General features: G+C 41.7%; 60 protein-coding genes (2 of these 60 cut by a window edge). 30 read left to right on the plus strand and 30 right to left on the minus strand.

What is annotated here, in order from left to right:
* Positions 1-531, minus strand: partial view of a 16S rRNA (cytidine(1402)-2'-O)-methyltransferase gene (gene rsmI / locus FVA69_RS17145; protein ID WP_115167905.1) — the 5' portion only. 342 nt of this gene lie to the left of the window's left edge; only the first 531 of its 873 coding nucleotides appear in the window; its start codon is at positions 529-531; its stop codon lies beyond the left edge, outside the window.
* Between the two features lie 61 nt (positions 532-592).
* On the opposite strand from rsmI, the gene FVA69_RS17150 reads away from it, so the two are divergent.
* The 4 genes from FVA69_RS17150 to dolP all read left to right on the plus strand — a co-directional run bounded on the left by FVA69_RS17150 (position 593) and on the right by dolP (position 4000).
* Positions 593-2290, plus strand: a complete 1698-nt coding sequence (locus FVA69_RS17150) for a penicillin-binding protein activator (protein WP_109911690.1) — start codon at positions 593-595, stop codon at positions 2288-2290.
* Between the two features lie 39 nt (positions 2291-2329).
* Complete coding sequence (locus tag FVA69_RS17155) at positions 2330-2710, plus strand: YraN family protein (protein ID WP_004908329.1); 381 nt, start codon at positions 2330-2332, stop codon at positions 2708-2710.
* 114 nt (positions 2711-2824) lie between these two features.
* Positions 2825-3415, plus strand: coding sequence for a DnaA initiator-associating protein DiaA (gene diaA, locus FVA69_RS17160; RefSeq protein ID WP_004908326.1), 591 nt, complete (start codon positions 2825-2827; stop codon positions 3413-3415).
* A 9-nt stretch (positions 3416-3424) separates the two neighbouring features.
* On the plus strand, positions 3425-4000 hold the full coding sequence (dolP, locus tag FVA69_RS17165; protein WP_109911689.1) for a division/outer membrane stress-associated lipid-binding lipoprotein: 576 nt from the start codon (positions 3425-3427) through the stop codon (positions 3998-4000).
* 63 nt (positions 4001-4063) lie between these two features.
* On the opposite strand, the gene mtgA is transcribed toward dolP, so the two are convergent.
* The 3 genes from mtgA to arcB form a co-directional block, all read right to left on the minus strand.
* Positions 4064-4786: a monofunctional biosynthetic peptidoglycan transglycosylase gene (gene mtgA / locus FVA69_RS17170; protein ID WP_004908320.1), complete on the minus strand. Its 723-nt coding sequence runs from the start codon at positions 4784-4786 to the stop codon at positions 4064-4066.
* Positions 4787-4794: 8 nt separating this feature from the next.
* On the minus strand, positions 4795-5445 hold the full coding sequence (gene elbB / locus FVA69_RS17175; RefSeq protein ID WP_164529163.1) for an isoprenoid biosynthesis glyoxalase ElbB: 651 nt from the start codon (positions 5443-5445) through the stop codon (positions 4795-4797).
* A gap of 232 nt (positions 5446-5677) precedes the next feature.
* A complete protein-coding gene (gene arcB, locus FVA69_RS17180; protein ID WP_004908312.1) occupies positions 5678-8023 on the minus strand; it encodes an aerobic respiration two-component sensor histidine kinase ArcB in 2346 nt (781 codons plus the stop codon).
* Between the two features lie 300 nt (positions 8024-8323).
* Between arcB and FVA69_RS17185 the strand changes: the two genes are divergently transcribed.
* The gene (locus FVA69_RS17185; protein ID WP_164529164.1) at positions 8324-9730 is read left to right on the plus strand and encodes an FAD-dependent oxidoreductase; all 1407 of its coding nucleotides are present in this window, start codon (positions 8324-8326) and stop codon (positions 9728-9730) included.
* Positions 9731-9802: 72 nt separating this feature from the next.
* Here the strand turns inward: FVA69_RS17185 and sspB are convergent, their stop codons facing one another.
* From sspB to zapE, 5 genes are all read right to left on the minus strand, one after another.
* Positions 9803-10294: a ClpXP protease specificity-enhancing factor gene (sspB, locus tag FVA69_RS17190; protein WP_004908309.1), complete on the minus strand. Its 492-nt coding sequence runs from the start codon at positions 10292-10294 to the stop codon at positions 9803-9805.
* A 7-nt stretch (positions 10295-10301) separates the two neighbouring features.
* Positions 10302-10943, minus strand: coding sequence for a stringent starvation protein SspA (gene sspA / locus FVA69_RS17195; RefSeq protein ID WP_004908304.1), 642 nt, complete (start codon positions 10941-10943; stop codon positions 10302-10304).
* A 536-nt stretch (positions 10944-11479) separates the two neighbouring features.
* On the minus strand, positions 11480-11872 hold the full coding sequence (gene rpsI, locus FVA69_RS17200; RefSeq protein WP_004258235.1) for a 30S ribosomal protein S9: 393 nt from the start codon (positions 11870-11872) through the stop codon (positions 11480-11482).
* Between the two features lie 14 nt (positions 11873-11886).
* Positions 11887-12315 (minus strand): 50S ribosomal protein L13, encoded by a 429-nt coding sequence (rplM, locus tag FVA69_RS17205; RefSeq protein WP_004258237.1) that lies wholly within the window; start codon positions 12313-12315, stop codon positions 11887-11889.
* A 307-nt stretch (positions 12316-12622) separates the two neighbouring features.
* Positions 12623-13753 carry a cell division protein ZapE gene (gene zapE / locus FVA69_RS17210; RefSeq protein ID WP_117162555.1) on the minus strand — a complete coding sequence of 377 codons (1131 nt, stop codon included), beginning with the start codon at positions 13751-13753 and terminating at the stop codon, positions 12623-12625.
* Positions 13754-14108: 355 nt separating this feature from the next.
* Here zapE and zapG point away from each other — a divergent pair, with 355 nt between their 5' ends.
* The 3 genes from zapG (at position 14109) to degS (ending at position 17466) form a co-directional block, all read left to right on the plus strand.
* Positions 14109-14513 carry a Z-ring associated protein ZapG gene (gene zapG / locus FVA69_RS17215; RefSeq protein WP_004908297.1) on the plus strand — a complete coding sequence of 135 codons (405 nt, stop codon included), beginning with the start codon at positions 14109-14111 and terminating at the stop codon, positions 14511-14513.
* A 378-nt stretch (positions 14514-14891) separates the two neighbouring features.
* Positions 14892-16286 carry a Do family serine endopeptidase gene (locus tag FVA69_RS17220; protein WP_004908295.1) on the plus strand — a complete coding sequence of 465 codons (1395 nt, stop codon included), beginning with the start codon at positions 14892-14894 and terminating at the stop codon, positions 16284-16286.
* Positions 16287-16401: 115 nt separating this feature from the next.
* Positions 16402-17466 (plus strand): outer membrane-stress sensor serine endopeptidase DegS, encoded by a 1065-nt coding sequence (gene degS / locus FVA69_RS17225; RefSeq protein WP_109911684.1) that lies wholly within the window; start codon positions 16402-16404, stop codon positions 17464-17466.
* A gap of 107 nt (positions 17467-17573) precedes the next feature.
* Here the strand turns inward: degS and murA are convergent, their stop codons facing one another.
* The 7 genes from murA to mlaF all read right to left on the minus strand — a co-directional run bounded on the left by murA (position 17574) and on the right by mlaF (position 22422).
* Positions 17574-18836, minus strand: coding sequence for a UDP-N-acetylglucosamine 1-carboxyvinyltransferase (gene murA, locus FVA69_RS17230; RefSeq protein WP_115167915.1), 1263 nt, complete (start codon positions 18834-18836; stop codon positions 17574-17576).
* A gap of 52 nt (positions 18837-18888) precedes the next feature.
* Positions 18889-19143 carry a BolA family iron metabolism protein IbaG gene (ibaG, locus tag FVA69_RS17235; RefSeq protein ID WP_004258269.1) on the minus strand — a complete coding sequence of 85 codons (255 nt, stop codon included), beginning with the start codon at positions 19141-19143 and terminating at the stop codon, positions 18889-18891.
* A gap of 222 nt (positions 19144-19365) precedes the next feature.
* Complete coding sequence (gene mlaB / locus FVA69_RS17240) at positions 19366-19656, minus strand: lipid asymmetry maintenance protein MlaB (RefSeq protein WP_109911682.1); 291 nt, start codon at positions 19654-19656, stop codon at positions 19366-19368.
* A gap of 1 nt (position 19657) precedes the next feature.
* Complete coding sequence (gene mlaC, locus FVA69_RS17245) at positions 19658-20287, minus strand: phospholipid-binding protein MlaC (protein ID WP_004908281.1); 630 nt, start codon at positions 20285-20287, stop codon at positions 19658-19660.
* Positions 20288-20322: 35 nt separating this feature from the next.
* Positions 20323-20826, minus strand: a complete 504-nt coding sequence (gene mlaD, locus FVA69_RS17250; protein ID WP_102137924.1) for an outer membrane lipid asymmetry maintenance protein MlaD — start codon at positions 20824-20826, stop codon at positions 20323-20325.
* Between the two features lie 3 nt (positions 20827-20829).
* Positions 20830-21612 (minus strand): lipid asymmetry maintenance ABC transporter permease subunit MlaE, encoded by a 783-nt coding sequence (gene mlaE, locus FVA69_RS17255; RefSeq protein WP_004908276.1) that lies wholly within the window; start codon positions 21610-21612, stop codon positions 20830-20832.
* Positions 21613-21618: 6 nt separating this feature from the next.
* Positions 21619-22422 carry a phospholipid ABC transporter ATP-binding protein MlaF gene (gene mlaF / locus FVA69_RS17260; protein WP_004908275.1) on the minus strand — a complete coding sequence of 268 codons (804 nt, stop codon included), beginning with the start codon at positions 22420-22422 and terminating at the stop codon, positions 21619-21621.
* 478 nt (positions 22423-22900) lie between these two features.
* Here mlaF and kdsD point away from each other — a divergent pair, with 478 nt between their 5' ends.
* The 11 genes from kdsD to rnk all read left to right on the plus strand — a co-directional run bounded on the left by kdsD (position 22901) and on the right by rnk (position 30558).
* Positions 22901-23869, plus strand: coding sequence for an arabinose-5-phosphate isomerase KdsD (gene kdsD / locus FVA69_RS17265; RefSeq protein ID WP_004908272.1), 969 nt, complete (start codon positions 22901-22903; stop codon positions 23867-23869).
* Between the two features lie 14 nt (positions 23870-23883).
* Positions 23884-24444, plus strand: a complete 561-nt coding sequence (gene kdsC / locus FVA69_RS17270; protein WP_164529165.1) for a 3-deoxy-manno-octulosonate-8-phosphatase KdsC — start codon at positions 23884-23886, stop codon at positions 24442-24444.
* Positions 24445-24460: 16 nt separating this feature from the next.
* Positions 24461-25036, plus strand: coding sequence for an LPS export ABC transporter periplasmic protein LptC (gene lptC / locus FVA69_RS17275; protein ID WP_004908267.1), 576 nt, complete (start codon positions 24461-24463; stop codon positions 25034-25036).
* Between the two features lies 1 nt (position 25037).
* On the plus strand, positions 25038-25598 hold the full coding sequence (gene lptA / locus FVA69_RS17280; protein WP_004908264.1) for a lipopolysaccharide ABC transporter substrate-binding protein LptA: 561 nt from the start codon (positions 25038-25040) through the stop codon (positions 25596-25598).
* Between the two features lie 5 nt (positions 25599-25603).
* Positions 25604-26329, plus strand: a complete 726-nt coding sequence (gene lptB, locus FVA69_RS17285) for an LPS export ABC transporter ATP-binding protein (protein ID WP_004908261.1) — start codon at positions 25604-25606, stop codon at positions 26327-26329.
* Between the two features lie 41 nt (positions 26330-26370).
* Positions 26371-27816 carry an RNA polymerase factor sigma-54 gene (gene rpoN, locus FVA69_RS17290; RefSeq protein WP_004908258.1) on the plus strand — a complete coding sequence of 482 codons (1446 nt, stop codon included), beginning with the start codon at positions 26371-26373 and terminating at the stop codon, positions 27814-27816.
* 22 nt (positions 27817-27838) lie between these two features.
* Complete coding sequence (hpf, locus tag FVA69_RS17295) at positions 27839-28126, plus strand: ribosome hibernation promoting factor (RefSeq protein ID WP_004258306.1); 288 nt, start codon at positions 27839-27841, stop codon at positions 28124-28126.
* 93 nt (positions 28127-28219) lie between these two features.
* Entirely contained in the window at positions 28220-28687 is a 468-nt protein-coding gene (gene ptsN / locus FVA69_RS17300) for a PTS IIA-like nitrogen regulatory protein PtsN (protein WP_004258311.1), read from the plus strand.
* A 119-nt stretch (positions 28688-28806) separates the two neighbouring features.
* Complete coding sequence (rapZ, locus tag FVA69_RS17305) at positions 28807-29658, plus strand: RNase adapter RapZ (protein WP_004258318.1); 852 nt, start codon at positions 28807-28809, stop codon at positions 29656-29658.
* 5 nt (positions 29659-29663) lie between these two features.
* Positions 29664-29936, plus strand: coding sequence for a PTS phosphocarrier protein NPr (npr, locus tag FVA69_RS17310; RefSeq protein WP_004258320.1), 273 nt, complete (start codon positions 29664-29666; stop codon positions 29934-29936).
* Between the two features lie 211 nt (positions 29937-30147).
* The gene (gene rnk / locus FVA69_RS17315; protein ID WP_004908251.1) at positions 30148-30558 is read left to right on the plus strand and encodes a nucleoside diphosphate kinase regulator; all 411 of its coding nucleotides are present in this window, start codon (positions 30148-30150) and stop codon (positions 30556-30558) included.
* A gap of 131 nt (positions 30559-30689) precedes the next feature.
* Here rnk and FVA69_RS17320 read toward each other — a convergent pair whose 3' ends face one another.
* Positions 30690-31157 (minus strand): helix-turn-helix domain-containing protein, encoded by a 468-nt coding sequence (locus FVA69_RS17320; RefSeq protein WP_042851521.1) that lies wholly within the window; start codon positions 31155-31157, stop codon positions 30690-30692.
* 197 nt (positions 31158-31354) lie between these two features.
* The gene (gene pmbA, locus FVA69_RS17325) at positions 31355-32695 is read right to left on the minus strand and encodes a metalloprotease PmbA (RefSeq protein ID WP_164529166.1); all 1341 of its coding nucleotides are present in this window, start codon (positions 32693-32695) and stop codon (positions 31355-31357) included.
* Positions 32696-32880: 185 nt separating this feature from the next.
* On the opposite strand from pmbA, the gene yjgA reads away from it, so the two are divergent.
* On the plus strand, positions 32881-33426 hold the full coding sequence (yjgA, locus tag FVA69_RS17330; protein WP_004258329.1) for a ribosome biogenesis factor YjgA: 546 nt from the start codon (positions 32881-32883) through the stop codon (positions 33424-33426).
* 71 nt (positions 33427-33497) lie between these two features.
* Here yjgA and FVA69_RS17335 read toward each other — a convergent pair whose 3' ends face one another.
* From FVA69_RS17335 to FVA69_RS17385, 11 genes are all read right to left on the minus strand, one after another.
* Complete coding sequence (locus tag FVA69_RS17335) at positions 33498-34085, minus strand: RBBP9/YdeN family alpha/beta hydrolase (protein ID WP_004908243.1); 588 nt, start codon at positions 34083-34085, stop codon at positions 33498-33500.
* 60 nt (positions 34086-34145) lie between these two features.
* Positions 34146-34433 carry a barstar family protein gene (locus FVA69_RS17340; RefSeq protein ID WP_004908240.1) on the minus strand — a complete coding sequence of 96 codons (288 nt, stop codon included), beginning with the start codon at positions 34431-34433 and terminating at the stop codon, positions 34146-34148.
* 12 nt (positions 34434-34445) lie between these two features.
* Positions 34446-34934 (minus strand): ribonuclease domain-containing protein, encoded by a 489-nt coding sequence (locus tag FVA69_RS17345; RefSeq protein WP_110731670.1) that lies wholly within the window; start codon positions 34932-34934, stop codon positions 34446-34448.
* Between the two features lie 109 nt (positions 34935-35043).
* Positions 35044-36489, minus strand: a complete 1446-nt coding sequence (gene tldD, locus FVA69_RS17350) for a metalloprotease TldD (RefSeq protein ID WP_004908235.1) — start codon at positions 36487-36489, stop codon at positions 35044-35046.
* A gap of 5 nt (positions 36490-36494) precedes the next feature.
* On the minus strand, positions 36495-37346 hold the full coding sequence (nit1, locus tag FVA69_RS17355; RefSeq protein WP_004908231.1) for a deaminated glutathione amidase: 852 nt from the start codon (positions 37344-37346) through the stop codon (positions 36495-36497).
* Positions 37346-41137 carry an AsmA2 domain-containing protein YhdP gene (gene yhdP, locus FVA69_RS17360; protein ID WP_164529167.1) on the minus strand — a complete coding sequence of 1264 codons (3792 nt, stop codon included), beginning with the start codon at positions 41135-41137 and terminating at the stop codon, positions 37346-37348. The genes nit1 and yhdP overlap by 1 nt, the downstream gene beginning before the upstream one ends.
* 13 nt (positions 41138-41150) lie before the next feature.
* Positions 41151-42620 carry a ribonuclease G gene (gene rng / locus FVA69_RS17365; RefSeq protein WP_004908223.1) on the minus strand — a complete coding sequence of 490 codons (1470 nt, stop codon included), beginning with the start codon at positions 42618-42620 and terminating at the stop codon, positions 41151-41153.
* Positions 42617-43204 carry a Maf family protein gene (locus FVA69_RS17370; protein WP_109911673.1) on the minus strand — a complete coding sequence of 196 codons (588 nt, stop codon included), beginning with the start codon at positions 43202-43204 and terminating at the stop codon, positions 42617-42619. Before FVA69_RS17370 ends, rng begins: the two co-directional genes overlap by 4 nt.
* A 35-nt stretch (positions 43205-43239) precedes the next feature.
* Positions 43240-43728 (minus strand): rod shape-determining protein MreD, encoded by a 489-nt coding sequence (gene mreD, locus FVA69_RS17375; RefSeq protein ID WP_004908217.1) that lies wholly within the window; start codon positions 43726-43728, stop codon positions 43240-43242.
* Positions 43729-43772: 44 nt separating this feature from the next.
* Positions 43773-44741, minus strand: coding sequence for a rod shape-determining protein MreC (gene mreC, locus FVA69_RS17380; RefSeq protein WP_109911672.1), 969 nt, complete (start codon positions 44739-44741; stop codon positions 43773-43775).
* Positions 44742-44826: 85 nt separating this feature from the next.
* Positions 44827-45870, minus strand: coding sequence for a rod shape-determining protein (locus FVA69_RS17385; protein WP_004908213.1), 1044 nt, complete (start codon positions 45868-45870; stop codon positions 44827-44829).
* Positions 45871-46475: 605 nt separating this feature from the next.
* On the opposite strand from FVA69_RS17385, the gene acuI reads away from it, so the two are divergent.
* From acuI to fis, 9 genes are all read left to right on the plus strand, one after another.
* Positions 46476-47459: an acrylyl-CoA reductase (NADPH) gene (acuI, locus tag FVA69_RS17390; RefSeq protein ID WP_109911671.1), complete on the plus strand. Its 984-nt coding sequence runs from the start codon at positions 46476-46478 to the stop codon at positions 47457-47459.
* Between the two features lie 232 nt (positions 47460-47691).
* Positions 47692-48156 carry a type II 3-dehydroquinate dehydratase gene (aroQ, locus tag FVA69_RS17395; RefSeq protein ID WP_004908209.1) on the plus strand — a complete coding sequence of 155 codons (465 nt, stop codon included), beginning with the start codon at positions 47692-47694 and terminating at the stop codon, positions 48154-48156.
* Between the two features lie 18 nt (positions 48157-48174).
* Positions 48175-48645, plus strand: coding sequence for an acetyl-CoA carboxylase biotin carboxyl carrier protein (gene accB, locus FVA69_RS17400; protein WP_004908206.1), 471 nt, complete (start codon positions 48175-48177; stop codon positions 48643-48645).
* Between the two features lie 12 nt (positions 48646-48657).
* Complete coding sequence (accC, locus tag FVA69_RS17405; RefSeq protein WP_004908205.1) at positions 48658-50004, plus strand: acetyl-CoA carboxylase biotin carboxylase subunit; 1347 nt, start codon at positions 48658-48660, stop codon at positions 50002-50004.
* Positions 50005-50180: 176 nt separating this feature from the next.
* Entirely contained in the window at positions 50181-50423 is a 243-nt protein-coding gene (locus FVA69_RS17410; protein ID WP_004908202.1) for a DUF997 family protein, read from the plus strand.
* The gene (gene panF / locus FVA69_RS17415) at positions 50413-51873 is read left to right on the plus strand and encodes a sodium/pantothenate symporter (RefSeq protein ID WP_004908200.1); all 1461 of its coding nucleotides are present in this window, start codon (positions 50413-50415) and stop codon (positions 51871-51873) included. Before FVA69_RS17410 ends, panF begins: the two co-directional genes overlap by 11 nt.
* A 198-nt stretch (positions 51874-52071) precedes the next feature.
* On the plus strand, positions 52072-52956 hold the full coding sequence (gene prmA, locus FVA69_RS17420; RefSeq protein WP_004908197.1) for a 50S ribosomal protein L11 methyltransferase: 885 nt from the start codon (positions 52072-52074) through the stop codon (positions 52954-52956).
* 317 nt (positions 52957-53273) lie between these two features.
* Positions 53274-54257, plus strand: a complete 984-nt coding sequence (gene dusB, locus FVA69_RS17425; RefSeq protein WP_004908195.1) for a tRNA dihydrouridine synthase DusB — start codon at positions 53274-53276, stop codon at positions 54255-54257.
* 7 nt (positions 54258-54264) lie between these two features.
* Positions 54265-54561, plus strand: coding sequence for a DNA-binding transcriptional regulator Fis (fis, locus tag FVA69_RS17430; RefSeq protein ID WP_004258438.1), 297 nt, complete (start codon positions 54265-54267; stop codon positions 54559-54561).
* 64 nt (positions 54562-54625) lie between these two features.
* Here the strand turns inward: fis and FVA69_RS17435 are convergent, their stop codons facing one another.
* The gene (locus FVA69_RS17435; RefSeq protein ID WP_004908190.1) at positions 54626-56176 is read right to left on the minus strand and encodes a methyl-accepting chemotaxis protein; all 1551 of its coding nucleotides are present in this window, start codon (positions 56174-56176) and stop codon (positions 54626-54628) included.
* 473 nt (positions 56177-56649) lie between these two features.
* Here FVA69_RS17435 and FVA69_RS17440 point away from each other — a divergent pair, with 473 nt between their 5' ends.
* A protein-coding gene (locus FVA69_RS17440; protein WP_226537895.1) for a TonB-dependent receptor crosses the window boundary here: on the plus strand, positions 56650-57671 show its 5' portion. 1114 nt of this gene lie beyond the right edge of the window; only the first 1022 of its 2136 coding nucleotides appear in the window; it begins with the start codon at positions 56650-56652; its stop codon lies off the right edge, out of view.

Genomic DNA, 57671 nt, shown 5'->3' on the forward strand with positions numbered 1-57671 from the left:
GTCTAACAAACGGTGGGTTGATTCATAGAAAATCAGCGTGCGGGTTTCTTGTTCGAGTGATTGCAATACATCTTTACGGCCTTTCGTTTTAGCCGGTAAAAAACCTTCATAACAAAAACGGTCTGAAGGTAAACCCGCGGCGGATAACGCAGTAATAGCAGCACAAGGCCCCGGTAAAGGTACAACACGAATACCCGCTTCGCGACAACGATTGACGAGATGATAACCCGGATCATTAATTAAAGGTGTACCCGCATCGGAGACTAATGCGATACTATCACCTTGTTGAAGTCGACTAATTAATTGATCTGCCTTTTGCTGTTCATTATGATCATGCAGAGCAAACAACCGTGCATTTATCGCAAAATTCTGTAATAGAATGCCTGAATGCCGAGTGTCCTCTGCAGCAATAAGGTCAACATGTTTAAGAACATCCAACGCACGTTGCGTGATATCCCTCATATTACCAATTGGGGTAGGAACGATATACAGCGTGGATGCCATAACCACAGCTTGATTAGGTTGGTTCATTGTTTCATCCGAATAGCCGGTTTAAAATTAAGCAATTGAAAAATACACCATTGGATACAGTATGCGTCCTTCAATTTTTTTGCATTTGAAAAAAGGGTTAATCTGCACAGCAATGCTGTCCACATTTGCTCTGTCTGGGTGCCAAATTGTCTCGGAATATTTTCCGTCAACCCAAAAAACACCTGAGCAAAGCGCATCTGATGATGCTAGCCGTTACCAAGCAATCATTGATGCAGCACAAGGTAAGCCTTCAATGGAGGCGATACGTGCCTACATTAGCCAAGAACCTTTATTAAAAACAACCACTGAACGCCAAGCTAACATTGATGGGTTATGGCAGATGTTAACACAGTTAACGCCAGAACAAATTCATGGAATTAGTGCCGATGAAAATATTCTCCAAGGCTGGGTCGATCTTTTAGATATTTATCAAAATAACCGAGATGACACAGATGCCTTACTTGCTGGCTACAACGATTGGAAAATGCGTTACTCAAATAACCCTGGAGTGACGACAACACCAACCCTTTTACTGCAAGCGATGATACCTCAAGTGGGTAAAAATCCTAAGATTGCGTTGTTTTTACCCATGAGTGGGCAAGGACAAGTATTCGGCCAGGCGATTATGCAAGGCTTTATGGATGCGCAAAAAGGTCTGCCTCAAGGGTCTCCCTCTCAAGACGCTATAGATCCCCCAAGTAGTGGAAATGATGTCCTCGACCAAATTTATGAACAAGTTGCTGCAACAACAGGTAATACCCCTACTGCTAGCGATAGCGATGTAGTGGCATCCACTTTACGTATCGATGCAGCCCCTGTGAATACCCAAAGCGTCAAGGTGTTTGATACCACTAATAAACAAATGCCTGCGCTTATTGAGCAAGCAAAAAATGAAGGCTTTAACCTGATTGTTGGGCCATTATTAAAAAGTGACGTTCAAGTTATTACCCAAATGGGAGCTCCAGTTAGCGTGCTTGCGCTCAATGAGCTTGATGCGAACCAATTACAGCCTCGACCAAATCTTTGCTATTTTTCATTATCACCAGAAGATGAAGCACAGAATGCGGCCGCTTATATGAAAGCTGAAGGTAAGCAAATGCCATTGGTATTAGTTCCCGCTAATGCTTTCGGCGATAGGATAGCCAAAGCCTTTGCTCAAGGGTGGCAAGAAAAAGGGGGGGGAACCGTTTTAATGCAAACCTTTGGGTCCATCCCTTCACTAAAAGAGTCAATTAATCGTGGTGCAGGTATCCGTATGACAGGAACGCCAGTGAATACCGGAGCACAATCGATAGATTCACAATATGTCGATTCAACCGGTGCGATTGACGGTGTTTATATTGTTGCCACTCGTGATGAGCTCACCTTAATCAAACCAATGATTGAAATGGCGATTAGTTCCCGTTCCCGCCCTGCACTTTATGCAAGCTCTCGCAGTAACCAAGCCGGATCTGGCGCAGACTACCGCTTTGAAATGGATGGCGTTAAATTTAGCGAAATTCCTTTACTCGCAGGTGCAAACAATAACTTACGTAAACAAGCCCAACAAAAGCTGAACAATGATTACTCGTTATTCCGCTTATATGCCATGGGTATTGACGCATGGTCTTTAGCCAACAATTACGACAAGCTTCAACAATCGGGGCAATTTCGTATTAATGGCGCATCTGGAACCTTAAGCACCACACCAAACTGTGTGGTGTTCCGAGAATTACCTTGGTTACAATTTAAACAAGGTAAAGTGGTTTCCGCGCAATAATATTGTTCAATACTTCATCTTTTTTCAGACAAGGACGTCATGAAAATTATGCCAAAAGCCATACAATGGTTAACAGGCCGGTACTATGAAAATCAAGTGCTCGCTTTCCTGAAACAGCAGGGACTAACATTTGTCGAACGTAACGCAAGAAACCGAGGCGGAGAAATCGACCTCATTATGCGAGATAATACAGGTTGGGTATTTGTTGAAGTTCGTTTTCGCAAAAATTGTGATTACGGAGATGCACTTTTATCAGTAAACTGGCGCAAACGTCGAAAGCTATTAGCTGCCGCCAAATTTTGGCTCTCACAAAGGCAAGAAAGTTTTGAAACCAGCGCATGCCGTTTTGATATCTGCGCCATCACTGGAAACCAATTTGATTGGATACAAAATGCATTTAACGAAAATGATGTTTATTAACAAATGTGATAATCAGCTTTATATACTGATCATGCAGTCAACAAAGCTATAATTCAAATATAATAGCGACACAAAAATGATTTGAATTATATCGAGGCGACAAAGGAAAAACTCGTGCTAGACCGAATAAAAGTTTGTTTCACTGAAAGCATCCAAACTCAAATAGCAGCGGCTGAAGCGCTGCCTGATGCCATATCAAGAGCCGCAATGATGATGGTTCAATCTTTACTCAATGGCAACAAAATTCTATGTTGTGGTAACGGTGCTTCCGCCGCTACCGCACAACGTTTTGCTGCGAGTATGATCCATCGCTTTGAAACTGAGCGCCCTAGCTTACCCGCCTTAGCGCTTAATACCGATAATGCCGTGCTAACTGCGATTTCAGGTAGTAAGCAACCTTCTGAAATTTATGCGAAACAAGTTAGAGCATTAGGGCAACATGGTGATGTTTTGATGGCGATTTCAACCCATGGTAATAGTAGTGATATTATTAAGGCCGTTGAAGCTGCGGTGACTAGAGACATGACAATTGTCGCCTTAACAGGTTATGACGGAGGGGAACTCGCTGGCTTACTGGGTCCTCAAGATGTTGAAATCCGCATACCATCCCAACGAAGTGTTCGAATTCAAGAAGTTCATCTTCTTACTGTAAATTGTCTGTGTGACCTTATAGACAATACTCTTTTCCCACATCAGGACGATTAAGGAGACAAAATGCGATTAATACCGATTTTTGCCATAGTCATCAGTACTGTTTTATTACAAGGCTGTATTGGGGCTGCAGTCGTAGGTTCTGCTGCTGTTGCAACGAAAAGTGCCACAGATCCTCGCAGCGTTGGCCAGCAAGTTGACGATGGAACTTTAGAAGCTCGAGTTAGTGGGCAGCTGAATAAAGATAAGGAAATCACAGGTAAGGCTCGTATCATTGCGACCGCTTATAAAGGTAATGTCCTGTTAACTGGCCAAAGTCCTGATATGGCTTGGGCTGAACGAGCAAAACAAATCGCCTCTAACGTTGATGGCACCATCGCAGTCTATAATGAAGTTCGTAGCGGTGAGCCCGTTGATTTGGGTACGGCTTCAAAGGACACTTGGTTAACAACCAAAGTGAAATCGAAAATTCTTGCTAGTGATAGCGTTAAATCTGGTAGTGTAAAAGTCATTACTGAAAACGGTGAGGTTTTCTTGCTAGGTGTTTTAACAAGGCAAGAAGGTGATGCAGCGGCAAAAATTGCTAGTGAAACAGACGGTGTTCGTCGAGTTACGACCGCTTTCACTTATCTTAATTAATCATAAACAATAATATATTGTTATAAAAACAAAAGCCGTGGGTTAAAAACCATGGCTTTTTTCTTATTCATCCACTAATTGGTTTATTTTCAGATAATTCTTACCTCCTAATAAGTGCATTTGATTCAAGATCCAAGCCTGCCTTTTGAGAACATAAGAAGATGGGTTTTTCACGCTATACCTATGAGGATTAGGTAAAACTGCTGCTAATAGTGCTGCTTCATTCATTGAAAGCTTGCTAGCCGGCTTATTAAAGAATTTATTTGCAGCTTCTTCTACACCAAAAACACCATCACCAAACTCAACTATATTAAGGTAAACTGTCAATACTCTTTGCTTTGACCATAAGAGCTCCATAATAGGAGTCATTACTGTCTCCAGCCCCTTTCTTAACCAGCTTCTTCCATCCCATAACCACAAGTTTTTCACTGTTTGCTGCGAGATCGTTGAAGCCCCTCTAATTGTTTGTTTATTACTCAAGTTGTGTTTGTAAGCACGCTCTATTGCATCAAGGTCAAAACCCCAGTGATGAGGAAAATTTTGATCTTCCGCAGCAATTACTGCTAAATAAATATACGGAGAAATGTGATTTTCATCTACCCATTCAGAATGAGATACATAAGAAAAATTTAAGTTTATCCATGCGGTGATTTGTCGTTCAATCATCACTGCAGAAAAAGGCACTGGTATGTATTTAAATAAAACGACTGAACAAATCCACACCACAAGTAATGAAAATGTGATCTTCTTTAACCAGTGCCATAATTTAGAAACAATAGTTCGCATTCAAATAATCACGCCATTTCCAATACTTTCTTAACAAGCTTATTAATACCCGTATTTGCTTCAGAAATTGATTGAGCCAGCATATAAGCAGGTGTTGTAACAACTCGGTTAACTTCATCAATTACAATATCATCAACAGCACATTTAATATGTTTCCCACCCATAAGTTCTATTTGAGCAATCGTTTCACTATCATCACCAATAGTTAGTACTACTGATGTATTTAACATTTTAGGAAGCATCACAGGAGCAATACACATCAGTCCTAGCGGCTTTTTTTGTTGGTGCATTTGGCGTACTAAACTTAATAGTTCTTTATTAATTTCACACTCACTTCCTTTAACGGCGAAATCACATAAATTTTTTGCCACACCAAAACCACCAGGAATTATGAGGGCATCCAGCTTTGAAGCATCAGCTAAGGATAAAGGCGATATTTTTCCACGTGTAATGCGTGTAGACTCTTCCATTTGGTTACGTTTTTCTGATTTTAACTCACCATTAATATGATTAATAACAGTAGATTGAGAATCATCAGGCGCAAAAAAATGAACTTCAGCATTATTTTGGCTCAAAGCTAGCATAGTTAATACTGACTCATGGATCTCACTTCCATCAAAAACACCACAGCCACTTAAAATAACCGCAATTGATTTCATATCTTCCTCCATTTGTAGTAAATTATCTCTCAGGCGCTAAGGTGCACAAACATCAATCTTCATCACAGATTTTAATGAATCTTGTAACAGATTCGCAAAATTTTGGTATCTTGATGTTGCCCTTTACAGTGATATACCTAATTTAATGATTTGCAAAATACAAAAAAAATATGCAAATCAATGATTTCCCTGGTGTTGGCGCAGTATTCGCGCACCCCAACTTCGGTTGGGGTTATTTTTTTGTACGCTGATCAACCCAGTTTCTCAAAGTTTCTATATCTGCTTTCCAATCCTGTTTTAATTCATCCACCCATTCCTGCACATTGTCCCACCATGCTGGTAAATCAGGAGATTGAATCTGTTGTGCAATTTTCTGTAAGTTCTTTAAGCCAACAGAACCTGCCGCTCCTTTGATTTTATGGGCTTCCTCCACAATGCCTTTTTGGTCTTTAGCCACCATGTTCGAATCAAGAATAGCTAAGTAGCCTGGAAGCATTTTTTCAAAGACATCTAGCCCGTCATAAATAAGCTTAGGGCCAACTAATTCAATATACTGCTCTAGCATATCGCAATCTAATTTGGATTCATCAACACTTGAAGCCTCATGCTTACTCGGTGCTTCTTCAGGTCGCAAGGATTGATCCCCCCAAAATTGTTCAATAACCTGGGTCAGTGCTGGAACTGATAATGGCTTACTCAATACACCATCCATACCTGCATCAAAGTATTCTTTTTTGTCTTTCAGAACATTTGCAGTTAATGCAATTAATGGTGGTAAATCTTGCTTATCGTACTGCTGTTTGAGTTTCCTAGAAATATCAAGGCCTGTCATATCAGGTAATTGGATATCCAATAACACTAAATCATATTCACCAGGAGCAAACATCTCGAGGGCATCTTTACCATTCATTGCCACATCAACGGTATTACCTAAATTTTCTAATACAGAACAGGCAACAACGACATTCAGTTCGATATCTTCTACGAGTAAAATATGTAATGCAGGCAATGGGTAATCGTCTTCACTCTCTTGCTGTTCAACAACATCACTTTCAACCACAGGCGCTGTAATGGATAAAGTAAAAGTAGAGCCTTGCCCTATTTCACTTTCAACTTGAATATCGCCGCCCATATTTTGTGCTAAACGACGAGATACAGAAAGCCCAATCCCCGTTCCAGTAGCCGGTTTACCGCCAGCAGAATCTGTCACTTGATAATACATTGCAAAGATTTTATCTAGCTCATCCCTAGGGATACCTATGCCACTATCCTGAACCCTGAAAAACAATTTATTTTCAGCTTCTTGCCAAATACTAAGCTTCACTTCACCTTTTTGCGTGAACTTAACTGCGTTACCAATTAAATTCCACAATATCTGCCGCAAACGGGTCCCATCAGTTAACACCGTTTTTGGTAATGCAGGAGCGACATCCATGACAAATTTAAGCCCTTTCGGCTGCACTAATAACCCACTTAAATTCTCTAAATCATTCACAAATTCAGATAATGTGATTGGTTGGTTATCTAACTGAACCTTGCGACGCTCAATTTTGTCCATCTCTATAATATCATTGAATATATTACCCAATGTAACCGCACTTACATGGATCGTTTTTAAATAGCTAGATTGTTCCGAAGTTAAATCTGTGTCTAATAAAATCCGGCTCAAGCCAACAATGCCGTTAAGGGGTGTACGAAGCTCGTGGCTGATTGTAGAAATAAAGGTGGTTTTCTCCCTACTCGCGTTCTCTAACGCCTCCTGGTAGCGTTTACGTTCCGTTATATCGCGCCCAAAGCCCATCAGACCATGTCGTTTGCCAACTCGATCATAAAAAGGCACTTTACGGAGTTCAAAACAGGCTTTACGGCCGTCTGGATATACCAACCATTGCTCATAGGTAAGAGAAACATTATGACGAAAAACTTTTTCATCGGTTTCCATAACCTTAGAGGCAATTTCAACATCATAAATATCTAACGGAGTTAACCCAACTAAGTGTTTTTCACTTTTTCCAGTCAACAGTTCCATTGCCCGGTTACAACCTGAAAACTCATTATTTTCGTTGCGGTAATAAACCAAGTCAGGTGAGGCATCAAGAAATGAACGAAGTAAAACAGATTGCTGCTCAAGTTCAATTTGTGTTTGCTCACGATATTTCATTTCTTGCTTTAATTGTTCAAGGAGCTCTAAATGAGCACGCTCAGCCTTTTCTCGCTCTTGAATTTCAAGGTTAAGCTGTTCAATATTTCCCTGTAATTGAGTGTTTAAATCAGCATCACGCTTTCTCATAACTTCAAGTTTATCAACCATTCGCGATAAACGCTGCCGAGATTCCTCAAGTTGCTCAACCACCACGGACAAAAAATAAACGGCTAACGGAGTGATGATTAACCCAAAGAAAATTGACCCGACCATATCGAGGCTATCAACATGCCCTCTTAAAAAAATTGTCACTGCCATTTGCATTATCATGGCGAGAACAACCAGTGCCGATGCGAGTAATAGGGAAAAACGCACTAACCCGAGCTTCATCATTAAATCGACATAGTATTGCGCAAGGCCGCGAAGTACTTTCATAACCACCCCTTAGTTAAATTCTCTTTGAATCATATATCAAACAAGGCAGTTTCGGATGATTATTCACTCGAAATGTCGATCCCGCTCATTCAATAGCCATTTTTTACTATTAATGATAAAAAACAATCAGGTATTTTCTTTGTGTTAGATAAAGTAAAAATTTACCTTGGATAGTTTTTAATCATAATTACATAAAAATCAAAACAATAACGCTATTGTTCCTTGGGCAAGACCGCTAAAATCAAAGAAAAAGCCCCTGCTATCTCAAGTAAAATCAGACAAAATTCAGTAAGGAATGCCATGAATTCAAATATTTTCGGTTCCCAACGTCGCGAGCCGCCCAAAAAAGCGCTGGCAATCCGCAAAATAGCGTTTACTGAAATCTATGCGCCCGATAATGCCGTCGATGCACAACAGCAAGCGAGCCGCTGTCTATCTTGTGGTAGCCCATTTTGTGAATGGAGGTGCCCACTACATAATCCAATATCAAAGTGGCTCAGGCTTGCTGCTGAAGGAAAAATTATCGAAGCTGCTGAATTATCTCATCATACCAATAGTTTACCTGAAATTTGTGGGCGTGTTTGCCCACAAGAAAAACTGTGCGAATTAGCATGTGTACTTAATGATACAACTGGTTCTATCACTATCGGTCATATTGAGCGGTATATTAATGATACTGCTTTTGCGATGGGGTGGCGCCCAAACCTTTCCCATATTAGCCCCGTTAACAAACGTGTCGCCATTGTTGGCGCAGGCCCGGCGGGTCTTTCTTGCGCCGATGTGCTTATTCGTAATGGTGTAAATGTCGTCGTTTTTGATAAGCACCCTGAAATAGGTGGGCTACTAACCTTTGGTATTCCGTCATTTAAGCTAGAAAAGGAACTGATGATCCAACGACGGGAAATATTTACAGAAATGGGCATTCAATTTCAATTAAATACCGAGGTAGGTATAGATGTCTCTCTAGATGAGCTTCTTTGCAGTTATGACGCCATTTTTATTGGTACAGGTACTTACCAAGCAATTCGAGGCAACTTACCTAAAAAATCGATTCAGGGCGTTTTTGAAGCACTTCCCTATCTAATCGCAAATACACGCCATTTAATGCAACTTCCCATCTCTAAAAACGAACCCTATGTTAATTTACACTCAAAAAGAGTTATCGTATTAGGAGGTGGAGATACCGCGATGGATTGTGTACGTACCGCTATTCGTCAAGGCGCAAAGCAGGTTAGCTGTCTCTATCGTAGAGATGAACAAAGTATGCCAGCCTCACAAAAAGAAGTCGCCAATGCGTTAGAAGAAGGCACTCAGTTCCATTTTAATATACAAGTCACTGAATTTGTCGTTAATGAGCAGCAACAACTTATAGGCGTTTATGCCACTCGTACACAAAATGGCGAATTAGAAAATGGTCGTTATCAAGTAGAACCACTTGAAGATTCAACCTTTTTTATCGAAACCGACACCATAATTGTCGCTTATGGATTTGCCCCTCATAACCAAACTTGGTTAGAAAAACCGTTAATTAAGCGTGATAAGTATGGTCATATTTTAGCAAACCGTAATAGCCGATTTCCGTTTCAAACTTCTCATGAAAAAGTATTTGCCGGAGGGGATATAATCAGAGGCTCAGATCTTGTTGTGACTGCTGTTGCTGATGGGCGTAATGCTGCCGAAGGTATTTTATTATTTCTAGAAGTTTAATTTCTCATTGATATAAAAAAACAGAGGGTTTTGCCCTCTGTTGATTAATATACTGTTAACCTGACCAATGGATTATTTGACAATCCTTAATGAAGGCCGACCTTTTGGTGGCCGCGGTGGCTCATCATCTGATGGCTCATGTGAATTTTCATCCACAGATTCAGCTTCATGAACTAAAGCAATGTTGTCTTCAAGCTCTTCAACTTGTTCAAAACCTGCTGATAACTCTGCATCATACGCAGCTTCAGGCTCAAACATCATTCCAGCCCCATTTTCACGTGCATATACCGCCATAATTGCGGCCATTGGGACATAAACTTGGCGAGGTATTCCACCAAAGCGAGCATTAAAACGCACTTCTTCATTGGTTATTTCAAAATTACCAACAGCTCTTGGCGCAACATTCAATACAATTTGCCCATCACGAGCAAATTCCATAGGAACGTTAACAGCAGGAACGGTGACATCAACCACCAAATGCGGAGTCATATCGTTATCGAGCAACCACTCATAGTGAGCGCGTAACAAATAAGGGCGACGTGGTGACATTGCTGTCATTTCCATCATTCTTTTAGCCTCTTGTAGACAAACGCATTTCGCGCTCAGATTCAGTCAACGATGCTAAAAATGCGTCACGTGCAAATACACGTTGCATATACAACTGCAAGTATTTGCTACTAGATGGGTTCAATTCAATACCAAGTACAGGTAAACGCCATAGTAACGGCGCTAAATAGCAATCTACGAGACTAAATTCTTCGCTCATGAAGAATTCCATTTCAGCAAAAACAGGTGAAACCGCGATCAGCTCTTCAGATAGTTGACGGCGGGCATTTGCTGCCTCTTGCGCACTACCGTTCTCTATTTTGCTCATTAATGAATACCAATCGCTTTGAATACGGTGCATCAATTGACGACTCGTCCCACGTGCAACTGGGTAAACAGGCATTAATGGTGGATGAGGAAAACGCTCATCAAGATATTCCATGATAATGTGTGGGTCATAGAGAGTCAGGTCACGATCGACTAATGTTGGAACACTCTGGTATGGGTTGAGATCGATCAGATCTTGAGGCAGATGACCGGGTTCAACATGTTCAATTTCAACACTTACCCCTTTTTCAGCCAGAACAATCCGTACCTGATGGCTAAAAATGTCAGTAGGGCCAGAGAACAATGTCATTACCGAGCGTTTATTAGGAGCGACAGCCATTAAAACCTCCAAAATACAAAATGGACGAAATGTAATTAATTTTTAATTACCCATTACCCATTTTAAAATCCCCTGTGTTTAACTTTCATTTATCCATATTGGAAGTCAACACAACCCTCCCGCACAGTAAAGGCGAGAAATGCGAAATAAAAAAACAGGGGCGTATTCTAACAGATTTTGTACAACTTAGGGGGGCTACATCGAAAAAATCATAGATTTATTTCATTTTAAGGATAAAATAGTAAAAAATTTAGAGTTATGACAATATAAAAACAAAAAATACAGAATAAAAACCTTAAAGTTAACTCTATAGTTTGGACTATGTTTAATTAAAGTATCTCAGTATCGCTCACTAGTGATTATTTTAGACTAAATTATGATGTTTAACTTTAGATTATATTCGTTCTTTTATAAAGAGTCATAATTAGACACTGTTACCTGTCATAAATAATAAAAATGTAAGTAAAACAATAGGCAATAAAAAACCCGCCATAAGACGGGTTTTTTCATCAATTTTATACCCAAAGGGTAATAAATTAACGTTTGGAGAACTGTGGACGACGACGTGCTTTGCGCAGACCCACTTTTTTACGTTCAACAGAACGCGCATCACGGGTAACGAAACCAGCTTTACGCAGATCAGAACGAAGAGTCTCATCATAAGCCATCAGTGCACGTGTAATACCGTGACGGATTGCGCCTGCCTGACCTGAAATACCACCACCTTTAACAGTGATGTACAGATCCAGTTTTTCCAACATTTCAACCAATTCTAACGGCTGACGAACTACCATGCGCGCAGTTTCGCGACCAAAGTATTGTTCCAGTGTACGTTGATTGATTGTGATGTTACCGCTACCCGGCTTAATAAAGACACGAGCAGATGAGCTTTTGCGGCGACCAGTGCCGTAGTATTGATTTTCAGCCATTGCTATAATCCCGATTAAATGTCAAGAACTTGCGGTTGTTGAGCCGCGTGGTTGTGCTCATTACCTGCGTAAACTTTCAGTTTACGGTACATTGCACGACCCAGAGGTCCTTTTGGCAACATGCCTTTAACCGCGATTTCAAGCACACGCTCAGGACTGCGAGCAATCATTTCTTCGAAAGTTGCTTGCTTGATTCCACCTACATGGCCAGTATGGCGATAGTAGATTTTGTCTTCGCGTTTATTGCCGGTAACAGCAATTTTTTCTGCATTCAGAACGATGATGTAATCACCAGTATCCACGTGCGGAGTATATTCCGCTTTATGCTTACCGCGCAGACGGCTAGCAATTTCAGTTGCAAGACGGCCTAAAGTTTTGCCATCTGCATCAACAACGTACCAGTCGCGTTTTACGGTCTCTGGTTTAGCTGTAAAAGTTTTCATTAAAACTTACCCAATATTGAAGTTACACGTTGGTGAACACTCATGTTCATAAGCTTTCTGAGGTTCACACGACTCTTTGTCCAGTAAACCTACCCCTTCGAGCAGCCTAACTGGCATTAATGCGTTATTTTTTGGGAAATAAAAAACAACGCTGTAACGTGGGGTCGCAAGATTATAGAGAAGTCAGAAACAAAAATCGACCCCAAATGCATTTTTTTTACGTTTGCTCAAATAAACATCGCATCTTGTATTTAAATTATGCGATTTAGATGATTTGTTCGCTAACAACTCGGTTTTATCGTTAACCTTAAGTTAAATGCGGTATTTTCAGGTACTCTTCACTTTGCATTTCTTGCAATCGAGATAAGCAACGTTGGTATTCGAATGCTAACAATTGCCCCTGATACAGCGATTCCATTGGCACTTCAGCGTTAATCACTAATTTAACTTTTCGTTCGTAAAACTCATCAATTAACGCTAAAAACCGCCGAGCCGGGTTTTCATCGTTGGTTCCCATCACAGGTACATCGTACAGTAAGACGGTGTGATAACAGTTGGACAGGTAAATATAGTCATTTTGACTACGAGGCTCCTCACACAATACTTTGAAGCCTATCGCAAGAACACCTTCTGCAGCACGGATAACGGGCATTTTTCGGTGGTTAACCTCTAAAACAGGGTTCACCTCACCTTCTTTTCCTGCCAATTTCACAAACACCTCATCAAGATGTTGTCGGTTTTCATGGTTAATTGGCGATAAAAATAAATGTGCTTGCGTTAAAGTTCTTAAACGGTAATCAATACCTGCATCGACATTCATCACATCACAGTATTTTTTAATTTGCTCAATCGCAGGTAAAAAACGTGCCCGCTGCAAGCCATTTCGATAAAGATTATCAGGGATGATATTTGAAGTGGCGACAAGAGTGATGCCCCGAGCAAAGAGCCCTTCTAGTAAAGTGCCTAGGATCATAGCGTCTGTAATATCTGACACAAAAAATTCATCAAAACACAAGACATCTGTTTGTTTTTTAAACTCATCCGCAATGATATCTAGTGGGTTCTCTTGCCCTTGCAGTGCCATCAAATCTTCTTGTACTTTTTTCATAAAGCGATGAAAATGTAAGCGAAGTTTACGCGTACCCGGTAAACTTTCATAAAACATATCCATTAGCCACGTCTTTCCACGCCCCACCCCGCCCCACATATATAGCCCTTGTATGGGGACAACCGGTACTGTTGACGTTTTACCTAGAAGGCGGTTAAAGCGCTGCTTTAAACCTGAAGGCTTATCTTGTAAAGTGGAAGAGGTTGCATCAACAAGCTGCTGATATATTTTATCTAGGCGTTCTACAGCGAGCTTTTGTACGTCATCTGGCTGATAGTTTCCATCAGCTAGCGCTTGTTGATAACGCATTATAGGGGTCATCGGCGACATTAACTGAATAATCCTTAAAAATTTTTCGGTTTTTTTACCGTTATTTGATATACACTGCCTTTATTATAACCAGATTCAGTTATCATTTAACTTTCGGTTAACGAGCCGCTATAGAGTAAGGAAATTCGATTTAAGATTCCACTCTTAATATCTTAATAAGTTGTTGACTAATTTAGCCTGTCTAATTCAAAGCTTGTCGATTTTGTCATCACTTAACTAGTCAAATTACAATATGTTAAGACGCTTTACTTGACGCTTACATGCAACTTGAATTATTTAAGGTATAGTAACGGTAACAACACTACGTTTCTGCGAACATTGAATCTGTGAACATTGAAGTAATGAAGGAGTCAGCATGACCTGGGAGTATGCATTAATCGGATTGATTGTGGGTTTTATCATCGGTGCATTAGTTGTGCGCTATGGCAACCCAAAGCTTCGCCAGCAAAAAACAGCGCAGGCTGAGCTAGACAAAAAAAGTACTGAACTTGAAGAGTACCGTAAAGAGCTTGTGAGCCATTTTGCTCGTAGCGCAGAATTATTGGATAAAATGGCGCGTGATTACCGTCAGCTTTATCAACACATGGCACAAAGTTCGTCTGAATTAATGCCTGATATGCCAGCGCAAGACAACCCATTTAACTATCGTTTAACCGAATCTGAAGCAGATAACGATCAAGCGCCAGTTAAAATGCCACCAAGAGATTACTCAGATGGTGCATCGGGTCTTTTCAGGCCTATCGAAGAGAAAGAGAAGTAAGTTTTTATCTTTTATCACCAGTAAGCACCACTTACTGGTGATTTTCTACCAAATACACTAAATTTAGTCGCTTTCCGTGTATCTTTCATGATTAAATTTTTATTTAATAATTCTGAGCAAGATTTCCATCCAAATATAAATTAATAATTTATTTACCTACTGTATAGAAGTTATGGTTTCACTTAAGTTGCATGTAAATAGATGTAAAAGAGTGGATATTCGCTACCCGTAAGGGGAACTTTTGCGCATAATCGGTAGTCATAGTCATCAGTAAAATTGAATCTGATACCAACCAATATTATCTCAACGCATTGTGTTTATTCTAAAATTGTATCTACAATGAGTTGATAATTTATTCTTGAGAGAATCGACTAAATTATGAAAAGAAAAAACTTTTTTCTTACCGCGGTAGCAATGAGTTTAGGTTTATCTTTAGCGGCTATCCCTGCCGTAAGTAGCGCAGCATTACCTGCAACTTTACCTGCAACAGCACAAAGCCAGAACATGCCTAGCTTAGCTCCAATGCTTGAAAAAGTATTGCCTGCTGTAGTTAATATTCACGTGTCGGGTACGCGCGTACAAAACCAGCAAATTCCAGAAGAACTTAAATTCTTTTTTGGCCCAAATGTACCACAACAGCAACAAAGCGTACGTCCATTTGAAGGCTTAGGTTCGGGGGTCATTATTGATGCTCAGCAAGGTTATATTTTAACCAATAACCATGTTATTGATGGCGCTGACAAAATTCAAATTCAATTAAATGATGGCCGTGAAATTGCCGTTAACTTAATTGGTAAAGACCCGCAAACAGATATCGCGTTATTGAAAATCAGTAATGCAAAAGATATCAAAAACTTAACAGCTGTTAGTATTGCAGACTCCGACAAATTACGTGTGGGTGATTTTGCGGTTGCCGTCGGTAACCCATTTGGTTTAGGGCAAACAGCGACATCAGGCATTATCTCCGCATTAGGCCGTAGCGGTTTGAACCTTGAAGGTCTAGAAAACTTTATCCAGACCGATGCTTCCATTAACCGTGGTAACTCTGGTGGCGCACTCGTTAACCTAAACGGTGAATTAATCGGTATCAATACCGCAATCTTAGCACCTGGCGGCGGTAATATCGGTATCGGCTTCGCGATCCCAAGTAATATGGCTAAAAACCTTAGCGAGCAGTTAATTAAGCATGGTGAAGTAAAACGCGGGATCTTAGGTATCAAAGGTACTGAAATGAACTCCGATATCGCTAAAGCATTCAATATTGATGCACAGCGTGGCGCTTTCGTGAGCGAAGTTTTACCTAAATCATCCGCAGCTAAAGCAGGCATTAAATCCGGTGACGTTTTAGTCTCTGTTGATGGTAAACGTATTAATAGCTTTGCAGAGTTAAGAGCTAAAATCGGTACTAGCCAAATTGGTAAAGAAATTACTATTGGCTTGATTCGCTCAGGTAAACCAATGGAAGTCAAAGTGGTTCTCGAGAACGACGAAGGCTCTGCAACTAAAGCCGAAAAATTGAGTGAATCTTTATTAGGTGCAACGATTTCGAATGCAACGGTAAGCAACACCAAAGGTGTTCAAGTTGATAGCGTCGCGCCTAAATCACCGGCGGCTGCCATTGGCCTAGTAAAAGGCGATTTAATCTTTGGTGTCAATGACGCTCGTGTTGAGACGATTGAACAATTCCGTAAGATTATCGATGCTAAACCTCCGGTATTAGCCATGAAAGTATTGCGTGATGGTGAAACCTTATATTTACTGATGAGAAATTAATTCATCAAAAACCATCTGAAAACCAATAAAACAGGTACAGTATCACTCTGCTGTACCTGTTTTTTTATGTTATGCTCTGAACATGTTTAAGCAATAACTAAATATTCTATATCCTATGGTGAAGAAGCTAACTTTATCTGTCATGCTTGGCCTGTTGACTGCATTGATTATTATCGTTGCGGTTCCTTCTTTGCGCCCTCAAGGTTTAGCCGACTTATTATATGGTAAAACAAATAGTGAGCCCGTCAGTTATAATAAAGCGGTACGTCGTGCTGCACCTGCAGTGGTCTATGTTTATAGCAGTTCAAAAGGCAGTTTTTCTCAATCAGGACGTGAATTAAAATCCCTCGGTTCAGGTGTGATCATGAGCCAAAATGGCTACATCATCACGAATAAACATGTGGTTGATAACCCAGACCAAATTTTAGTAGCTTTACAAGATGGTGCTATTTTTGATGCCCTCCTAGTTGGCTCAGACCCATTGACTGACCTCGCCGTATTGAAAATTGATGCCGATAACTTACCTGTTATTCCAATTAATACGCAACGAGTCACTCATGTTGGTGATGTCGTACTGGCAATTGGAAATCCTTATAACATAGGTCAAACCGTTACTCAGGGGATTATCAGTGCGACAGGTCGTGTTGGGTTAAGCTCTACTCGCCGACAAAACTTTCTTCAAACCGACGCCTCAATCAACTCAGGTAACTCTGGCGGAGCATTAATTAATACCGAAGGTGAGTTAGTAGGCATCAACACGCTTTCTTTCACTGCAGGTCAAGGCATTAGTTCTGAAGGGCTAAGCTTTGCTATTCCTACCGCACTAGCCACCAAAATCATGGATAAGCTAATTCGTGATGGCCGAGTGATCCGCGGTTATATTGGTATTACCGCACGCGAATTGCCTCAAATTAGGTCAAATAACAATAATATCAATCAAATACAAGGCTTACGGGTTTTCCAAGTTGCCCCAAATGGGCCAGCGGCTAAGGCTGGTATACTGCAAGGGGATATTATTTTATCGGTTGATGGTAAACCGGCTATTTCAGCCGCGGAAACTATGGATTTAGTTGCAGAAATCCGTCCCGGAAGTAAAACGGCAGTACAAATTTTACGAGATGGCGAAATTAAAAATATTGATGTGATTATCGAAGAAATTCCTGAAGAACAGGCTGGGTAATCATTAGAAATACATTTGCATAAAAAAGGTTGTTCGATATCGAACAACCTTTTTTGATTCATCGAATGGGTAAATAAAGCCACCAGCCTATTTACCTTATCAAGGTATTAATCATCTGAGTGCACGCGCTGAATATCAGCACCTAAACCACGTAGTTTATCTTCGATATGCTCATAGCCACGGTCAATATGATAAATACGGTCAACTGTCGTTGTCCCTTCCGCAATACAACCCGCTATAACTAAACTCGCAGAAGCTCGTAAATCCGTTGCCATCACCTGTGCACTGGTTAATTTTTCAACACCATGACATAACACAGTATTACTTTCAATTTCAGCATGAGCACCCATACGGATTAGCTCAGGGATATGCATAAAACGATTCTCAAAAATCGTTTCAGTGATCATGCCAGCACCATCAGCAACAAGATTAAGTAAGCTAAACTGTGCTTGCATATCCGTTGGGAACCCTGGGTGTGGCGCCGTACGTAATGTCACTGCTTTCGGGCGTTTGCCTTCCATATCTAGGCTAATCCAGTCATCACCAATTTCAATTTTAGCTCCTGCTTCACGCAATTTAGCTAACACCGCATCTAAAGTGTCTGGACGAGCATTACGACAGATAACCTTGCCGCGCGAAACCGCGGCTGCAATTAAAAATGTTCCCGTTTCAATACGGTCAGGTAGTACTTTATAAACACCCCCACCTAAACGTTCAACACCTTCAATAACAATACGGTCAGTCCCTGCACCCGTAATTTTTGCACCAAGGGTATTTAAGAAATTAGCAGTATCTTCAATTTCAGGTTCACGTGCCGCATTTTCAATTGTTGTGGTTCCTTCAGCTAAAGTCGCAGCCGTCATAATAGAGACTGTCGCACCCACACTGACTTTATCCATCACAATGCAAGCACCTTTTAAGCGGCCATCGACCGTTGCTTTTACATAACCATCTTCTAAAGCAATCTTTGCGCCTAATTGCTCTAAACCTGAAATATGTAAATCAACTGGACGAGCACCGATAGCACAGCCACCTGGTAAAGAAACTTCACCATGACCAAAACGAGCGACCAATGGTGCCAAAGCCCAAATGGATGCACGCATGGTTTTAACAAGGTCATAAGGTGCACAGTATGTCGTTACAGTGCTTGCATCGACGTACACTGAGCCATTGCGTTGTACTTTAGTACCAAGTTGATTCAGTAATTTAATCGTTGTGTCGATATCCCTCAAATGGGGGACATTCTGTATTTCTACTGGCTCTTCAGCCAACAGAGCAGCGAACAGAATTGGTAATGCCGCATTTTTTGCGCCAGATATAGTGACCTCACCCTGTAAGCGGGTTGGTCCTTTAACTAAAAACTTATCCATTCAAGTATTCTCGTATGTCGAATTTTACAGTCTGTTCGCTTAGGCTTTGTAATCAAAGGCCACTAAGTTTACGATCGCGCTCCCATTGCGCAGGGGTGTACGCTTTAATAGACAAAGCATGAATGCGGTTATCCGCAATATACTCCATTAAAGGCGCATAAATTGCTTGCTGTTGCTTAACACGGCTCATACCGTCAAACATGTCACCGACCGCGATAACCTGAAAGTGGCTACCATCACCAGTAACAATAGCCTCATTCAGAGACAATTTTTCCATCAATACTTGCTTAATTTCGTTGGTATCCATAATGACTCAATTTATTAATTATTTGTGATTTATAATTTTACTCTAAATAGTGCAAATTGCATGCATAGCATACAGAGGCATCGCAATAAGAACAGTCAGAGCTCAATCCTCTATCCTAAAGGATTAGGCTTAACACTTAAACCAAAGAAAACGCCTCTCGTGCCGAAAAGCACATAGAGGCGCTTATTTTTACATAACTTGACCCAATTTAGGATATTTAACCTAATTGAGGATAACCCCTTGAACCCCGTATAGCTCAATCAATGTGTTCAAGTTATCACTGACACCGGTTATATTCAGTGAACGGTTTTTAGCTTGGAATTCACCTTTTAAGCGAACTAGCATCGCCAACCCTGTTGAGTCAACATGTTTGAGACCAGAAACATCTATATTTTCAATGCGTTCCAGCGATGAGTCTTTTTTATCCCAAAACGACATTAGCGAATCACGGTCTAACGTCCCGGTGAGATAAAGTGTTGTTTCATTGAGTTCCCATGCTAACAACTGACTCATATTACTTTTTCTCTTCTAAAGTAATTGGCGCTTTTGCACTGATTTCTAACTGTTTTGTTAAGCCATCGACACCTTGCTTACGTAAAATATCACCCCACTCATTTTGCTTAGTCGTGATCATACTCACGCCTTCTGCAATCATGTCGTAAGCTTGCCAGTAACCTGTTTTACTATTTTTACGCCATTGGAAATCTAAACGGACGGGAGGACGGCCGTTGGTATCAACAATAGTCACGCGAATGGCGACAATGTTTTTATCTCCCAACGGTTGCTCTGGGGCTATTTGATACGTTTGGCCATGGTACATTGCCAATGCTTGACCATAGACTTGTTCGAGGTAATCTTCAAATGCGTTGAAATAAGCCTCACGCTGTGCTGGAGTTGCCCCTTTATAATAGGTTCCTAACACCAAAGCCCCTGCATATTTAACTTGTACATAAGGTAATAATTCCTCACGAACAATTGTTCTAAGATACTCGGGGTCTTGCTTAATTTTCGGTTGCTCTGATTTCAAGCGGTTAAACGTTTTCGCCGCCGCTTCATCCATTAATTTATAAGGGTTGGTTTGGTCTACTGCCATGGCAAATGGCGCGATTGCCAACATAGCAACCATCATTAAACGTTTAAACATAATTCATTCCTTTATTCTTCAAAGGGAACACCAAATTACTGTGCAGTTGACTCTGGCTCTGCACCTTGGCTATCACCACTTTTATATAAAAACTGGCCAATTAAGTCTTCTAATACCATAGCCGGCTTAGTATCTTCAAGACGCCCGCCATTTTTTAAGATTGCGATACCTAATTCTTCGTCATCTGGACCAATATTCATCGCAATATATTGTTCTCCCAACAACCCTGACGTCCGAATTGATAGTGAGCTCGAATCAGGAATATTGTCGTATTCACTCAATAAATCAATTTTAACTTCAGGAACATAGTTCTTTTTATCTAGCGTGATACTGGCAACTCGACCAATCACCACACCACCCACTTTGATTGGCGAGCCTTCTTTTAAGCCACCAATATTTTCAAAAGATGCTGAAATTTGATAGGTGGATTGGCTTCCTATCGATTTTAAATCAGCGACTTTTAAACACAAAAAGATAATTGCGGCAATCGCCAGCAACATAAAACAACCAACCCATATTTCACTTTTTTTACTTTGCATGACTTAGTTCCCAAACATCAGTGCGGTAAGTACGAAATCCAGTCCTAAAACAGACAATGACGCATGCACAACTGTTCTTGTTGTAGCTTGGCTTATCCCCTCCGAAGTTGGGATGGCATCATAGCCATTAAATAATGCGATCCAAGTAACTGTGATAGCAAAGACTAAGCTTTTAATCACACAGTTGACTAAATCTAGCCGCCAATCAACGGAAGATTGCATTGAAGCCCAGAAAAAGCCTTCATCAATCCCCTTCCAGTCAACCCCAACTAGTGCGCCACCTAAAATACCGACAGCAACAAAAATTAGAGATAACAACGGCATACTAATAAAACCAGCCCAAAAACGTGGCGCGATGACGCGCCTTAGAGGGTCAACCGCCATCATTTCAAGGCTAGAAATCTGTTCTGTCGCTTTCATTAAGCCAATTTCAGCAGTTAATGCAGAGCCCGCTCGTCCAGCAAACAACAATGCGGTTACAACAGGGCCTAACTCACGCAATAGTGAAAGCGCCACCATCATACCTAAGCTAGCTTCAGCACTAAACGTCGTGAGAACCAAATAGCCTTGTAACCCCAAAACCATCCCAATAAATAACCCAGAGACAGCAATGATCAGCAATGATTGCACACCAATGGCGTACAATTGCTTCATCAGTAATGGCCATTGTTTACGAAACTCTGGTTTACCGAGTAAGGCGCGAAACAGCATGTAACCTGCTCGACCAAACGCGGAAAATATATCAATCCATCGGCGTCCGAAGCCTGCTATCGCCTTTAATATCATTTTATTTTACCCTAATAAATCAGCCAGATAATCATTGGCGGGAAAACGGAATGGAACAGGCCCATCAGCAATGCCATCAAGGAATTGTCGTACACGAGGGTCTTGGTTTTCTCGCAATTCTTCACCCGTTCCCTGAGCAATGACATGCTGCTGCGCAACAATATAAGCATTATCTGCGATACTCAATACCTCTGGAACATCATGGGAAACCACGACACAGGTGACACCCAGCGCTTGATTAAGCTCATCAATCAATTTAACCAAAACACCCATAGTAATCGGATCTTGGCCGACAAAAGGTTCATCAAACATGATTAAATCTGGGTCAAGCGCGATAGCACGTGCTAACGCAGCACGCCGTGCCATACCTCCTGACAACTCAGATGGCATTAATTGAGCAGCGCCACGTAAACCAACCGCCTCTAGTTTCATCATCACCGTCGTATGAATCAGCGATTCTGGCAAGTTAGTGTGCTCACGTAGAGGGAAAGCCACGTTATTAAATACGTTCATATCCGTGAATAACGCCCCGGATTGAAACAGCATGCTCATCTTTTTACGAGATTGATACAGCTTTGAGCGTGACAGCGCTGGAATATTGTCGCCATCAAACCAAATTTCACCTTCATTTGGCCGTAATTGCCCACCAATCAAGCGCAGTAATGTGGTTTTACCAATCCCTGATGGCCCCATAATTGCCGTAATTTTTCCACGAGGAACCGCCAGATTAATATTTTCAAATATTTTCCGGCTTCCACGAGTAAAGGACATGTTCCGTACTTCAATTAAGTTGTCTGTCTGTGCTTGCATTGTTAAATAACTCGTTATACACCACGCGTAAATATTTTTATCCGTTCAGATGTTACCGAAAGATAAACTGAAAATCGTCAAATATCACAACAAAATAGAATTTATAGTATTATAGCGTTGAAAATATGACTTTTAGTGTTACAACCCTGTTTTTACCTTCAGATAACAGAGAAAAAACAATATAATTTACCTATAGTCAGCAAAAGCTTTCACTATTAACAGCAGATAGCTCTTAGAATGTTGTGATTTACCTAGCTTGAGGATACTCGAATTTGCCTATCCATTTTTGGTTCAAGATGCTAATGAAATCGTCTTGTACGTATTAAATTCTACATCGAAGTCCCGAAAAATACTCATTAAGTATAAAACTAACATTAAAAATAGCTTAACTGACAAAATACTTACTGATACCAAGTATTCGTTATACAATTTAATTTCGCTAATCCGATTAACTTAAAAGCTACGCATGGAACTAGAAATGTCAAACTTCGATTTTCAGAAAGTAGGTAAAGAAGTTCTCCATATCGAACACGAAGGTTTAAAAAACCTAGAACAATATATCAATACTGACTTTGACCGCGCTTGCCAGCTCATTTTTAACTGTGAAGGTAAAGTCGTCGTAATGGGAATGGGGAAATCGGGGCATATTGGCCGTAAAATTGCCGCCACACTAGCGAGTACAGGAACACCATCATTTTTTGTTCATCCGGGAGAGGCCAGTCACGGTGACCTTGGGATGATTACTCATAACGATGTTGTGTTAGCCATTTCAAATTCTGGTGAGTCAGGAGAAATTTTAGCCTTACTTCCTGTTTTAAAAAGAATTAAAGTGCCTTTAATCTGTATGACTAACAACCCTGAAAGTAATATGGGAAAATATGCAGATGTTCATTTATGTATCAAAGTCCCTCAAGAAGCCTGTCCATTGGGGCTTGCTCCTACCACGAGTACAACAGCTACACTCGTGATGGGAGATGCATTAGCGATAGCCTTATTAACCGCCCGCGGCTTCACTGCGAATGATTTCGCACTTTCGCATCCAGGTGGCGCACTTGGACGCAAACTTTTACTCCTCGTTCGTGATTTAATGAATACGGGTGATGAAATCCCCCATATTCCTAAAAGTGCGTCTTTACGCGAGGCTTTAGTGGAAATTACCCGCAAAAAACTGGGTATGACCGTTATTTGTGATGATGATATGAATATTGAAGGTATTTTCACTGATGGGGATTTACGCCGTATCTTTGATATGGGAATCGACCTGAATAACGCTAAAATTGCTGATTTAATGACCCCCGGTGGAATTCGAGTATCACCAACCATGTTAGCGGTTGAAGCGCTTAATTTAATGCAATCTCGGCATGTGACTTCGTTATTAGTTGCAAATGATAACAAATTAGTTGGTGTGCTACATATGCATGATCTGCTTCAAGCAGGTGTTGTATAACATAAGGAAATACCATGACGCCTACCTTGTTGGAAACCTGCTATGGCCCTGTTGCCAATACTGTTTTAACCAAAGCAGAAAAAATCAAATTATTGATCTGCGATGTTGATGGTGTCATGTCTGATGGCTTGGTCTATATGGGAAATAATGGCGAAGAACTCAAAGCCTTTAATGTCCGTGACGGCTATGGGATACGTTGCTTATTAACTTCCGGTATTGAGGTCGCCATCATTACAGGAAGAAAAGCGAAGCTTCTTGAAGATAGGGCCCAAACATTAGGCATTACATATCTTTACCAAGGTCAAAGCGATAAGCTTTTGGCGTATCACGAACTGTTAGATACACTACAATTATCAGCTGAAGAAATAGCTTATATTGGGGACGATCTGATTGACTGGCCTGTTATGGCTAAAGTAGGCTTATCCGTCGCCGTCGCGGATGCCCATCCTTTGTTATTACCGCGAGCGGATTATGTGACTCGCATTGGCGGAGGAAAAGGCGCAGTCCGCGAACTTTGTGACCTTATTTTGCTTTCTCAAGGCAAACTGGAAGAAGCAAAAGGTTTATCAATATAACGAATAGATTGAATTCATGAGCAATGCGAAGAAGTGGTTAATTATTATTTTATCCTTGGTTGTATTAGGGCTTATCGGCTGGAATTTAGCAGGTAGTGATTCTGACAACCAAGAGGATAAAGTAATTAATGATGGTCAACCTAATTATCAAACTGATGATTCAGTGACTTTTGTCTATAATCCAACGGGTAATTTAGCGTATAAACTCGTTTCAGATAAAATAGATAACTACACTGAAGGAAAAATCACGTGGTTTTCAAAACCGGTTCTAACCACTTATAACGAAGCGGGCGAGCCAACTTGGACGGTTAAGGCTTTCAAGGCTAGGTTAACGAACGATAGAATTCTCTATTTATATAGCGATGTTCAGGTTGATAGCTTAACCAAAGACTCGCAGATCCAACGAATTACAACTGAGAGTGCAGTTGTCAATTTGACAACACAAGACGTTTCATCTGATGATAAAGTGACCATTATTGGACAAGGTCTCAATTCTACCGGTATGAAAATGAAGGGAAACCTTCGTACAAGAACGGCTGAATTAATCGAAGATGTTAAAACTCATTATGTGTTACAACCAGAAGAGCATTAAAATGAATCAAGTAACTAAGAAACGTTTTATTCAAGGAGCTGTTGCCAGTGCAATCTTGGCTCTTAGCCTACCTGCAATGGCATTAAAAAGTGATACGCAGCAGCCAATGACGATTAATTCGGTCAAACAATCTCTTGATTTAGAAAAAAACGTCACCACCTTTACTGATGATGTTGTTATTAAACAAGGTTCTATTGATATCAGAGCCAATAAAGTGGTTGTAACACGTCCAAGTAGTGACTCGGATAAAATTGTGATTGAGGCCTTTGGTACCCCGGTTACCTTTTACCAATTACAGGATGATGGCAAACCAATTAAAGGCCATGCCAGCAAAGCCCGTTATGAGGTCGATAAACAGCTCGTCACCTTAACAGGCAATGCTTATCTTGAGCAGTTAGACAGCAATATCCAAGGTGACAAAATTACCTATTTGGTTCCTACGCAGCAAATGGAAGCATTTAGTGATAAAGGTAAACGCGTCACCACTGTAATACTGCCAGCCCAATTGCAAGAAAAAGGCCCAGCAGCGAATAAAAATTCATCAGCAAGTAAGAGTAAATAACTGTTATGGCTACACTAACCGCTGAAAATCTAGCTAAAGCCTATAAAAAACGTAAGGTCGTTGAAGATGTCAGCCTGGAAGTTAAATCAGGAGAAATCGTTGGCTTGTTGGGACCAAACGGTGCCGGTAAAACCACAACCTTTTATATGGTTGTGGGTATTGTTCAGCGGGACGCTGGCAAAATTATGATTGATGGTGAAGATATCAGCCTTCTACCACTGCATGAACGTGCTCGTCGTGGAATTGGCTATCTTCCTCAAGAAGCCTCAATTTTTCGCCGCCTCAGCGTTTATGATAACTTAATGGCTGTGTTAGAAATTCGCGAAGATTTGAGCTCCCAGCAACGTAAAGAACGTGCTGAGGAATTGATGGAAGAATTTAGTATCACCCATCTTCGGGACAGTATGGGGCAGTCGCTATCCGGTGGGGAACGCCGCCGTGTGGAAATTGCGCGTGCACTTGCTGCTAACCCAAAATTTATTTTATTAGACGAACCTTTTGCGGGTGTAGACCCTATTTCCGTCTTAGATATCAAAAAAATCATTCAGCACTTAAGAGATTACGGCCTCGGCGTTTTAATTACCGACCATAATGTGCGGGAAACCTTAGATGTGTGTGAAAGAGCCTATATTGTCAGCCAAGGGCACTTAATTGCGCATGGGTCACCAACCATGATCTTAGAGAACGAACAAGTGAAACGTGTATACTTAGGTGAAGGTTTCCGGTTATAAATTATCGTGTTGTCATTTTTTAGGGAGAATAAAACAGATTCATGAAGCAAAGTTTGCAGCTTAGAGTCAGTCAACAACTTGCAATGACCCCTCAATTGCAGCAAGCTATCCGCTTGTTGCAGCTGTCTACACTTGAGCTTCAGCAAGAAATTCAACTTGCCTTGGAAACCAACCCACTTCTTGAACAAGAAGAGTTGAATTCCGAGCCCGAATCTATTGACTCCCTAAATGAAAATACCGATACCAGTGAACTCGATACCAAAGACGCTCTTGAAAATCATGATATGCCAGATGAGCTCCCTTTAGATGCTGATTGGGATGAAATATATACTGCAGGAACACCGTCAGGGACCAGTAACGATTATAGTTTTGATGAACTGCCTGTTTATCAAGGTGAAACGACACAAACGCTGCAAGATTACTTGACATGGCAAGCTGAGCTGACCCCTTTTACTGACACAGACAGGGCAATCGCTACTGCCATTATTGATTCAATAGACGATTCCGGTTATCTGACAACAGCAATTTCTGATATACATGAAGGGATTGATAACCCTGAAATTAGCATAGAAGAAGTCATCGCTGTCCTAAAGCGTATTCAGCATTTCGACCCGCTGGGTGTTGCAGCACAAGATTTAAAAGAGTGTTTATTAATCCAATTGTCGCTGTATCCTCAGCAAACTGATGGGCTACAAGATGCAAAGCGCATTATTAGTAACCATATTGATTTGCTGGCTAACCGTGATTTTCGCCAGCTGAGTAAATTAACTCGCTTAAAAGAAGATGCACTAAAAACCGCGATAGACCTGATTTTAACGCTGAATCCAAAACCCGGCCAATCCATCAATACTGGGGAATCAGAATACGTCATTCCTGATGTCTTAGTGAAAAAAATTGCTGGGCACTGGCAAGTTGAGTTAAATACAGATAGCATCCCTAAACTAAGTATTAATAACCATTATGCTTCGATGCTAAATAATTCAGCAAATGAAGATGACTCGCAATATATTCGTAGTCATCTGCAAGATGCAAAATGGTTGATTAAAAGCCTTGAAAGCCGCCACGAGACACTCTTAAAAGTCGCGACTTGTATTGTAGAACAGCAACAAGAATTCTTTGAGCTGGGTGAGGAATATATGAAACCGATGATACTGGCCGATATCGCCTATCAAGTGGACATGCATGAATCAACCATCTCACGAGTAACAACTCAAAAGTTTCTCCATAGTCCACGAGGCATTTTTGAGTTGAAGTATTTTTTCTCCAGCCATGTTAATACGGACACAGGTGGCGAAGCCTCCTCAACCGCAATTCGAGCATTGGTGAAAAAACTGGTTGCTGCTGAAAACCCAGCAAAACCATTGAGTGACAGTAAATTGACGAGTATGCTGGCAGAACAAGGCATTCAAGTCGCTCGCAGAACTGTTGCTAAGTATCGAGAATCGTTATCCATTCCGCCCTCTAACCAGCGTAAGCAGCTGGTTTAATTGATAAAATAAGGAAGATTGTATGGAATTTCAGATTACTGGACACAATATTGAAGTTACTCCTGCATTGCGCGAGACTGTTGAGAAAAAACTCAAAAAATTGGAGCAATTGTTTGATCGTATTAATGGTATCCAAGTTGTCTTGAAAGTTGAAAAAGTTCAGCAAATTGCTGAAGCAACCGTGCAAGTTAATGGAGCGGATCTCCACGCATCAGCGGAAGAAAACGATATGTACGCTGCTATAGATATACTCGTAGACAAACTGTCGCGCCAATTAACCAAACATAAAGAAAAACTGAGACAACATTAATACATTGACGCGGCTTATTAATTAGCCGAATAATGTTTCAAACCAGATGGTGGGATACATCATCTGGTTTTGTAGTCCTAAGTGAACAATAAAATGAATAGTGATATAGAAATCCAGTTAAACGTTGTTTTATCATCAGCCTGTACACGTAATAATATTGTGTGCACCAGTAAAAAAAGAGCTTTAGAAATTATTAGTGAGCTGGCTGCCGTTGAATTGGAATTACCTGAAAATACGGTATTTGAAGCGTTATTAACCAGAGAAAAAGTTGGCACAACAGGTATTGGCGGCGGTATTGCCATTCCTCATGGAAAGCTGAACGAAGGTGAAAGTAGCCGTGCTGTCGGTGTCTTTTTACATTTAGAAGAGCCGATTGCTTTTGATGCAATTGATAACCAGCCTGTTGACTTGCTTTTCGCTTTACTCGTGCCATCAGACCAATGTAAAACGCACCTGCATACGTTGTCGCTTATCGCCAAAAAATTAGCCGATAAAACGCTCTGTAAACGCCTGCGCAGTGCACAAAGTGATGAAGAGCTATACAGCATAATTACAGAGTAAGCGATAAATTATGTATCTTGCCATATGCAAATGATATTGTTATGGTTTCTAAGTAATATTAATTGGCAAGTACTGCTTTTCAAGAAACACATTATTAAGAAACAAAAGGGAGCAAGCTCATGGTGCTGATGATAGTCAGCGGCCGTTCCGGTTCGGGGAAATCCGTTGCCTTACGTGCGCTGGAAGATATGGGTTTCTATTGCGTAGATAACCTACCGGTTGTATTACTGCCGGAGTTAGCGAATTCACTGGCTGATCGTAATATTTCAGCAGCGGTAAGCATCGACGTGCGTAATATGCCCGACAATCCAGAGATTTTCGAAGAAGCGATTGATAAATTACCATCAACCTTCTCTCCTCAATTATTGTTTCTAGATGCCGACCGTAACACGCTTATACGTCGTTATAGTGACACTCGTCGGTTGCACCCACTTTCAAGTAAAAATCTTTCGCTTGAAAGCGCAATAGATGAGGAAAATGAGCTACTTGAACCTTTACGCTCTCGTGCTGATTTAGTTATTGATACCTCAGAAATGTCCGTTCATGAATTAGCTGAAATGCTAAGAACACGTTTGATGGGCAAACGTGAGCGTGAACTGACAATGGTGTTTGAATCCTTTGGTTTCAAACATGGTATTCCTATTGATGCCGATTATGTATTCGATGTGCGTTTTTTACCAAACCCGCACTGGGATCCGAAATTACGCCCAATGACAGGTCTTGACCGGCCCGTTGCTGCATTCTTAGATAGGCATACTGAAGTCCATAACTTCATCTACCAAACTCGTAGTTATTTAGAATTATGGCTACCGATGTTAGAAACCAATAACCGTAGCTATTTAACTGTTGCGATTGGCTGTACAGGAGGGAAACACCGTTCAGTATACGTCGCAGAACAACTTGCCGATTATTTCCGTTCCCGTGGTAAAAATGTGCAGTCACGCCACAGAACATTGGAAAAGCGTAAATAACAGCAATGACCGTAAAAGCCACAATAACGCTCAAAAATCGGCTTGGGATGCATGCACGGCCTGCCATGTTACTCTATGATTTAGTTAAACAATTTAACTCTAGAGTTATTTTGCGTAATAATAATCAAATTGAGGCGGAGGCCGATAGCGTTATTGCGATGTTGATGTTAGACTCAGAACAAGGCAGTAAGATTGATATCGAGGTTAGCGGTCCGGATGAAAATCAGGCCTTGTCTGCAATTATCAACCTATTCGAAAACAGGTTTGACGAAGAATAGTTGATGAAATGATGAAAAATAGCAGAGTTTCAAGCTAGCTATAGCATGTCAATCAGTAGATTTTTATCTAGGCAGGCTTAGAGATCGTGATCATGATCTCTTCCCTTTAAAGCGTATAGCGCCTAATATTTTAAACAAACTTATTTCTAGCGACACCCCCTACCTTATGGGTGGGGGGTGTTTGCTTTGTATGTCTCTATTGGAGTGTGGTATGACAAAGCCAACAATTATTATCAATGATTTAGATGCTGAACGTTTAGATGCACTGATGGAACAGCCGGCTTATGCGGGCACACCGGTTGCCGAAGCGCTCAATGATGAACTTGACCGTGCAGATATTCTTAGCCCACAAGAAATCCCTGCGGATGTGGTCACGATGAACAGTACCGTTCGCTTTTTGGATTTAATCAGCAACGAAGAACGCACACGCACCTTAGTTTACCCTGCGTCACTGAAAGATAGCGCGGAGCAACTGTCTGTGATGGCTCCGATTGGTGCAGCCTTGTTGGGCTTGCATGTAAACGATGAAATCAGCTGGGAATTGCCAAACGGTGTTCAAACACGTGTTCGTGTACTTGAAATCGTTTATCAACCAGAAGCAGCTGGTGAGTTCCACCGTTAATCACGACAACGGCTGAATTAAAGAAGGCTTAGCGAAAAAAGTTTTATTTAAAAAACTCAGGCAAGTCCTCTAACCTATTCAGGCACTCAATTGAGTGCCTTTTTTGTTTTAATAGGTAGTAAGGATATAAGCTAGTGCTTTTTAGTCATATTTATCAATCTATTATTTTCCCATTGGTGAAAGAGCTTATCCAATAAAAACAGTTTGATTACCTTTATCGCTAACAGCCCGCCCCAAATAGCACTAACCCAAATAGGCCAATGGCTCTCTGGTGTATAAATATAATTAGCGGTATACAGTATTACGCATACAATAATCGCTGTTATTATATTTTTAAGTAACTTTGTTTCATTTCTTACCCGCTTTTTAGCCTCTTCTATCCGATTATCTAGCTCAATACTTTCGGGTAAAGGTGTAGATGTCAGTTCAGACACACTCACATTAAATACTGATGCTAATGCACTGAGTGTTTCTAAGCTAGGTACTTCACCGTTTTCAATTCGTTGGATAGTTCTTGTGCTCAGTGATGATAGTAGAGCGAGCTGTTCTTGAGACCAAGCTCGCGCTAATCTCAATTGTTTAATTTTATTTTCCATCATAACCTACCTTAAAAATCGAATGATCTTAGGAGATGGCTATACTGTCAGCATAATGCAATCATGACCACGACAGCATGACGACAGAGCGACGACACCGCAGTGACAGTGGTAAATACTATTTTATAGAATAAAAAACGCCCAATAACAAATGTATTAGGCGCCTTGTTTCACACAAAACAGAGGAAGAACAAAAGGAGTTACTCTCCTGCAATGCTCATTTCTGGGATCAATACCGAACCACACTGAATATTACTGCGAGTTTCAATATCATCAGCGATAGTCACCATATTCGCCCACATATCTTTTAGGTTTCCAGCAATAGTAATTTCACTCACTGGGTACTGAATCTCACCATTTTCGACCCAAAAACCTGAAGCGCCACGAGAATAATCTCCTGTAATCCCACTCACCCCTTGACCCATTAACTCAGTAACGATTAGCCCTGTTCCCATTTGTTTCAGTAATGCATCAAATGAAAGCCCTTGGCCTGCAATACGCCAGTTATGGATGCCGCCCGCGTGGCCAGTGCTTTGTAAACCTAGCTTTCTTGCTGAATAGCTGGTCATCAACCACGTTTGTAGAACACCATTTTCGACGATATTGCGTTCACAAGTGCGAACACCTTCGCTATCAAAAGGTGATGATGCTAATCCCCCCATTAAATGCGGTTGCTCATTGATAGTTAGCCAGCTTGGTAGAATTTGTTTTCCTAGGCTATCTAATAAGAAAGAAGATTTACGGTAAATACTGCTGCCACTAATAGCACCAACTAAGTGGCCAAATAGACCTGTTGCCACTTCGGCCGCAAAAATAACAGGCGCTTTCATCGTAGGTAATTTACGAGGTGACAAACGAGATAAGGTGCGACGAGCGCACTCCTGCCCTACCCACTCAGGGGACTGTAATGCGTCTAAGCTACGACCGATCGTATAAGCGTAATCACGTTCCATCTCACCATTTTGCTCTGCAATCACACAACTCGACATCGAATAGCGGCTTGAGCAGTAGCTTTGCAGCATACCATGGGAGTTGCCAAACACACGTACACCATAGTGCCCATTAAAACTGCCGCCTTCGGTATTCACAATGCGGGGGTCTGCATTTAATGCTGACATTTCTGCAACTGATGCTAAGCGGATAGCTTCTTCGGGAGAAAGTTCGCTCGCTTGAAACAAATTGAGGTCAGGAGCTTCAAAAGCCAACAAAGATTTGTCTGCCGGCCCTGCACACGGGTCTTCTGAGGTGTAATTAGCGATATCAATTGCCGCCTGAACGGTGCGTTCAATCGCTTCAGGGCTTAAATCTGTAGAAGAGGCACTACCTTTACGTTGTTGATGATAAACGGTGATCCCTAATGCCCCATCACTGTTAAACTCAACATTTTCGACTTCCCCTTGGCGGGTACTCACACTAATTCCTGTGCTTTTGTTTACTGCGACTTCCGCAGCATCACAACGTGTTTTTGCAAATTCTAATGCGTGTGCGACGGCTTCTTCGAGTTTTTTACGTTGTTCAGTGACTTGTTCAGTTACACTCATGCTTTAGTCCAATCAATAATATGGGGGAAACGTGATTTTCTGCCCTAACACGTAAATGCTAGGTAGTCATAGAGGGGTTTTCCCAGTTACAATATATAATAGATGAATGTTAACACTCACAACACAGTAAATCATATTAATTACGCGTAATTAAACCACTGTGTTCGGTAAAAAGGAAAATCGATATGGCCAAACAGCCTGATGACTGGCTGGATGATATCCCAGCGCCGCAAGACGAAGAAGACGAGGAAATCATTTGGGTCAGTAAAAGCGAAATTAAGCGCGATGCTGAGATCCTCAAAAAATTAGGGGCTGAGCTCGTTGATTTAAGTAAAAGTGAATTAGAACGTATTCCGTTAGATACTCAATTACTTGAAGCTATTGAACTTGCTCAAAAAATCAAACGTGAAGGCCGTCGTCGCCAATTACAATTGATTGGTAAGTTATTACGTTCACGTGAGGTTGAGCCGATTACAGAGGCTCTGGATAAGCTTAAAAACCGTCACAACCAACAAGTAGTCATTTTACATAAACTGGAAGACTTACGAACCCGTTTATTAGATGGCGGTGATGAAGTCATTGAAGACGTAGTTGCCCTGTTCCCACAAACAGACAGGCAACAATTGCGTGCATTAGTCCGTAATGCGAAAAAAGAGCGTGAAGGCAATAAACCGCCAAAAGCCTATCGCCAAATCTTTCAATATTTGAAAGATCTGTCTGAAATGGCTTAATAAATTATCCCCTATGCTACGGCTAGGGGATTTTTCTTGGTAAATGTACCTAGTATTCTTACCAGCCATAACTAGCTAAAATGCGCTTTGATTGTATCAAGTAGTGTTTTGAACTCAGTATAGCCTTCTCTATCAAGGAAATGCCCGGCAGATTCTTCAATAATAACCTGTGTTTTTAAAGCCTCTGCCAATGCTTTCGAAGACCTTGGTGACACAATTTCATCATTGGTTGATATAATCGATATTCGATTATTTGCTATCTGTATGAGTTCATCATAATTCAATGGCTCAAGGGTGTGATGCTGTAATTCTGGCAATGTTTCTTGCGTTTCATCAAACCCTGATACCAATACATAACCCGCTACCGATTGCCTCGTATTTTGCAAAAATCGTAATGCGGTAATGCAACCTAAGCTATGACCAATCAAAACCGTATTTTCATCAATATCAAAAGGTAAGTGTTGTAAGCGCTGCTGCCACCTTTTAGGGTCGGGAGTTAAAGAATCAGGCATGGTGGGGACGTTAACAAAAGCGCCTAAGGCTTCAAGCTCTGATTTCAACCATGGAAACCAATTTTTATCAGGGGATGCCGTATAGCCGTGAACAATAAGGAATTTTTTTTCTTTTAGCGGAAATGCAGTGCAGGTAACGTTATTCATCCTAAAGACCCCTATCAGCTCAGTTATCTTATTTAGACTTTACCATGAGTGATAGGAATATTAGTTAGAGCTTTTTGTTATATCTAAAGCAAAAACGAACTCTTCTTCCCACATATCTTGTGCGTCATTCATCACATCAATAACATCTGCGAATTTTATACGTTGTTCGGCTGTCATATGTGAAAACGTGATGGTTACAGGCAACTCAATGCCAGCGGAAACCATGTCCCACAGGGCATCAAGATTATAGCCAAACCAATCAGGAAGGGAAAATTGTTGAGCAAATTGGTCATAAAAATCATTCAATGAATTTATTTGCCTGAAATCAAAGCTCACCTGTTTGCTCATTATGATTTTCCTTTAGTGGACTTGAGTAAAGCTCTTATAGTGGTCATGAGTCACAAAAATCATCCCATCCGATGAGTACAGCAAACGGTCTGCCCCGCGATGACCACAGCGATAATTGATATCTGCTTCAAACCACTGACGCCCTTGTGCAATTGGCAAACTTTTTTCACGGTTAGAAAAACGGTCTCCGCCAATTGCTCTTCCAGGTAACACATCGCAAAGGTTACCTTTTTTCGCATCCCATCCGGCTTCACGGGCTTGTTTCTTCGTCATATAGAAAGCTGGAAGTTTTTGATATTTTTCCATAAAACTAACCACGTTGTCTTGCGCAGTTAGCTTATCAATCGGTTGTGGTGTTTCTTTTGGTGTTATCGCTTCACGAGAAGGTGGATTGCTTTGATTAATGGATGGTTCAGATGGTGTTTTATCTCCACCATTGAAATAAAGGCTAATCACAATCAAAATAGCCATCAATACGACAGGTAAAAAACGTTTATTCATAACACCTCAGTTGTTTTGTGCTTTGCAGGCACACAATCGCCCTAGTCACAACACCGACAAGAAGTTGTCACCAGGGCGAGCAGAGCCTAGTTTATATCGCCATAAACGATTATGCGGTACCGCCAACGGTCAGTTTGTCCAGTTTTAATGTAGGTTGGCCTACACCAACAGGAACACTTTGGCCTTCTTTGCCACAAACACCAACACCTTTATCTAGCGCTAAGTCATTACCAACCATTGAAATCTGCTGCATAGCTTCAACACCTGAGCCTATTAACGTAGCCCCCTTCACAGGAGAAGTAATCTTACCTTTTTCAATCAGGTAAGCTTCTGATGTTGAAAATACAAATTTACCTGAGGTGATATCTACCTGACCACCACCAAAGTTTGGTGCATAAATGCCTTTATCCACACTAGCAATAATTTCTTCTGGCGTTGATGTCCCTGCTAACATGTAGGTATTGGTCATACGCGGCATAGGTAAGTGCGCATAAGATTCACGACGTGCATTACCTGTTGGAGTAACTCCCATCAGGCGTGCATTCAGTTTATCTTGAATATAATTACGTAAAATACCATTTTCTATTAGGACGTTATACTGCCCAGGCACCCCTTCGTCATCAATAGCGAGAGAGCCACGACGGCCCGCTATCGTGCCATCATCCACGACGGTACACAGTGGTGATGCGACTTGTTCACCAATTTGGCCTGAAAATACAGATGTGCCGCGACGGTTAAAGTCACCCTCTAAACCATGCCCCACCGCTTCATGCAATAGAACCCCAGGCCAACCGGCACCTAGCACAACAGGCATCATTCCCGCAGGAGCCGCAACTGCAGACAAGTTCACCAGTGCCATACGCACCGCTTCGCGTGCATATTGTTCAGCAACTACTTGCCCTTGGTGAATTTCCAAGAAATATTCATAACCATAACGACCACCACCGCCACTTGCACCACGTTCGCGCTTGCCGTCATGTTCCACCAGCACGCTGACTGACAAACGCACTAACGGGCGAATATCTGCCGCCAAAGTACCATCTGTTGCGGCGACTAACACTTGCTCATAAACACCGGTTAAACTAGCATTGACCTCAATGACACGCGGGTCTTCTGCGCGTGCAACTTGGTCAACACGATGCAGCAAATCAATTTTTTGTTCCCGCGATAAGCTTTGCAGTGGATCTGCCACTGAATACAATTTTTTATATTCAACGTTAGTTAAAATTTGTGATTTACCAGAGCCTTGCTCATTCACAATGCTGCGTGCAGCGGTAGCACTTTGTGTCAGCGCGTGTAGCGAAATTTGGTCTGCATAAGCAAAACCCGTTTTTTCACCACTAACAGCTCTCACACCAACACCTTGGTCGATATTGTAAGAGCCATCTTTGATGATCCTATCTTCAAGCACCCATGACTCATGGAAGCTCGATTGAAAGAACAGATCCGCATAATCTAGATGGCGCTCAGATAACAAACCTAAAATGTCATACAGATTTTCTTGCCCAAGGCGGTTGGCGGCCAGCAAATGTTCGCTGACAGAAACTAAACTCATATTCGTTACTCTTTGGTTTCTTTTTTAATCAATGATGTCAATTGCGGTCTAAAACGGTTGTGTTTCACCACTTTTATTTGCTCGCGCATGACACTCAAGCTGTCTGTTTTAATATTCAGTACCGTAGAAGCGACTGCATCCACGTTCTTTTTCATCACCTTACCCCACCCATCAACCGCAAGGCTATGCCCCCACGTGCGACGTGTGCCGTGCACACCGACTTGAGCAGGTGCTAAAATATAGCATTGGTTTTCTATCGCACGAGCTCGTAATAACGGCTCCCAATGTGCTTGACCGGTGTAACGGGTAAATGCCGCTGGTACAGAGATAATTTCTGCACCTTGCTCACGTAATGCTTGGAATAAACCAGGAAAGCGTAAATCATAACAAATCGTCATACCAAGGCGACCCACCGGCGTATCAACAACGGTAATATGTTCACCACGCTGATAAATCACGGATTCGTTATAAGTGCCTTGTTCATCTTCGATATTGACATCAAACATATGAATTTTATCGTAGCGCGCTTTAATGTTTCCTTCAGCATCAAATAATAAGCTACTACTTGTAATACGTTCGGGATCTTCACGGCTAATCATTGGCATTGAGCCAATTAAAATCCAAACATGATAACGTTTGGCCATTGCGCTGATCGCTTTTTGCAAAGGGCCTTTTCCTTGCTCTTCCGCTTGTTTACGATAGGTCGCTGCATCTGCAAATAACAATGCGTTTTCAGGTGTCAGTACTAACTCAACAGTTTCTGGTAACTGTTTGATCTGTTGTTCGATTTGCGCCAAATTGTGTTTAGTATTATTTCCACTACATAACTGCAAAAGTGCAACGTTGCCATTTTTCATTACTCTTGAGTCTCCTTCAGTTGACGTAATACTTCATCAATTTTCGGCTCGTCCAAGCTACCTGTTACTCGGTAACGAATAACGGAAACTTTACTCCATAGTGGACCGAGCACTTTCGTTGCCGCAAATACGGCAGCGCCTGCAAATGGGTTTACCACAAACGCGGTCGCTACTCCTACTGTAGCAGATATTTCCGGTGTAATGACGGCTTCAACATTAATTTGGCGTTTAACGAGGTCAATTTGACCATTAAAAGCAATATCGGCAACTAAACCATCAACATAGGTATTTTTCGAAACCAGTACACCATTTTTAATGGTCGCATCACCTTTAATGGAATCAAAATCAAAGTCATCACTAAATGTATCGCTAAAATCAAATCGTAGTTTACGCAACAGCGCATCAAAGCTGACTAGACGCAATATTTGCCCTGCACGACCGCCCCCCATTTGTGCAATCGCTCCTTTACCCAATTTTGCAGACATTTTACCATTTAAAGAGGCAATATCTGGTGACCAAGGCAAATTAGCCCAATCTAAATCAAATTCAATAGTATAAGGTGATTGGATAATGGGAACCAATATACCAAAATACGCTGCTGTTTCGTCAAAAGCTTCGCCGGTCAATGAACCTGCAATTTGCGTTTTATTGCCGTTTTCGCTATTCCAAATAGCATCTAGCGTTAATTTCGTAACACTGTTATCTAGCGTGCCATCGGTCAGTTGCAATAACGTCCCTTTAGGTTGGATATTCGCACTAATTTCACCCAATTTCTGCCCAGCAACCCAACATTCTTTACAATGAAACTGCAATTGTGGCCATTGGCTAAAATCAAATTGTGTTGTGGCAAGGTCATTGATTTGAGCACTAGAGGAAGTGCTAGGGTTGTAATACAAATAATCAATAGCGACCTGCCAAGGCTGTGAAGCAAAGATTTGTAACGAGCCTTTTAGGTTTTCACTGTTGATACTGACCAACTGCTCAGGCCGTTGTAAATCATAAGAAAAGTTTACTGCGTTCCATTGCTGCCCAGCGAGGTAGATTGATGGAATATTGACCTGGAGCATATCCGGCAAGCCAATATTCATACCACCTTCGCGGCTATGGGATGACACTAGTAACCCGGCTAATTTCTCCCAGTTCATATCAGTAATCGCTGGCAAATCGACAATAAAAGCTGAGTTTTTAGGGAGCTCAGGAATACCGTCACGCCATTGGGCAATATGGGCTTTTAATAAACTCAGAGGTTTGTCACTCAATCCCCATTGAGTATTAAAACCAATGCGCTTACCGATATCACCACCAACCACCAACTGTTCTGTGGTTCCTTTTGCTTGAACATTAATTTGCCCAAGCTCTGCTAACAAAGCGTTATCAATAGCAGGTAGTTGGCTTTTCAGTTGTTTTAGCCCTGCGGTGACGTCTATTTGTAAGCCAACGGGTTCTTTTGCCGTATTCGGAATGGTGATAGCGACTTGGCTTTTCCAGTCAGTGGTTCCTGATAATTTTTGTTTAATCTCAGCAGGTAACATTGCCAACTTATTCACCGCCCAGTTTCCGCTAATATTCACATCCACTAAATAATTTTTTGCTTGGTCAGTGGTAGTGAAATCGACAGTAATTGGCTGTTCAAACCAGTGTCCACGCAGGTTTTCACCGCGTAAATCTCCATTGTTAAACTCAAAGCTGCCCGTCAAAGCAGAAATAGTGCTATCAATTGGCTGAATATATAAATCGTTTTTATTGAGATTGACCTTTCCTTTGGCGACAACATCCTTACCCGCCACCAGTGGAATAGATAACCCTAACTGGCCATTAACAGTTCCCCCAATTTGTAACTCTTCAAGCGTATCGCCAATTGAGTGGTTCATCGGGGTATGCACAAAATATTGCTGGATTTGTTTTCCAGTTCCATTGATATCTGCATTGATATACAGCATTTCTTTAGTGTAATCAGGGATATTGGCATCAAGATTGGTTGCTGTGGCATCCGCCAGTTTTACCGTTGGTGCATGCATAAATAGCCCTGCACACCTAAAGTCTAAATCCATATCTAAGTTCAATAATGCAGGCCATTCACTGTCATATTCGAATGTCGCATTACGCAGAGGGACATAAACTTGGAATTGCCCATCATTGTTATCGTATGGGAAATGAGCTGGGTCACCTTTATAGACCAACGTCGCATTATCTACACTACCTGCGATAATGGCTTTCGTCAGGTAATCCGCCACATCTTGCCCCATTAATTTTTGTGGGAAATAACGCCACGCATCCCCTGCATCATCTAAACGAATTCCGGCAAGAATGGCGAGATCGGCATAATTTCCTTTTTTCGCTTTTGCGTAACGAAACTCACCATTTGCCCAAAGAGACTGAGCTTGTACCTCTAATGATGGGCTCCACAGTTTAAATTCACTGTCATTATTTACCCAATGGAACTGACCTGTTGCCGTCTTTATTAAAAAAGGAGCTTTAAATTCATCGCGATAGTCCACTTCACTATCTTGCAAGCTAACTGTGGCACTACCACTTTGCATGCCACCAATTAAAACACCCGAAAAATGATTAACTGAAGGCAACTCTTTCCATTTTTTCCAGCTGACATTTTGCCAATCCATGTTGATTTGTACGTTTTCAGGCATGTTTTGTGTGATATCAAGGGCAAATTCACTCACTACACCAGTTGGTTGGCGATGTTGCCAATCTTGTACCATTTCAGGTGTTAAAAAAGAAAATGTGGGCAAAACTTCGCTTAAACGTTCGAGTTCAATATCTTTAGCACGGATGCGCCAATGGTCATTATCTTGATATTTTTTGCTGGCAGGCAAATACAATACAGAGACGCTCCCTTGCGGCCAGATAAACTCATTGGTTTTCAAGGTATCAAGCTCAGGAATGTTAAATAACCACCCATTCCCCTGCCTTTTCATTCGCAAAAGCAAATCATTAACTTGTAGGTTTTGGGCTAATTCGCCCGTTCCCCAGTTAGCTTCGCCTTGTCGTAGTTGAATAAGGCCGCTGTCAATTCGATGATTTCTCAGGGTTACCCAAGAAGACAGGCTAAAATTGGCATCCCGCAATGAAGTATTGTCACGCAGCCAGCGGCTAAGCCATGGCTGCATATCAATATTATCCGCTTGTAGATAAAAAATACCGTCACTTAACACGCCGTTTTTATCTGACACATCAAGCTTTACTTGCAGATAGCCATGCTGCTTATTAATGGTTTCAAGACTCACAAAACCTTGAGCACGATGCCGTTCATTGTCATTCAGCCATGAAAGCTCGGGTAAAATCAGCGTTGTTTTTTGTTCAGAAGGTGTGAGGAAGGTTAATTGGCTTTCTTTTAATATAAAGTGGTCGAATTGCCGTAAAAATAGCTCTTCAATGCTATCTAAAGACTCGCCTTTCGCGGAGTCTCCAAGGCTTAAAGGAACTTTATAATCAACATTTAACTGATAGAAGGTTAAATCACGAAAGCGCCAGCGTAGAGAAAATAATGAGCTCCAGATATCTAATTCAACAGTAATGGTATTCGCGGTAACATCCGTAGTTTTACTCTGTAAAGCGACATAGGATAACGTCAGTACAGGGCCAAAAGATTGCCAAGCCCCTTCGATTTTACCAATTTGTACAGATACATCGGTCTTTTTTTCAACATAATCGACCAGATCTTGTCGATAGTTGTCAATATTTGGCAGAAGAAAACGCAGCCCTGACAGCACTAATGCACACAGCAATAATATAACCGCGGTCGTCACCAGTGCTACACGTGGCAGTCGTCTCACTCAAATCTCCTTATTACATCATTACGACGTCAAAACGTTCCTGACTGTAAAGAGGTTCAGTCTGAACTTTAACTTGCTTCCCAACAAAGATTTCAACTTCTGCAAGGGCATGTGATTCATCCCCTTTAAGGACATCAACCACCGCTTGGGATGCATAAACTAAGAACCTATCTGCATCGATAGTCCGGTGAACGCGAACTATTTCACGTAAAATTTCATAACAAACTGTTTCTACTGACTTAACGGTTCCACGCCCTTGGCAAGTTGGGCAGTCGTCGCATAACACATGTTCTAGGCTTTCTCTTGTGCGCTTACGCGTCATTTCAACTAAACCCAGTTGCGAAAAACCATTAATGGTGGTTTTGACTTTATCTTTGCTCAATGCCTGTTCTAATGATGCTAGCACACGGCGACGATGTTCAGGGTCAACCATGTCGATGAAGTCAATAATAATAATACCGCCTAAGTTACGTAAACGCAGTTGCCTTGCTATCGCTTGAGTCGCCTCGATATTAGTATTGAAGATGGTTTCTTCAAGATTACGATGGCCAACAAATGCCCCAGTATTGATATCAATCGTCGTCATGGCTTCAGTTTGGTCGATAATCAAATAACCACCTGATTTTAGCTCCACTTTTCGATCCATGGCTCGCTGAATTTCGTTTTCAACGTCAAACAAGTCAAATATTGGCTGATTACCTTGATAAAGTTCGAGCTTAGCCGTCATTTCTGGTACATACTCTTCGATAAACTCTTGCAATTGAGTATAGGTCAAACGGGAGTCAACACGAATACGATCAAGATGAGCACCTGCAAAATCACGGATAATGCGGTAAGCAAGCGCTAATTCACCATAGATTTTTGTGCGAGTCACATTACGTTTTTTTCGTTCAATCACTTTCGCCCACAGGCGCTTTAAGAAGGCCGCATCCTGTTTAACTTCCTCTTCCCCGACCCCTTCTGCTGCCGTACGGATGATAAAACCACCATTTTCATCACAATACTGTGAAACACACTCTTTTAGGCGTTCTCTTTCAACTTCACTTTCAATGCGTTGAGAAACGCCTACATGGGAAGCTCCTGGCATAAAGACCAAATAGCGAGAAGGGAGAGTTATATCTGTAGTAAGGCGAGCGCCTTTGGTGCCAAGGGGGTCCTTGACGACTTGAACGATTAAATCTTGTCCTTGCTTAACGAGCTCAGCAATATCCCTGACATGAAAGTTTTTTTGTTCGTCACCCGCAATGCATTCCGTATGGGGCATAATATCCGAAGCATGCAAAAAGGCCGCTTTATCTAGACCAATATCAACAAAGGCCGCCTGCATCCCCGGTAAGACACGGCTCACGCGGCCTTTGTAAATATTCCCTACTAATCCTCTTTTTGCTTCTCGCTCAACATGAATTTCTTGTAATATCCCACCATCAATATAAGCAACGCGCGTTTCAGATGGTGTAATGTTCACTAATAGTTCCGCAGTCATGACTTCCCCTTACCATCACTTAACGCTAAAAATCGCTGAATTAGCTCGTCTGTTTCAACCAGTGGTAAACCAACAACCCCATGGTAGCTGCCATTGATTTTACGTATAAAACGCCCACCAATGCCTTGAATTCCATAAGCGCCAGCCTTATCCATTGGCTCTCCTGACTGTATATAATCCCGTATTTCGAGTAAAGATAACTCGCGGAATGTCACATCTGTCACAATTAGTGACTGTATCGTCTGTTGACGGTTGGATAAGGCAATCGCCGTCATCACTTGATGAGTTTTTCCCGATAACGCACTTAGCATCTCTTCTGCATGCTGGCAATCGCGCGGTTTTTCCAAAATTTTGCCTGCAAGAACAACAATAGTATCAGCGCCCAAAACAGGTTGATTATCGGGTGCTATCGCAACACCAGCTAAAGATTTATCTCGTGCAAGACGTTGAACATAGTCTTGAGGCGTCTCCCCTTCCTGCCACAGCTCTTCTACCTCTGGACGTAAGATTTCAAAAGTATAATTAAGTTGCTGAACAAGTTCACGTCGACGGGGTGAGCCAGACGCAAGATAAATTAAACACATAAACTGTATTCCCAGTCAGAGTGACAACTAACATGCTAACATACTGAAAATTGCCGACGAGTTTTACGTAAAAGCAAAAATAGCCATGGCCATAGAATACCATTCACTAAGCTATTCCAAAATACTTGCGGATGGAATAATACTTGTGATGATAAAAATTCAGCCCAAAAAACAGCAAGATCCTGAATGATAGTCAGCAACATAATCACCAACGCTTGCTGCCACAGCGCCATATTACGCAACAACTGGTGCTTATAAGAGACGAGATAGCAAATAATGCTAAAAGAGAGGGCATGTACCCCCAGTGCTGAACCCTGAATGGAATCAACGATAATCCCTAAGATAAAGCTCGTGCCAACACTCACACGGTGTGGTAGCGCCATCACCCAATAAGTGAGAATCAACAGAAGCCATGATGGCCGGTAAAAGCTGAGTTGCTCCGGCCAAGGCATGACTTGCAAAATCAAGGCAATAAAAAACGATAACCAAATGATGGCGCGGCCATTTCCACGATACTCATCCATGCTAATTTACTCTCTTGCCCATAACCATACTGTGTTTCCTCTACTTATGGTTGTGACGTCGGAGCCATTGAGGGTGGCAATGGAGGCCCCTGAATTTCATTCGGGTTAGGTAATACTTGCGGCAATACTTTCATTAAGCGTTCATTTGCTGCCCGATAGACTTCCGAAGGCTGTAGTGGCGTTTTAGGGTCGTTATCATTTCCCCATAATAACAGAAGGTAACGTAAACGCTGCAATTCGGCGCTCGGCTTCGCGCTAATGATGGTATACGCTCGTTGTGTGTCGTGTTTTACGGCAGAGACCACCCCTACTGGATAACCTTCAGGGAAACGCCCCCCTAGCCCTGACGTGACAAGGACGTCACCAACACGAATATCGGTATTTTCAGGTAACGGTTCTAATTGGATATCATCAGCACATCCAGAACCGGCTGCAATCACACGAACATCATTACGTAATACTTGCACAGGCAATGCATGGGTAGTGTCACAAATTAGCAGGACACGGCTATTAAAATTACTTACCCCAACCACTTGGCCAACAACACCTTTATCACTAATAACAGGCTGCCCTTCATAAACGCCTTCATTACTGCCTTTATCTATAACCACTTGGTCACGATATGGCGTATTCGCGCCTGAAATAACTTGCGTTACCATCATGTGTTCATCTTGGCGAAGTGGTGAGCCAAGTAACTCCCTTAAGCGTGCATTTTCCTGCTTAAGTTGCTCTAAAAGCAAGTTGTCCGCTTTTTTCAGTAATAGCTCTTGTCGTAAGGCTTTGTTTTCGAATTGCAGTTGTTCTCTTGAAGAGAAACTTTCCGAAATATTATCTAGAAATTGGCGTGGGCCATTCGCTAAAAAATAGAATGGGCTAACCGCCGTGTCTAAGTAGTTACGGACTTTATTGAAAGGCTCAAAACGATGGTCAATCACCACCAGTACAAGTGCAATGATTACCGCAAAAAATATGCGTAACTGTAGGGATGGACCTCGCCTAAAAATTGGCTTCATGTGTGGCTAAGTTTCGCTAATGTCAGAGGAACAAAAAATAGTCAAAACAGTTGGAGAACCTCCCCAACCGTTTCTAAAAGGCCATTTAGTCTTCGCTAAACAGGTCGCCACCGTGCATATCAATCATTTCTAACGCTTTACCGCCGCCACGCGCGACACAAGTTAGTGGATCTTCTGCAACAATAACCGGGATACCCGTTTCTTCCATCAATAAGCGATCTAAATTACGAAGAAGCGCGCCACCACCCGTTAAGACCATACCGCGTTCTGAGATATCTGAGGCTAGTTCAGGAGGACACTGTTCAAGTGCTAGCATTACCGCACTGACAATTCCTGTCAGGGGTTCTTGCAATGCTTCTAAAATTTCATTGGAATTCATTTTAAATCCGCGAGGCACACCTTCAGCAAGGTTACGACCGCGAACTTCAATCTCGTAAACTTCATCGGTTGGGAAAGCAGAACCAATTCCATGTTTGATGCGTTCTGCTGTCGCTTCACCTATCAGCGAGCCGTAATTACGACGTACATAGTTAATGATAGACTCATCGAAACGGTCACCACCAATACGTACCGAAGAAGAGTAAACAACGCCATTTAAAGAAATAACAGCGACTTCTGTCGTACCACCACCAATATCAACAACCATTGAGCCTGTAGCTTCTGATACAGGTAACCCAGCACCAATAGCTGCAGCCATCGGCTCTTCAATTAAGAAGACTTCACGCGCACCCGCACTTAGCGCGGACTCACGAATGGCTTTACGCTCAACTTGTGTTGCACCAACAGGCACACAAACAAGGACTCGCGGACTAGGGCGTAAAAAACTGTTACTATGAACTTGTTTGATGAAGTGCTGTAACATTTTTTCAGTCAAGAAAAAGTCAGCGATAACACCGTCTTTCATTGGCCTGATTGCCGAAATATTGCCTGGTGTACGTCCCAGCATCTGCTTCGCTTCACCACCGACTGCAGCAACGCTTTTTGGCGATCCAGAGCGGTCTTGACGAATAGCAACTACAGAGGGTTCATTTAATTTTACGCCTTGTCCTTTGACATAAATAAGGGTATTGGCCGTACCCAAGTCAATAGACAGGTCATTAGAAAACATGCCACGAAATTTTTTAAACATAACGAAAGAGTTATCCTGCAAGCTGGGGACGAATTTAAACCCGTCTACTCTACCAACCACTTGAAGCTGCCTCAAGGCGTTAATGAGCTGCTTCTATAAATATGGTTAATTCATCTATTTTTCACGTACCGTACTGTACATGCTTCTTATGTAAACGAAGCAGATAAAAACCCCAAAAATAGATATTAATTGTATTCTTTACCTACAGGATAAAATTATACAGAAAAACATCTACTCTTTGGTTGTTATATACTCCATCTTTTTCTTCCCAGTGTGACAAGTTATTGGGGCAACAAGTTCAAATATTATTTAGTTCTTTTTATTATTGCTACACACTGGCTATTTCCAATACAAATTGGGTGAATTCGCTGGGTGTTCGCTCTATTATCTACCAAAAACGCGGCAAATTTATGTCAATACGCAAAATGAATCCGTCGAGATGCGATATTTTGCATGATAAAAGCCTATTTATGCCAGAAAAAAATTATTTTTTACAAATTAATTACAATATTAATAGCTTAAACACTGTCACTACGTCAATGAATTACCCGCAAATTTTAGGCACTTTTAAAGTACATATTTAATCATTTTATTAGGAGTGAAAGATGAAAGCTCTCATCCTGCAACAATCGGAAGATAAAATTATCTCTGGCATTCAACCTCTAACGACAGAAATGCTCCCGGCCGGTGATATTATAGTCGATATTCATTGGTCCACACTCAATTATAAAGATGGGTTAGCCATTTGTGGAAAGGCGGGAGTTGTTCGCCAATATCCGATGGTACCTGGTATCGATTTTTCAGGCGTGATCCACCACAGTGAAGACCCACGCTTCCAAGTTGGCCAACATGTGCTACTGACTGGATGGGGGGTTGGTGAAACGCATTGGGGGGGTTTAGCGTCTCAAGCAAGGGTTCCGGCTAAATATTTAACGCCTCTTCCAGAGAATTTATCTTTAAAGCAAGCGATGGTTATTGGCACTGCTGGCTTTACCGCTATGCTTTGCGTAAACGCTTTAGAAGAAGCGGGTGTGACGCCAGATAAAGGCGAAGTCATCGTGAGTGGCGCTAGCGGTGGTGTTGGTAGTACTGCCGTGCAATTACTGTCTCTACTGGGTTATGAGGTTGTCGCGATTTCAGGTCGAGAAGAAAACAGCAGTTACCTGCAAAGTTTAGGTGCCAAGAGAGTATTACCTCGCAGTGATTTCACTCACCCTGCTAAGCCATTAGACAAACAGCTATGGGCAGGGGCGATTGATACTGTAGGCGGTGAATTACTCGCCAATCTTCTTGCACAAACGCACTATAATGGTACTGTTGCTGCCTGCGGTTTAGCCGGTGGCTTCGACTTACCAACTAGCGTCATGCCATTCATTTTACGTAATGTTCGCCTTCAAGGTGTGGATTCTGTTTACTACCCTGCTGCAAGTCGCGCTAAAGTATGGCAGCGCCTTGCAGATACTCTCCCCGCGGCTTTCTATGAGCAAGTCAGCAATGAGATTAAATTAGAAGATTGTGTCGAATATGCAAAAAAACTCTTAAAAAATGAAGTCACTGGGCGTACGCTAGTTAACCTACTAGCGGAGTAACGCATTTATTGCGGTACTCCCGCCTAAATAGGGATTACCGCACATTTTCAAAAATAAATTCGGGTAATTTCTCTGATAAGACCAGTATTTTGCTGCTATATGTCACGAAATAATTATAATGACGGACTTTGTCAGTAGAAAATCCATTTATTTTTATGATAAAAGATGACAAACGCTTAGCATCGCGTTATGTTGTCGGGCTATTGATAATATCGTCGGAGTTAGCAGCATAATGGCAGAAGATATTCACATTTTACTCTTGAATGGGCCAAACCTGAACCTGCTAGGTACACGGGAACCTGATAAATACGGCAACCAAACTCTTGCTGATATCGTATCCAAGCTCGAGGCAGAGGCAAACCCGCTAGGAGTAAAACTGAGTCATTTTCAGTCAAACGCAGAATTTGAACTCATCGATAAAATTCATGCTGCACGTCATGATGTTGATTTTATCCTCATCAATCCGGCTGCATTCACACATACCAGTGTTGCACTACGTGATGCATTACTCGCGGTGAGTATCCCGTTTATCGAGATCCACCTGTCTAATGTGCATGCTAGGGAATCATTTCGCCAACATTCTTATTTCTCCGATAAAGCTATCGGTGTAATTTGTGGTCTAGGTGCTGATGGTTATAGTTTTGCTTTACAGGCAGCGGTTAACCGTCTGCGCCTAATTAATTCAATCCAAATATAAGAGTACGGAATCATATCCATGGATATTCGTAAAATTAAAAAGCTGATCGAGCTGGTCGAAGAGTCTGGCATTTCTGAACTGGAAATTTCTGAAGGGGAAGAGTCAGTACGTATCAGCCGCGTTTCACCTGCTGCTCAGGTTATGGCTGCACCTCAACAGTATTACTCAGCACCGGTTGCACAACAACCTGCTCTGGCTAATGCAGTTGCACCATCTGAAGCAATGGTAGCGCCAGCTGCACCAGCCGCAGTTGCAGGTCACCAAGTTCGCTCACCAATGGTCGGTACTTTCTACCGCGCACCAAGCCCAGAAGCGAAGCCATTTGTCGAAGTTGGTCAAACGGTCAGCGTTGGTGATCCACTTTGCATCGTTGAAGCGATGAAAATGATGAACCAAATCGAAGCAGATAAAGCAGGCGTTGTTAAAGCCATTCTGTTGCAAAACGGTGATGCAGTAGAATTTGACGAGCCATTAGTTGTCATCGAATAACGAGGCGTTTCCATGCTGGAAAAAATTGTTATTGCTAACCGTGGAGAAATCGCATTACGTATTTTGCGTGCCTGTAAAGAACTTGGCATCAAAACAGTAGCGGTTCACTCTACGGCAGATAGCGATCTAAAACACGTGTTACTGGCTGATGAAACAATTTGTATCGGCCCAGCAGCATCAGCGAAAAGTTACTTAAATATCCCTGCGATTATCTCAGCAGCGGAAATTTCAGGTGCGCAAGCAATTCACCCAGGATATGGTTTCTTGGCTGAAAATGCAGATTTCGCAGAACAAGTTGAAAACTCAGGTTTTGTTTTTATCGGTCCAAAAGCTGAAACCATCCGCCTAATGGGTGATAAAGTTTCTGCCATTAACGCGATGAAAAAAGCCGGTGTACCTTGCGTTCCGGGTTCTGATGGCCCATTAGGGAACGACACTGAAAAAAATAAAGCCATCGCGAAACGTATCGGCTACCCTGTCATCATCAAAGCATCTGGTGGTGGTGGTGGTCGTGGTATGCGTGTGGTACGTAATGAGAAAGATTTAGAATCTTCTATCAACCTAACACGTGCTGAAGCGAAATCCGCTTTTAATAATGATATGGTTTACATGGAAAAATTCCTTGAAAACCCACGTCATATTGAAATTCAAGTCATGGCTGATGGCCAAGGCCATGCGGTTTACTTGGCTGAGCGTGACTGTTCAATGCAGCGTCGCCACCAAAAAGTGGTTGAAGAAGCACCAGCTCCAGGTATTACACCTGAAATTCGCCGCAATATCGGTGAGCGCTGTGCCAATGCGTGTATTGAAATCGGTTATCGCGGTGCAGGTACTTTCGAATTCTTATTTGAAAACGGTGAGTTCTACTTCATCGAAATGAATACCCGTATTCAAGTTGAGCACCCAGTCACTGAAATGATCACTGGTGTAGACTTGATTAAAGAGCAGCTGCGTGTTGCATCTGGGTTACCATTATCAGTTAAGCAGGAAGATATTGTGGTTCACGGCCATGCTGTGGAATGCCGTATCAACGCAGAAGACCCGAATACCTTCATCCCAAGTCCGGGAAAAATCACCCGTTTCCACTCTCCTGGTGGTTTTGGCGTACGTTGGGAATCTCATATTTACGCAGGCTACACTGTACCTCCGTATTATGACTCAATGATTGGTAAATTAATTACTTATGGTGAAACTCGTGAAATCGCTATTTCTCGTATGAAAAATGCGTTAAACGAACTTATCGTCGATGGTATTAAAACCAATATTGAACTGCACCAAATGATTATGAGCGATGAAAATTTCCAAAAAGGTGGAACTAACATCCACTATTTAGAGAAAAAACTGGGTATTGCTGAATAAGTCAGCGATAACCTGTTTAACTCATCGTTAATCGATACCGTAACGCGCTGCGTTACGGTATTTTTTTATGCTAAATACGCTTTATTGCACTTTTCTTCTGCTATTTTTCACACTCAGCCCACGGATTATCGTACAATTGCTGATTATTTTTTTATGGGAATGAAGGGGAATAACGGGTGGATAAACGTTTTCTTCAATCAAATAAAGAAGCACGCTGGTCATTTTATTTGACTATCGCCTATCTAGTCGGCTGGGTTATTAGTGCCTACCTGCCGGACAATACACTTGGAGTTACAGGGCTACCACTGTGGTTTGAATGGTCTTGTCTCATCTTACCCATCATTTTTATTTTGCTCTGCATTATGATGGTTAAACTGATTTTTAAAGACATCTCTCTGGAGGAGAATGATGCAGATTGAAGTTCTCCTGCCTCTCGTCGGCTACCTAGCTCTCGTCTTTTTGCTATCCATTTATGCATATAAAAAACGAACAAAAGGCGAGTTTTTAAATGAATACTTTTTAGGTAATCGTTCAATGGGCGGCTTTGTCCTTGCGATGACCATTACCGCTACCTATATTAGTGCGAGTTCTTTTATTGGTGGGCCGGGAGCTGCCTATAAATATGGCCTAGGTTGGGTGCTATTGGCGATGATCCAACTACCTGCTATTTGGCTTTCTCTCGGCGTACTTGGTAAAAAATTTGCTATTTTGGCGCGTCGCTATAATGCCGTTACGCTCAACGATATGCTGTATGCACGCTACCAAAGCCGATTTTTAGTGTGGTTTGCCAGTGTTAGCCTGCTCATTGCCTTTTTTGGTGCCATGACAGTGCAATTTATTGGTGGTGCGCGCTTATTAGAAACAGCAGCAGGTATTCCATATACTTACGGGTTAATAATTTTTGGGGTTTCCATCGCACTCTACACCGCAATTGGTGGGTTTAGAGCTAGCGTATTAAATGACGCACTGCAAGGGCTAGTGATGCTATTAGGCACGGTGATCCTACTAGTGGCGATTATTTACCATGCCGGTGGTCTACCCTCTGCAATAGAAAAAATGCATAGCATAGACCCGAAATTGGTATCGCCTGAAGGTGCAGATGACATTTTAAGCGGGCCATTTTTAGCGTCATTTTGGGTTTTGGTCTGTTTTGGGGTGATAGGCTTACCTCACACCGCAGTACGTTGTATTTCATATAAAGACAGTAAAGCGGTTCACCGCGGCATTATTTTGGGAACTATCGTCATGGCAGTGCTGATGTTTGGTATGCACTTTGCAGGCGCTCTCGGTCGCGCAATTTTACCTGACCTCACGATCCCAGACCAAGTGATCCCGACCTTGATGGTACAAGTTCTGCCACCTTTCGCAGCAGGGATCTTCCTAGCGGCACCAATGGCTGCGATTATGTCGACGATCAACGCACAACTGCTGCAATCCTCAGCGACCATCGTAAAAGATATCTATCTGAACACTGTGCCAAAGCAAATCAAAAATGAAAAGCGTCTTGCGCGGATCTCTAGCCTTTCCACTTTGGTCTTAGGTGCGTTGCTTTTAGTTGCAGCATGGAACCCGCCTCAAATGATTATCTGGCTGAACTTACTGGCTTTTGGTGGTTTAGAAGCCGTTTTCTTGTGGCCATTAGTCCTCGGGCTCTATTGGGAAAAAGCCAATGGAACAGGTGCAATCAGTGGTATGGTCGTCGGTGGCGTCAGCTATGCCATATTGGCAAGTTTTAAAATTGAAATCATGGGCTTTCACGCTATCGTCCCATCACTGATTTTTAGTCTTATTGCCTTTTTTGTCGGTAATCTTTTTGGCAAAAATCCAGTACAATCACCAGCAAACGAACAGGTAACTAGCACTCACTGATTCCTATCTACTGATAGGTGAATTTGGCGTTACCTAATGTAAATGAACAAATGCAATGCTCTAGATAATTCGCGTCATAGATAGGCGGCAAACGAGCTAATCCCTAGGAGCATACACCAGTATGTGACTAGAGTTAGTGAGCGCAGCCAACAACGCTATGGCGTGAAGAATGACGAGCATTTTAGAAGAGAAAAAACAATGCCTTGGATACAAATAAGACTAAACTCAACTGCAAAAGATGCTGAAAACCTTGGCGATGAGTTAATCGAAACAGGGGCGGTATCCGTCACTTTTCAAGATAGCCATGACACACCCGTGTTTGAGCCACTTCCAGGGGAAACACGTCTTTGGGGTGATACCGATGTTATCGGGCTCTACGATGCAGAAACCGACATGAAACTTGTCGTCGCTCAACTAGAAAATAGTCCTCTACTGGGCACGGGTTTTATCCATAAAATCGAACAATTAGAAGACAAAGATTGGGAAAGAGAGTGGATGGATAATTTTCATCCAATGCGCTTTGGAGAACGTTTATGGATCTGCCCAAGCTGGCGTGATGTACCCGATCCAACAGCGGTTAATGTGATGTTAGATCCTGGTCTCGCCTTTGGTACTGGAACACATCCAACCACCTCATTATGTCTTCAATGGTTAGACGGCCTTGATCTCGAAGGTAAAACCGTGATCGACTTTGGTTGTGGATCCGGAATTTTAGCGATCGCTGCATTAAAATTAGGTGCCGCTCATGCGATTGGGATCGACATCGACCCCCAAGCTATCACCGCAAGCCGCGATAATGCGCAACGTAACGGTGTTTCAGAGCGTTTATCCCTATACTTACCGAAAGACCAACCTAATGACTTACAAGCCGATGTCGTGGTTGCTAACATCCTTGCTGGCCCATTACGTGAACTTGCCCCTATGATTAGTGTACTACCACGTCCGGGTGGGTTATTAGGTCTTTCTGGTGTACTCGCCAGTCAAGCTGAAAGTGTTGCGGATGCATACCGTTCAACTTTTGACATTGACCCTGTCGCTGAAAAAGAAGAATGGTGCCGGATTACGGGTGTCAAGCATTTTTAGTGATTTTTTTTATTAAAATCAGAGAATAATTTCTTTGAAAACAACGCCAGAATAGATTATCTTATAGCTCAAATATTGCTCAATAGCTGGCGATAATCTGTTCTGCACGAGATTTGAACAGCACAACAGTTATTTTAATAAATCGTTATGGAACCAACTTAACTATTTGTTAAATATAACTAATTTTATAATTGCAAACCTGCAAGATAAAAAAATTAGTGATAAATAACCGTTTGCTCAAAGTTTGTCCTTTCATATCTCGTAAAAAATGCGTAATATACGCGCCCTTGCAGTCACAGTATGGCCCCCATTTAGTTATGCGAATCGGACAATATCAGTTGAGAAACTGTCTTATTGCTGCCCCCATGGCAGGCATTACAGATAAACCGTTTAGGTCACTCTGTTATGACATGGGGGCTGGGATGACAGTATCAGAGATGCTTTCTTCTAATCCTCAAGTTTGGAAGACCGACAAATCTAGACTCAGAATGGTTCATCGCGATGAACTTGGGGTTCGTTCAGTGCAAATAGCTGGCAATGATCCCGATGAAATGGCTGCCGCGGCTCAAATCAACGTTGAGAGTGGCGCTCAAATCATCGATATCAACATGGGCTGTCCAGCTAAAAAAGTGAATCGTAAGCTTGCAGGCTCGGCACTGCTACGCTACCCAGAAATCGTGAAATCGATTCTTGAAGGTGTCGTCAAAGCAGTGGATGTGCCAGTTACCCTTAAGATCCGCACAGGCTGGTCACCTGAAGAGCGAAACTGCATAGAGATTGCCAAATTGGCCGAAGATTGCGGCATTCAAGCTCTCACTATTCATGGCAGAACTAGAGCCTGTCTGTTTAATGGGGAAGCTGAATATGACAATATTCGGGCAGTTAAGCAGACTGTTACCATTCCGGTTATTGCCAATGGCGACATTACTGACCCGCTAAAAGCCAGAGCTGTTTTAGACTACACAGGGGCGGATGCCTTGATGGTAGGCAGAGCGGCTCAGGGAAGACCCTGGATCTTCCGGGAAATCCAGCATTATCTGGACACAGGTGAAATATTGCCACCGATGCCTATGGCAGAGGTACAACGTATTATGCTAGCGCATGTACAGGAATTGCACGACTTCTATGGTCAAGGCAAAGGAGCCCGTATTGCGCGCAAACATGTTTCTTGGTACTTGAAAGAACATGCACCTGATGACCAGTTTCGGCGCTCATTCAACACCATTGAGGATGCCAGCGAACAGCTGGAGGTGTTGGAGGCATTTTTTGAAAATTTTTGCGTAAATAAAGATAAGAGCTGACAGAACTATGTTCGAACAACGCGTAAATTCTGACGTACTAACCGTTGCTACTGTAAATTCACAAGATCAAGTAACTCAAAAACCGTTACGTGACTCAGTCAAGCAAGCACTGAAGAACTATTTTGCTCAATTAAATAATCAAGATGTTAATGATTTATATGAGCTGGTATTGGCTGAAGTAGAACAGCCTTTGTTGGACATGGTTATGCAATATACCCGTGGAAACCAGACCCGTGCAGCCCTGATGATGGGTATCAACCGCGGCACTCTGCGTAAGAAACTGAAAAAATACGGCATGAACTAATCCTAGTCGGTTAATGCAGTATTTTTGTGAGCCCTCACTGTAATCCAGTGAGGGCTTTTTATTATCAAGCCGCAGATAGATTAAACTTCTGAACCGCTTGTTGTAGGTCTTGAGTTTGCTGTGCTAATGAGTTGGCTGCTGTAGCCACTTGCTCAACTAAAGAGGCATTTTGCTGTGTAACACCGTCCATCTGTGTAATAGCGACCCCAACTTGGGCGATCCCTTTGCTCTGCTCTTCTGAAGCTACGGTGATTTGCTCCATAATTGCTGTCACCTCATTAATTCCTTGTAAAATATGCTCCATCGTTTTGCCCATCTCGTTCACTAAACCAGTTCCTTTTTGTACACAAGTTCCTGAGTCTGCAATTAACCGTTCAATTTCCATCGCTGCTTCTGCACTGTGGCTCGCTAACTTACGCACCTCTGCAGCGACCACCATGAAACCGCGCCCATGCACACCTGCACGAGCCGCTTCGATAGAAGCATTGAGCGCTAAGATATTAGTTTGGAAACTGATATCGTTAATCATGTTGATGATATCTGCGATTTTTTGTGAACTTTGGGATATTTCACTCATAGTAACGACAACTGAATCAACAATGCTATTCCCTTTATTCGCGACCACGAACGCTTCACCGACTAGCTGATTAGCTTGAAGTGTGTTTTCCATATTCAGTTGAACTGCTGCTGTAATTTCCTCCATACTCGCTGCCGTCTCTTCTAACGCAGCGGCCTGCTCTTCGGTTCGAGATGAAAGGTCGCTATTACCGTTTGAAATTTCACTTGCCCCCAAATAAATATTGTCACTTCCTTGTCGGATTGTATTGACCGATTCACTTAAATCTTTTCTCATCCCTTCAAGTATTGGAAATAATTTTCCTACACAGCTATTTCCGAATGACTGTACAGGATGGCTTAAATCACCTTTTGCGATATCAATAAAATGCTGTCTCAGTAAACCTAGTGGTTTTTGCATCATTTCTGCCATATAGCGATCCGTAAAAATGAGCATGAAGATCCCTAATATTGCAGTGATGATCATAACCATTCGCGTAATATCCATCACGTTATCAACATGATTTCGAGCTTGGCTAATCAACTCTTCTGCTGTCTGGTTGAATTTTTGAATTGAAGAACCAAACGCTCGGCTCAATGCGGGAGTGATATTATGGGCGTGGGACAAATATTTATTGGTATCACTTTCCATACTAAGGGCTAATTGAGGCTTTACCCCATCATCAAGTAGTGCTTGCCAACTGCTAATTACCTGCTCTGCAATTTCAGGAGTCATTGGCCCTGGGGAAATCAATTTCATCTGCTCTAAATATTTTTCCATATTGGACATTGCCTCTCTGACGGGGCCATAGTCCACTGTTTTTCCTTCACCTTTACTTTCCATTACCCGGGTTAACCGTGTAACAAAACGGAAGTATTGGTCATTTCCCTGACTGATCACCGTCATTTGTTGTACTAATTGCCTATCAATATCGTTTCCATCAGCAATGCGTGATAGTGACCAACCACTATATACATTCGTTCCCCCCAAGATCAGACACAAAATACTTAACAATACGAAGACCACAGTGCGAATTGAGTAATTTCGAAGTTTCTGCATAGAATTTCTCTTTTGGTGGGATAATCTGACAATATTTAACTTTATCGGCGTTATAGGAAAATATTTTAACCGCTAGATTTGGTTGTTCTTTATCCTAAATAGGTAAAAATACTTATATTTCAAGGGGTTACTATTTGATTTTGGGAATCAGAGAAAATTAAAAATTTGAGATTAATGTGAGTAATTTGAAGTAGATCGCTAAATACAAGAATCCAACCTGAGTAAATGAACCATCTCGAATACTATTTTCATGTCTATCCTGACGTAAAAGCTACCATCCCCTCAGTAACATATACCCCCTAAGTCAACAATTTATTTCCACTTAAATCAAATAATTAGACATAGAATAAATTGGTTTAAATTAATTGATCTTGAAATTAATAATAATATAATAAGATTGATTATCATTTGCATTATCATTACAAAAAGGCAAACCGACTCCAATGAAAAACATTTCCTCCGTTGGAAACAATATGGTTAAATTTAAGCCAGATTTTATTTGTTTCATTATTTTATCAACACTTTCTTTTACAACTCATGCAGCCAATAAAGAGCTTAAATCATCGCAGCTTCAAGATGCTACCGATGCAATTGAGCTACAAGATAGTTATGCAAGGCCTGACTACGTTGAAATAGAACGTTTACGAGATACCAAGCAAATTATTGTTATTTCAAAAGAAGATATTCAAGGTAAAGGAAATCGCACAATCTCTGATGTGCTTAAATCCGTTCCTGGTATTAGTGTCGATACCTCTGGGCAAGGTAATATAGACTTGCGAGGACAAGGGGCTGAAACCTCACAACGTAACCTACAAGTATTACTTGATGGGGCTCCAATTACCACATTAGCAAATCACCCTTACACCACTAACTACGATATTATTCCCGTTGAACAACTTGAGCGTATTGAAATCATTCCCGGTGGTGGAAGCGTTATTTACGGCTCAGGGACTGCAGGTGGAGTCATTAATATCACGTCTAACCTGAGAAGTATGGCTAATCCCAAAACAAGTGTTTTATCTGAATGGAACTCAGAAGGATACCGTTTAAATGCTAATTTGGGAGCGCGGGTTAATGATAAATTTTCAATTTTAGGCACAGCCAGTAAACTAAATCGTGACCTTTACTATAAAGATACCTACCGTAATTCAGAATATTATTCATTAGGTGGAAGATGGGATCTCACTTCAGATCAAAGCCTGATGTTGCGAGGAAGCCATCTCACTGAAAGTTCCCAATACGTAAAAACGCTCACATCACGTAATATCAAAAAGTATGGTAAAGACTACGTTCCACCAGACAAAACCGTCACTGTCGGTATTGATGAAAATGGTAAGTTAATTAAAAAAACAATCAGCGGTTATTTGACTGGTGACCGCGAGGTCGATAGCTATAATTTAAGTTACCAAAATGCATTTACGGATAAACTCAATTTTGCTACTGATGTTTTCTACACTGATGGTTTTTATACTAATAATGCCAACTGGGAACAAAA

Origin of the sequence: Providencia sp. PROV004 (assembly GCF_011045615.1) — a bacterium.
GTDB classification, from domain to species: Bacteria; Pseudomonadota; Gammaproteobacteria; order Enterobacterales; family Enterobacteriaceae; genus Providencia; species Providencia rettgeri.

Bases quoted from the DNA above. Each gene is read 5' to 3' on its own strand.
- FVA69_RS17150 (WP_109911690.1), top strand. From the start codon at position 593: ATGCGTCCTTCAATTTTTTTGCATTTGAAAAAAGGGTTAATCTGCACA.
- FVA69_RS17155 (WP_004908329.1), top strand. From the start codon at position 2,330: ATGAAAATTATGCCAAAAGCCATACAATGGTTAACAGGCCGGTACTAT.
- dolP (WP_109911689.1), top strand. From the start codon at position 3,425: ATGCGATTAATACCGATTTTTGCCATAGTCATCAGTACTGTTTTATTA.
- mtgA (WP_004908320.1), bottom strand. From the start codon at position 4,786: ATGCGAACTATTGTTTCTAAATTATGGCACTGGTTAAAGAAGATCACA.
- elbB (WP_164529163.1), bottom strand. From the start codon at position 5,445: ATGAAATCAATTGCGGTTATTTTAAGTGGCTGTGGTGTTTTTGATGGA.
- arcB (WP_004908312.1), bottom strand. From the start codon at position 8,023: ATGAAAGTACTTCGCGGCCTTGCGCAATACTATGTCGATTTAATGATG.
- FVA69_RS17185 (WP_164529164.1), top strand. From the start codon at position 8,324: ATGAATTCAAATATTTTCGGTTCCCAACGTCGCGAGCCGCCCAAAAAA.
- sspB (WP_004908309.1), bottom strand. From the start codon at position 10,294: ATGGAAATGACAGCAATGTCACCACGTCGCCCTTATTTGTTACGCGCT.
- sspA (WP_004908304.1), bottom strand. From the start codon at position 10,943: ATGGCTGTCGCTCCTAATAAACGCTCGGTAATGACATTGTTCTCTGGC.
- rpsI (WP_004258235.1), bottom strand. From the start codon at position 11,872: ATGGCTGAAAATCAATACTACGGCACTGGTCGCCGCAAAAGCTCATCT.
- rplM (WP_004258237.1), bottom strand. From the start codon at position 12,315: ATGAAAACTTTTACAGCTAAACCAGAGACCGTAAAACGCGACTGGTAC.
- zapE (WP_117162555.1), bottom strand. From the start codon at position 13,753: ATGTCGCCGATGACCCCTATAATGCGTTATCAACAAGCGCTAGCTGAT.
- zapG (WP_004908297.1), top strand. From the start codon at position 14,109: ATGACCTGGGAGTATGCATTAATCGGATTGATTGTGGGTTTTATCATC.
- FVA69_RS17220 (WP_004908295.1), top strand. From the start codon at position 14,892: ATGAAAAGAAAAAACTTTTTTCTTACCGCGGTAGCAATGAGTTTAGGT.
- degS (WP_109911684.1), top strand. From the start codon at position 16,402: ATGGTGAAGAAGCTAACTTTATCTGTCATGCTTGGCCTGTTGACTGCA.
- murA (WP_115167915.1), bottom strand. From the start codon at position 18,836: ATGGATAAGTTTTTAGTTAAAGGACCAACCCGCTTACAGGGTGAGGTC.
- ibaG (WP_004258269.1), bottom strand. From the start codon at position 19,143: ATGGATACCAACGAAATTAAGCAAGTATTGATGGAAAAATTGTCTCTG.
- mlaB (WP_109911682.1), bottom strand. From the start codon at position 19,656: ATGAGTCAGTTGTTAGCATGGGAACTCAATGAAACAACACTTTATCTC.
- mlaC (WP_004908281.1), bottom strand. From the start codon at position 20,287: ATGTTTAAACGTTTAATGATGGTTGCTATGTTGGCAATCGCGCCATTT.
- mlaD (WP_102137924.1), bottom strand. From the start codon at position 20,826: ATGCAAAGTAAAAAAAGTGAAATATGGGTTGGTTGTTTTATGTTGCTG.
- mlaE (WP_004908276.1), bottom strand. From the start codon at position 21,612: ATGATATTAAAGGCGATAGCAGGCTTCGGACGCCGATGGATTGATATA.
- mlaF (WP_004908275.1), bottom strand. From the start codon at position 22,422: ATGCAAGCACAGACAGACAACTTAATTGAAGTACGGAACATGTCCTTT.
- kdsD (WP_004908272.1), top strand. From the start codon at position 22,901: ATGTCAAACTTCGATTTTCAGAAAGTAGGTAAAGAAGTTCTCCATATC.
- kdsC (WP_164529165.1), top strand. From the start codon at position 23,884: ATGACGCCTACCTTGTTGGAAACCTGCTATGGCCCTGTTGCCAATACT.
- lptC (WP_004908267.1), top strand. From the start codon at position 24,461: ATGAGCAATGCGAAGAAGTGGTTAATTATTATTTTATCCTTGGTTGTA.
- lptA (WP_004908264.1), top strand. From the start codon at position 25,038: ATGAATCAAGTAACTAAGAAACGTTTTATTCAAGGAGCTGTTGCCAGT.
- lptB (WP_004908261.1), top strand. From the start codon at position 25,604: ATGGCTACACTAACCGCTGAAAATCTAGCTAAAGCCTATAAAAAACGT.
- rpoN (WP_004908258.1), top strand. From the start codon at position 26,371: ATGAAGCAAAGTTTGCAGCTTAGAGTCAGTCAACAACTTGCAATGACC.
- hpf (WP_004258306.1), top strand. From the start codon at position 27,839: ATGGAATTTCAGATTACTGGACACAATATTGAAGTTACTCCTGCATTG.
- ptsN (WP_004258311.1), top strand. From the start codon at position 28,220: ATGAATAGTGATATAGAAATCCAGTTAAACGTTGTTTTATCATCAGCC.
- rapZ (WP_004258318.1), top strand. From the start codon at position 28,807: ATGGTGCTGATGATAGTCAGCGGCCGTTCCGGTTCGGGGAAATCCGTT.
- npr (WP_004258320.1), top strand. From the start codon at position 29,664: ATGACCGTAAAAGCCACAATAACGCTCAAAAATCGGCTTGGGATGCAT.
- rnk (WP_004908251.1), top strand. From the start codon at position 30,148: ATGACAAAGCCAACAATTATTATCAATGATTTAGATGCTGAACGTTTA.
- FVA69_RS17320 (WP_042851521.1), bottom strand. From the start codon at position 31,157: ATGATGGAAAATAAAATTAAACAATTGAGATTAGCGCGAGCTTGGTCT.
- pmbA (WP_164529166.1), bottom strand. From the start codon at position 32,695: ATGAGTGTAACTGAACAAGTCACTGAACAACGTAAAAAACTCGAAGAA.
- yjgA (WP_004258329.1), top strand. From the start codon at position 32,881: ATGGCCAAACAGCCTGATGACTGGCTGGATGATATCCCAGCGCCGCAA.
- FVA69_RS17335 (WP_004908243.1), bottom strand. From the start codon at position 34,085: ATGAATAACGTTACCTGCACTGCATTTCCGCTAAAAGAAAAAAAATTC.
- FVA69_RS17340 (WP_004908240.1), bottom strand. From the start codon at position 34,433: ATGAGCAAACAGGTGAGCTTTGATTTCAGGCAAATAAATTCATTGAAT.
- FVA69_RS17345 (WP_110731670.1), bottom strand. From the start codon at position 34,934: ATGAATAAACGTTTTTTACCTGTCGTATTGATGGCTATTTTGATTGTG.
- tldD (WP_004908235.1), bottom strand. From the start codon at position 36,489: ATGAGTTTAGTTTCTGTCAGCGAACATTTGCTGGCCGCCAACCGCCTT.
- nit1 (WP_004908231.1), bottom strand. From the start codon at position 37,346: ATGAAAAATGGCAACGTTGCACTTTTGCAGTTATGTAGTGGAAATAAT.
- rng (WP_004908223.1), bottom strand. From the start codon at position 42,620: ATGACTGCGGAACTATTAGTGAACATTACACCATCTGAAACGCGCGTT.
- FVA69_RS17370 (WP_109911673.1), bottom strand. From the start codon at position 43,204: ATGTGTTTAATTTATCTTGCGTCTGGCTCACCCCGTCGACGTGAACTT.
- mreD (WP_004908217.1), bottom strand. From the start codon at position 43,728: ATGGATGAGTATCGTGGAAATGGCCGCGCCATCATTTGGTTATCGTTT.
- mreC (WP_109911672.1), bottom strand. From the start codon at position 44,741: ATGAAGCCAATTTTTAGGCGAGGTCCATCCCTACAGTTACGCATATTT.
- FVA69_RS17385 (WP_004908213.1), bottom strand. From the start codon at position 45,870: ATGTTTAAAAAATTTCGTGGCATGTTTTCTAATGACCTGTCTATTGAC.
- acuI (WP_109911671.1), top strand. From the start codon at position 46,476: ATGAAAGCTCTCATCCTGCAACAATCGGAAGATAAAATTATCTCTGGC.
- aroQ (WP_004908209.1), top strand. From the start codon at position 47,692: ATGGCAGAAGATATTCACATTTTACTCTTGAATGGGCCAAACCTGAAC.
- accB (WP_004908206.1), top strand. From the start codon at position 48,175: ATGGATATTCGTAAAATTAAAAAGCTGATCGAGCTGGTCGAAGAGTCT.
- accC (WP_004908205.1), top strand. From the start codon at position 48,658: ATGCTGGAAAAAATTGTTATTGCTAACCGTGGAGAAATCGCATTACGT.
- panF (WP_004908200.1), top strand. From the start codon at position 50,413: ATGCAGATTGAAGTTCTCCTGCCTCTCGTCGGCTACCTAGCTCTCGTC.
- prmA (WP_004908197.1), top strand. From the start codon at position 52,072: ATGCCTTGGATACAAATAAGACTAAACTCAACTGCAAAAGATGCTGAA.
- dusB (WP_004908195.1), top strand. From the start codon at position 53,274: ATGCGAATCGGACAATATCAGTTGAGAAACTGTCTTATTGCTGCCCCC.
- fis (WP_004258438.1), top strand. From the start codon at position 54,265: ATGTTCGAACAACGCGTAAATTCTGACGTACTAACCGTTGCTACTGTA.
- FVA69_RS17435 (WP_004908190.1), bottom strand. From the start codon at position 56,176: ATGCAGAAACTTCGAAATTACTCAATTCGCACTGTGGTCTTCGTATTG.